At 49.5% G+C, this 57671-nt stretch carries 53 protein-coding genes and 1 pseudogene (1 of these 54 running past the window's edge); 15 read left to right on the plus strand and 39 right to left on the minus strand.

All coding sequences use genetic code 11. The features are described from left to right. Positions 1-202, plus strand: a pseudogene (locus D3D03_RS14295) (copper amine oxidase); the annotation flags it as partial. A gap of 86 nt (positions 203-288) precedes the next feature. After that, a complete protein-coding gene (locus D3D03_RS14300; RefSeq protein WP_119923960.1) occupies positions 289-1221 on the plus strand; it encodes a class F sortase in 933 nt (310 codons plus the stop codon). Between the two features lie 43 nt (positions 1222-1264). On the opposite strand, the gene D3D03_RS14305 is transcribed toward D3D03_RS14300, so the two are convergent. From D3D03_RS14305 to D3D03_RS14335, 7 genes are all read right to left on the minus strand, one after another. Then, positions 1265-1858, minus strand: coding sequence for a hypothetical protein (locus D3D03_RS14305; RefSeq protein WP_026831946.1), 594 nt, complete (start codon positions 1856-1858; stop codon positions 1265-1267). 14 nt (positions 1859-1872) lie between these two features. Continuing rightward, positions 1873-2940, minus strand: coding sequence for a YheC/YheD family protein (locus D3D03_RS14310; protein WP_119923961.1), 1068 nt, complete (start codon positions 2938-2940; stop codon positions 1873-1875). Continuing rightward, positions 2937-3566, minus strand: coding sequence for a class D sortase (locus D3D03_RS14315; protein ID WP_119923962.1), 630 nt, complete (start codon positions 3564-3566; stop codon positions 2937-2939). Before D3D03_RS14315 ends, D3D03_RS14310 begins: the two co-directional genes overlap by 4 nt. Then, entirely contained in the window at positions 3563-5209 is a 1647-nt protein-coding gene (locus D3D03_RS14320; RefSeq protein WP_119923963.1) for a glycoside hydrolase family protein, read from the minus strand. Before D3D03_RS14320 ends, D3D03_RS14315 begins: the two co-directional genes overlap by 4 nt. Positions 5210-5291: 82 nt before the next feature. Beyond that, positions 5292-7961: an adhesive domain-containing protein gene (locus tag D3D03_RS14325; protein ID WP_119923964.1), complete on the minus strand. Its 2670-nt coding sequence runs from the start codon at positions 7959-7961 to the stop codon at positions 5292-5294. Positions 7962-8277: 316 nt separating this feature from the next. Further along, positions 8278-8601 (minus strand): winged helix-turn-helix transcriptional regulator, encoded by a 324-nt coding sequence (locus tag D3D03_RS14330; protein WP_026831942.1) that lies wholly within the window; start codon positions 8599-8601, stop codon positions 8278-8280. Between the two features lie 73 nt (positions 8602-8674). Further along, positions 8675-9832, minus strand: a complete 1158-nt coding sequence (locus D3D03_RS14335) for an AI-2E family transporter (RefSeq protein ID WP_026831941.1) — start codon at positions 9830-9832, stop codon at positions 8675-8677. A gap of 279 nt (positions 9833-10111) precedes the next feature. Between D3D03_RS14335 and D3D03_RS14340 the strand changes: the two genes are divergently transcribed. Together D3D03_RS14340 and D3D03_RS14345 are read left to right on the plus strand one after the other, a co-directional pair. Beyond that, complete coding sequence (locus D3D03_RS14340) at positions 10112-12655, plus strand: HAMP domain-containing sensor histidine kinase (protein ID WP_026831940.1); 2544 nt, start codon at positions 10112-10114, stop codon at positions 12653-12655. A gap of 123 nt (positions 12656-12778) precedes the next feature. Beyond that, complete coding sequence (locus D3D03_RS14345; protein ID WP_119923965.1) at positions 12779-13648, plus strand: NAD(P)-dependent oxidoreductase; 870 nt, start codon at positions 12779-12781, stop codon at positions 13646-13648. 73 nt (positions 13649-13721) lie between these two features. Here D3D03_RS14345 and D3D03_RS14350 read toward each other — a convergent pair whose 3' ends face one another. Further along, the gene (locus tag D3D03_RS14350) at positions 13722-14504 is read right to left on the minus strand and encodes a flagellar hook-basal body protein (protein WP_119923966.1); all 783 of its coding nucleotides are present in this window, start codon (positions 14502-14504) and stop codon (positions 13722-13724) included. 15 nt (positions 14505-14519) lie between these two features. Then, positions 14520-15308, minus strand: coding sequence for a flagellar hook-basal body protein (locus D3D03_RS14355; protein ID WP_119923967.1), 789 nt, complete (start codon positions 15306-15308; stop codon positions 14520-14522). A gap of 231 nt (positions 15309-15539) precedes the next feature. Between D3D03_RS14355 and D3D03_RS16925 the strand changes: the two genes are divergently transcribed. Then, entirely contained in the window at positions 15540-18383 is a 2844-nt protein-coding gene (locus D3D03_RS16925; protein ID WP_233550718.1) for a sensor domain-containing protein, read from the plus strand. Positions 18384-18434: 51 nt separating this feature from the next. On the opposite strand, the gene D3D03_RS14370 is transcribed toward D3D03_RS16925, so the two are convergent. Then, a complete protein-coding gene (locus D3D03_RS14370) occupies positions 18435-19631 on the minus strand; it encodes a multidrug efflux MFS transporter (RefSeq protein ID WP_026831936.1) in 1197 nt (398 codons plus the stop codon). Between the two features lie 181 nt (positions 19632-19812). On the opposite strand from D3D03_RS14370, the gene D3D03_RS14375 reads away from it, so the two are divergent. Next, positions 19813-20682, plus strand: a complete 870-nt coding sequence (locus tag D3D03_RS14375; RefSeq protein ID WP_119923968.1) for a hypothetical protein — start codon at positions 19813-19815, stop codon at positions 20680-20682. Between the two features lie 88 nt (positions 20683-20770). On the opposite strand, the gene mreB is transcribed toward D3D03_RS14375, so the two are convergent. The 13 genes from mreB to D3D03_RS14440 all read right to left on the minus strand — a co-directional run bounded on the left by mreB (position 20771) and on the right by D3D03_RS14440 (position 31187). Next, on the minus strand, positions 20771-21751 hold the full coding sequence (gene mreB, locus D3D03_RS14380; RefSeq protein WP_028105581.1) for a rod shape-determining protein MreB: 981 nt from the start codon (positions 21749-21751) through the stop codon (positions 20771-20773). Positions 21752-21920: 169 nt separating this feature from the next. Beyond that, positions 21921-23225, minus strand: coding sequence for a UDP-N-acetylglucosamine 1-carboxyvinyltransferase (gene murA, locus D3D03_RS14385; RefSeq protein ID WP_119923969.1), 1305 nt, complete (start codon positions 23223-23225; stop codon positions 21921-21923). A gap of 234 nt (positions 23226-23459) precedes the next feature. After that, positions 23460-23693, minus strand: a complete 234-nt coding sequence (locus D3D03_RS14390; RefSeq protein ID WP_026831932.1) for a DUF1146 family protein — start codon at positions 23691-23693, stop codon at positions 23460-23462. 322 nt (positions 23694-24015) lie between these two features. Then, positions 24016-24429, minus strand: a complete 414-nt coding sequence (locus D3D03_RS14395; RefSeq protein WP_026831931.1) for a F0F1 ATP synthase subunit epsilon — start codon at positions 24427-24429, stop codon at positions 24016-24018. A gap of 26 nt (positions 24430-24455) precedes the next feature. Then, positions 24456-25874: a F0F1 ATP synthase subunit beta gene (atpD, locus tag D3D03_RS14400; RefSeq protein ID WP_026831930.1), complete on the minus strand. Its 1419-nt coding sequence runs from the start codon at positions 25872-25874 to the stop codon at positions 24456-24458. Positions 25875-25909: 35 nt separating this feature from the next. Further along, positions 25910-26761, minus strand: a complete 852-nt coding sequence (gene atpG, locus D3D03_RS14405; RefSeq protein ID WP_026831929.1) for an ATP synthase F1 subunit gamma — start codon at positions 26759-26761, stop codon at positions 25910-25912. A gap of 57 nt (positions 26762-26818) precedes the next feature. Continuing rightward, positions 26819-28327 carry a F0F1 ATP synthase subunit alpha gene (atpA, locus tag D3D03_RS14410; protein ID WP_012371542.1) on the minus strand — a complete coding sequence of 503 codons (1509 nt, stop codon included), beginning with the start codon at positions 28325-28327 and terminating at the stop codon, positions 26819-26821. A 19-nt stretch (positions 28328-28346) separates the two neighbouring features. After that, positions 28347-28880 (minus strand): F0F1 ATP synthase subunit delta, encoded by a 534-nt coding sequence (locus tag D3D03_RS14415; protein ID WP_026831928.1) that lies wholly within the window; start codon positions 28878-28880, stop codon positions 28347-28349. Further along, positions 28880-29413, minus strand: coding sequence for a F0F1 ATP synthase subunit B (gene atpF, locus D3D03_RS14420; protein ID WP_026831927.1), 534 nt, complete (start codon positions 29411-29413; stop codon positions 28880-28882). The genes D3D03_RS14415 and atpF overlap by 1 nt, the downstream gene beginning before the upstream one ends. Before the next feature lie 132 nt (positions 29414-29545). Continuing rightward, a complete protein-coding gene (gene atpE, locus D3D03_RS14425) occupies positions 29546-29758 on the minus strand; it encodes a F0F1 ATP synthase subunit C (RefSeq protein ID WP_012371545.1) in 213 nt (70 codons plus the stop codon). A gap of 75 nt (positions 29759-29833) precedes the next feature. Then, positions 29834-30577, minus strand: a complete 744-nt coding sequence (atpB, locus tag D3D03_RS14430) for a F0F1 ATP synthase subunit A (protein WP_028105580.1) — start codon at positions 30575-30577, stop codon at positions 29834-29836. 8 nt (positions 30578-30585) lie between these two features. After that, the gene (locus D3D03_RS14435; RefSeq protein WP_026831925.1) at positions 30586-30972 is read right to left on the minus strand and encodes an ATP synthase subunit I; all 387 of its coding nucleotides are present in this window, start codon (positions 30970-30972) and stop codon (positions 30586-30588) included. Then, complete coding sequence (locus D3D03_RS14440) at positions 30969-31187, minus strand: AtpZ/AtpI family protein (RefSeq protein ID WP_028105579.1); 219 nt, start codon at positions 31185-31187, stop codon at positions 30969-30971. Before D3D03_RS14440 ends, D3D03_RS14435 begins: the two co-directional genes overlap by 4 nt. A gap of 685 nt (positions 31188-31872) precedes the next feature. On the opposite strand from D3D03_RS14440, the gene D3D03_RS14445 reads away from it, so the two are divergent. After that, entirely contained in the window at positions 31873-32661 is a 789-nt protein-coding gene (locus D3D03_RS14445) for a pentapeptide repeat-containing protein (protein WP_119923970.1), read from the plus strand. A 349-nt stretch (positions 32662-33010) separates the two neighbouring features. Here the strand turns inward: D3D03_RS14445 and wecB are convergent, their stop codons facing one another. The 15 genes from wecB to D3D03_RS14520 form a co-directional block, all read right to left on the minus strand. After that, positions 33011-34147 carry a non-hydrolyzing UDP-N-acetylglucosamine 2-epimerase gene (gene wecB / locus D3D03_RS14450; RefSeq protein ID WP_119923971.1) on the minus strand — a complete coding sequence of 379 codons (1137 nt, stop codon included), beginning with the start codon at positions 34145-34147 and terminating at the stop codon, positions 33011-33013. 130 nt (positions 34148-34277) lie between these two features. Continuing rightward, complete coding sequence (gene upp / locus D3D03_RS14455) at positions 34278-34907, minus strand: uracil phosphoribosyltransferase (RefSeq protein ID WP_026831921.1); 630 nt, start codon at positions 34905-34907, stop codon at positions 34278-34280. Between the two features lie 76 nt (positions 34908-34983). After that, positions 34984-35949 carry a hypothetical protein gene (locus D3D03_RS14460; protein WP_119923972.1) on the minus strand — a complete coding sequence of 322 codons (966 nt, stop codon included), beginning with the start codon at positions 35947-35949 and terminating at the stop codon, positions 34984-34986. A gap of 109 nt (positions 35950-36058) precedes the next feature. Then, complete coding sequence (locus D3D03_RS14465) at positions 36059-36703, minus strand: ABC transporter ATP-binding protein (protein ID WP_119923973.1); 645 nt, start codon at positions 36701-36703, stop codon at positions 36059-36061. Continuing rightward, entirely contained in the window at positions 36700-37731 is a 1032-nt protein-coding gene (locus D3D03_RS14470) for an ABC transporter permease (protein WP_119923974.1), read from the minus strand. Before D3D03_RS14470 ends, D3D03_RS14465 begins: the two co-directional genes overlap by 4 nt. A 70-nt stretch (positions 37732-37801) precedes the next feature. Beyond that, on the minus strand, positions 37802-39172 hold the full coding sequence (locus tag D3D03_RS14475) for a sensor histidine kinase (protein ID WP_119923975.1): 1371 nt from the start codon (positions 39170-39172) through the stop codon (positions 37802-37804). Then, on the minus strand, positions 39169-39837 hold the full coding sequence (locus D3D03_RS14480) for a response regulator transcription factor (RefSeq protein ID WP_119923976.1): 669 nt from the start codon (positions 39835-39837) through the stop codon (positions 39169-39171). Before D3D03_RS14480 ends, D3D03_RS14475 begins: the two co-directional genes overlap by 4 nt. 99 nt (positions 39838-39936) lie before the next feature. Further along, positions 39937-41196 (minus strand): serine hydroxymethyltransferase, encoded by a 1260-nt coding sequence (glyA, locus tag D3D03_RS14485; RefSeq protein ID WP_026831915.1) that lies wholly within the window; start codon positions 41194-41196, stop codon positions 39937-39939. A 110-nt stretch (positions 41197-41306) separates the two neighbouring features. After that, positions 41307-41846 carry a TIGR01440 family protein gene (locus D3D03_RS14490; RefSeq protein ID WP_026831914.1) on the minus strand — a complete coding sequence of 180 codons (540 nt, stop codon included), beginning with the start codon at positions 41844-41846 and terminating at the stop codon, positions 41307-41309. Beyond that, the gene (rpiB, locus tag D3D03_RS14495) at positions 41847-42287 is read right to left on the minus strand and encodes a ribose 5-phosphate isomerase B (protein ID WP_119923977.1); all 441 of its coding nucleotides are present in this window, start codon (positions 42285-42287) and stop codon (positions 41847-41849) included. A 5-nt stretch (positions 42288-42292) separates the two neighbouring features. Beyond that, positions 42293-42808 carry a low molecular weight protein arginine phosphatase gene (locus tag D3D03_RS14500; protein WP_012371560.1) on the minus strand — a complete coding sequence of 172 codons (516 nt, stop codon included), beginning with the start codon at positions 42806-42808 and terminating at the stop codon, positions 42293-42295. 17 nt (positions 42809-42825) lie between these two features. Beyond that, on the minus strand, positions 42826-43824 hold the full coding sequence (locus D3D03_RS14505) for an L-threonylcarbamoyladenylate synthase (RefSeq protein WP_119923978.1): 999 nt from the start codon (positions 43822-43824) through the stop codon (positions 42826-42828). After that, entirely contained in the window at positions 43821-44669 is an 849-nt protein-coding gene (gene prmC, locus D3D03_RS14510; protein WP_119923979.1) for a peptide chain release factor N(5)-glutamine methyltransferase, read from the minus strand. Before prmC ends, D3D03_RS14505 begins: the two co-directional genes overlap by 4 nt. Then, positions 44669-45727, minus strand: coding sequence for a peptide chain release factor 1 (gene prfA / locus D3D03_RS14515; protein WP_026831910.1), 1059 nt, complete (start codon positions 45725-45727; stop codon positions 44669-44671). Before prfA ends, prmC begins: the two co-directional genes overlap by 1 nt. Positions 45728-45844: 117 nt before the next feature. Beyond that, positions 45845-46339: a P-loop nucleotide/nucleoside kinase family protein gene (locus D3D03_RS14520; protein WP_119923980.1), complete on the minus strand. Its 495-nt coding sequence runs from the start codon at positions 46337-46339 to the stop codon at positions 45845-45847. Between the two features lie 143 nt (positions 46340-46482). On the opposite strand from D3D03_RS14520, the gene D3D03_RS14525 reads away from it, so the two are divergent. The 7 genes from D3D03_RS14525 (at position 46483) to treC (ending at position 55866) form a co-directional block, all read left to right on the plus strand. After that, on the plus strand, positions 46483-46851 hold the full coding sequence (locus D3D03_RS14525) for a GntR family transcriptional regulator (protein WP_119923981.1): 369 nt from the start codon (positions 46483-46485) through the stop codon (positions 46849-46851). Then, the gene (locus tag D3D03_RS14530) at positions 46845-47711 is read left to right on the plus strand and encodes an ATP-binding cassette domain-containing protein (protein WP_119923982.1); all 867 of its coding nucleotides are present in this window, start codon (positions 46845-46847) and stop codon (positions 47709-47711) included. Before D3D03_RS14525 ends, D3D03_RS14530 begins: the two co-directional genes overlap by 7 nt. After that, positions 47704-48666, plus strand: coding sequence for a hypothetical protein (locus D3D03_RS14535; RefSeq protein WP_119923983.1), 963 nt, complete (start codon positions 47704-47706; stop codon positions 48664-48666). Before D3D03_RS14530 ends, D3D03_RS14535 begins: the two co-directional genes overlap by 8 nt. 46 nt (positions 48667-48712) lie before the next feature. After that, complete coding sequence (gene treR, locus D3D03_RS14540) at positions 48713-49423, plus strand: trehalose operon repressor (protein ID WP_119923984.1); 711 nt, start codon at positions 48713-48715, stop codon at positions 49421-49423. A gap of 136 nt (positions 49424-49559) precedes the next feature. Beyond that, positions 49560-52334, plus strand: coding sequence for an EAL domain-containing protein (locus D3D03_RS14545; RefSeq protein WP_119923985.1), 2775 nt, complete (start codon positions 49560-49562; stop codon positions 52332-52334). A gap of 424 nt (positions 52335-52758) precedes the next feature. Continuing rightward, a complete protein-coding gene (treP, locus tag D3D03_RS14550) occupies positions 52759-54198 on the plus strand; it encodes a PTS system trehalose-specific EIIBC component (RefSeq protein ID WP_012371570.1) in 1440 nt (479 codons plus the stop codon). 24 nt (positions 54199-54222) lie between these two features. Beyond that, positions 54223-55866 (plus strand): alpha,alpha-phosphotrehalase, encoded by a 1644-nt coding sequence (gene treC, locus D3D03_RS14555; RefSeq protein WP_119923986.1) that lies wholly within the window; start codon positions 54223-54225, stop codon positions 55864-55866. 49 nt (positions 55867-55915) lie between these two features. Here treC and D3D03_RS14560 read toward each other — a convergent pair whose 3' ends face one another. After that, complete coding sequence (locus D3D03_RS14560) at positions 55916-57274, minus strand: alanine/glycine:cation symporter family protein (protein ID WP_119923987.1); 1359 nt, start codon at positions 57272-57274, stop codon at positions 55916-55918. Between the two features lie 191 nt (positions 57275-57465). On the opposite strand from D3D03_RS14560, the gene D3D03_RS14565 reads away from it, so the two are divergent. Next, positions 57466-57671, plus strand: the 5' end (the start) of a protein-coding gene (locus D3D03_RS14565) for a methyl-accepting chemotaxis protein (RefSeq protein WP_158583706.1). It continues 1498 nt past the right edge of the window; 206 of the gene's 1704 nt are visible here — the first part of the coding sequence; its start codon is at positions 57466-57468; its stop codon lies off the right edge, out of view.

Raw genomic sequence — 57671 nt, forward strand, 5'->3', positions numbered from 1 at the left:
CGTGGGGGCAAACCTTGGTGAAGCAATCGTCAAACAATCACCAGAGAAGTTCATGGACGGTACACCAGGCTCAATGCCAAACACAGGTAACGGCGGCATGAGCGACAACAACACAGCAGCAACGACTGGTGCAATCGCACTCTTCGGTCTCGCACTTGGTGCAGCCGGAATCGTCCTCGCTCGCAAACGTCAAAACGCATAAGAATTCGGGTATACTAAAAAGGATAGCGCCTCGGCACTATCCTTTTTCTGCGCAAGAGACTTTGTCTCGGAAAGGAGTGACGTGTCTTGAAAAAATGGTTATTGCCGGTCAGCATCCTCTTGATGCTCGTTTCAATCGGTACGTTAATTTTTCTATTAATCGGAAACACGAATGAACCACAATCGAACATCACGCAAGGCGACGCCAAAACTGAGTCTGCGGCATCTTCCGAGGCAAAGGAAGATCCACTCAAACCGTCCGAAATCTTCAAAAAAGAATTTAAGAGTCTTTCGACCAATGAAGTCGAACTTCCAAAGACGTTAGCCATCAATCAGCTTGATGTCAAAACGAACGTCGAGCAGGTCGGTTTGGATAAAGAAGGCGCCATGGCCACTCCGAAAAATGAACAGCAAGTCGGCTGGTATAAGTTTGGTCCCCGTCCGGGTGATGTCGGGAATGCCGTCATCGACGGTCATACCGATACAAAGACCGGTCCCGCCGTCTTTAACCGTCTCGATGAACTGAAAAAAGGTGACACGATCAAAATCAAGGATGAGTCCGGCCGGACACTTGTCTTCCGTGTCAAGAAGCTCGTCGAGTACGGTCACCTCGATGCACCACTCGAAAAAATCTTCGGTGCATCGGATCAACGCAACTTGAACCTGATTACTTGCATCGGTGTCTATGATGAGAACGAAGGCACGTACGATAATCGTCTTGTCGTCTTCACCGAACTGGATGAAAAGGCTTCAGACCCTGTCAAAACGCCTCCAAAACCGGCAACGAATGTCCGCGTTTCCGGCGGTTTCGTGAACTGGTACGCCTCAACAGATGAAGAAGTCGTCCAGTACAACATCTACCAAGAACAAGAAGGAAAACGGAAGAAGTTAGGTTCGACGGAATCCATCGAACGGAAAGCCTTCCCATTACCGAAAGACGCCAGCGGCCGCTTCATCATCACGGCTGTCAATAAAGCCGGTATCGAATCAGAAGAAGCGTTCAGTGCCGTTCAAAAATAAGATACAAAAAAAGATCTTGTGCCCTCACCGGCGCAAGATCTTTTTAGCTTTCTTGATTCAAGGCAATCCGGAGCTGTTTTTCACCGGACATCGTCTGATAAAACACACTTAACCGTCCATCCGTGACCCGAACTTGTGCCGATGGGATGAAGACGATGCCGATCCGTGATTCGCCCGGTTTGTAGGAACCGTTCAACGAGTTGAACTGATCCGCAATCGTGACGATTTTCCCTTTTGTCTCGTATTCCGCAATCTTCGGTAAAATCTGAATCTCGTCTGCGGATTGATTGGTGATTTTGACGGTGATTGCGAGCAGACGGTTCGGTTCCCCCATGATTTGCAACAGCTTTTCTTTTTGGACATTGATGACGAGTAACGGAGTTTGGCGGGTCGTATCGCGGTGCGCGACATCCAGCGTCTTCAACTGGAGCCCCGCCATCTCGTACGTCACCCCGATCCGGTCCTCCCGGTCAAATTGTTTCAACTGCCCTTCGTTCAGCCGAATGGTCGTCCGTGCTTTTTCAGGATTGCCTGACGTCTCTTCCTGCTCCCACCAACCGAGGAGCGGTACCATGAACTTCGCGACGATGACGATGACGAGAAGTGTTGCCATGACATAAAACAAAAATGTCTTCACACTCATCCTCTTTTCTAAGCCTCGATCTGTTCCTTCATCCAGCCTGCCGTCAACCCGTTCACTTCGGGTGACGACTTTTGACGCGCGAGGTGGTCACAGTACTGAATGGCAAGATACTCCGCTTGGAATTCCACGTAACGGGTGCCCGGAAGACTGTTCACTTCGTAAATATAGAGGTTACCATCTGCCCCGATTCCGACGTCGATCCCGAGTGCATCGAGCGGATAGGCATAAAACGACTCGAAATAAGCCGGGAATCGACGGGCAAAGTCGACGATTTTCCGTGTCACCTCATGATGCGTCTCCGGGTAGTTCTGTTGCATGAAAATGTCCATTCGGGTCGTCGAGAACGCGCCATGGCTCAAGTGACTGACCGATTCTTGGTTGTTGTTGCTGACAAAGGGAAAAAACTTCACGAGCTTCCATTTTCCGCCTGCTCCCTTGGCGACATGGATCCGCATGCAGTAGGAATGACCATGTATCGTTTGGGAAGCAATGAATGGTTGCACGATCATCGGATTCCGCTTTGTTTCTTCTTCGATACGGTCAATCAGTTCTCCTTTTGTATAGTTCATATTCTCAAGTAAATGCCGAAAATCAAAGGAATCGTTTCCCTTTTGCTCCATCGTATAAATGCGTTGCCCCTGTTTGCCGTTCGCCGGTTTGAAGATGACGCGTCCGTACCGCTCGAGTAACGGCAGCAAATCGCTCCCTTTTCGAACGCGGTGCATCGGAATCAGATTATCCCGAAACGTCCCGTCTTGCACCAAACGCTTCAGCACGACGTTCTTATTCCCGATCCGGTGCGTCGTAAACGGAATCTCTTGCGCCAGCCGCTTAAAAATCTGTTTCTGTTCTTCCGTCAGCGGCAGATGGTTGTAGATGACATCCGGAAACTCGACAAAACTTGGCTGCCATTCGTCATCTAAAAAATGCTGGGCCTGAATCATCCGACTGTCAAAATCGACATCTTGCGGGCGAAAGAAAAAGGTCTCGAATCCCATCGAGGCCGCGACGACACACGCAATCTTATCGCGGAACTGCGGCTTCTCATTCAAACGTAATATGCCAATCCGTGTCATGGCGCTTCCTCCTCCACTGGCTCCAGATAAATCAAGTACCGTTCTGTACTGTCGGTTACATTGTAAAAAGGATAACAGGTCGAGATGACGAGTGATTCTTTGCCGGTCGACTGCAAGACACGTGTATCGGTATCATCAACGATTTCACTCGAACGCATCACGTACCGGTACGAACCGTCCGCGAGAAACAGTTCGACTTCGTCACCTTCTTGCAACTGGCTGATCTTCGAGAATGTCGTATCGTTGTGACCGGCGATGAATATCCGGTCCTCTTGACCCGGGAAGGCCGTTTCCGGATGATGACCAACGCCTTTTGCGAGTGTCACCTCATCCACACCTTCCAGTAACGGTAGTTCCATATCGAGTGAACGAATCGACAGAAAGCCGAGTGTCTCGCCGTTTGCAAACGTCATGTCTGGTTCCCGGTCATCTTTTCGATCCATCGGTTCTTTTTTGGCCGATTCGTCAGCTGTTTTCGTAGACTGTCCTTCCGCCTGAACGACAACTTCCTTCGCTTTCTCCAGTTCCACGGATAACGTTTGCTGGACGGTCAGCTTTTGATAGCCGACGTATCCAAGCAAAACGAGTCCGATCAGCAGCAAGATCGTCGATCCCTTTCGTATCATCGTAACTCGACCTCCTTCCGGTTGCTCCGTAAGACCTGACAATACCCAGAGAGATTGTGTTCAACATCGTCAATTCGGACCCGGAAGGAATGATGCCGGATATAAAAACTTCCAAGTATCCGCTCCGGTCGTTTCATATACATGGCGACTTCCGGATAAAAAAATCCGTTCAACTGGTAATGCATCCGCCGTTCGATCGTTTGTTCCAACTGTTCCAGCGGGAAGTTTTCGAGCAATACCTGCCGTCCTTGCGTCTGTATCCGAATAATCATGTCCCGTGCCGCGAGCATCAATTCAAGAAACGTCGGGTACGTCGTCTCCCGGTCATGGATGAACGTCAGTTTCGGTGCGACGTTCTGAAGTCCAAACGTGTAATAGCGGTCGTCCGGTCGATGCTTCGTCAGTTCATTGACGCTATAGCTCAACCAGTGATCATGATACTTCCAATACTCATGCTCCAGGAAGTAGTCGAAGGCATCGACGACAGCGGTCAAGTATCGTTCGTCGCGGTCCTGTTCATACAGACGAAGCAGAGCGAACGTTGCCTCCCCTTCGTAATAGACGATCCGAAAGGCTTCTTTTAAGGTCAAGTCCGGATACGCGAGGACATGATGGAAGTTCCCATCTGCTTGTTGCAACTCGAGGATCACTGTCGCGAGTTGGCGGCACACGTCTAAATCATCTGTCACCTGAAACGTCTTCATATACTGGGTCAATGCCAAAATAGCAGCAGCATTCGCGCCAAGCTTCACTTCACCCGGCTCCCAATCAACGACATAGGCGCGGTTCTCTTGTACGACAATCAACTCATCGATCAAATAGGCTTTCGCCCGTTCAATCGCTTGCCGTAACGCGATGTCCGGCATCACCTCATAGGCTTCGATCATCGCGTACAGCGTGCTGGCATGACGTAGGCTGTTGTAATAGGCGATTTTTTTATCAAAACACGGAAAGTAACCATATGTGAATCGACCATTCTGTTGAACTTGCTTGGCTAAATACCGGCCAGCCTGTTGAACAACCGATGTGATTTCAAAAGTAAGGTCATACTGTTGCTGATAATCTCTTATTTTTTCTGCTGTCGTGTTCATCTGTAAGACAACGGAACCGTCTTCTTCGAAGACACTGGTCGTCTCAAAGGTGATACAGCGCGTCTCCGGATGAAATGCCATCCGTGGAACCGATCGTTCTTGCAATTCAACGTAACGCGTCATGTTTTTTAAATTGATGCGTAAATCAGGGTGATCCGGATCTGGTGTCAACATCGCATTTCCGTTCAACTCTTCCTCAAGAAAAGCACATTCCATTCGCGTATCAAAGGCGATGCCGGACCGGAAATAGTTTTTACGTGTCTGTTGCAGACGTACATTTAATTCAGCAAAGGTACAAAATTGAAAGTTTTTCGCGAGATCAATTTTGATCCATTGATAGTTACTTGGTCGTTCGCCTAGGTGGGTCTTGATTTTTTGAAAAATCGTCGATAAACGTTTTCCCCGAAACGTATGCACCTGCGCCCGTCCCGTCGGATTACCGAGTGATACAAAAACCGTTAAGCGTTGGTTCAAGTAATAGATGGCTTGTTCTTGTTCCATCAGTTCAGTCAATCTTTCTTCCAATACTTCGATTCGTATGAATTGGTTCATTCCGTCTCACTCCTATCAAAAAGATGAACTTGTAGCAAGGACACGACGTCCTTGCTACAAGTTAAATCACTTTTTTGTCGACTCAGTCTTGTGGACGGCGTCGGAATAGTTTGGCGAACAATCCGGTCAACGTCGCGAGCATCCCCATCAAGGTGATCAGGAAGAGGTTCTCAGACGTGTTAGGAAGACTTTTCGCCACAGGTTTCGGAAGTGGCTGACTGACCGGTTTTGAATACATTGGTGTGTTTTTAGCAATACCGTTTGTTGCCGGCAACGTCGGTTTTGTGACGACACCAGAATTTGATGGTAACGTCGGTTTCGTTACAGCCCCTCCATTTGTCGGTAAAGTTGGTTTTGTAATGATTGGAATCGGCACGACCACGGCATCATTATCATCTTTCGGATTCATGACCGGATCTGGCTTGTTGTCATCATCACCGTCGTTATCATTGCCATTATCGTTATCGTTATCATTGTCTTTATCGGCGTCGGCATCGGCGTCAGCATCCGCATCGGCGTCAGCGTCAGCATCCGCATCCGCGTCAGCATCGGCATCGGCGTCGGCATCCGCGTCGGCGTCAGCGTCCGCGTCAGCGTCAGCGTCAGCGTCAGCATCAGCATCAGCATCAGCGTCAGCATCGGCGTCAGCATCGGCGTCAGCATCAGCATCGGCATCCGCATCCGCATCGGCATCCGCATCAGCGTCGGCATCCGCATCCGCATCGGCATCCGCGTCAGCATCAGCGTCGGCATCGGCATCCGCATCCGCATCGGCGTCAGCGTCAGCATCGGCATCTGCATCCGCATCGGCGTCGGCGTCGGCATCGGCGTCAGCGTCAGCATCAGCGTCGGCATCTGCATCCGCATCGGCATCGGCATCAGCGTCGGCATCTGCATCCGCATCCGCGTCAGCATCAGCGTCGGCATCTGCATCTGCATCCGCATCGGCGTCGGCATCGGCGTCGGCATCGGCGTCAGCGTCAGCATCAGCGTCGGCATCTGCATCTGCATCCGCATCGGCGTCGGCATCGGCGTCAGCGTCAGCGTCGGCATCTGCATCCGCATCGGCATCTGCATCAGCGTCGGCATCCGCATCGGCATCCGCGTCAGCATCCGCATCCGCATCCGCATCGGCGTCAGCATCCGCATCGGCATCCGCATCGGCATCCGCGTCCGCATCGGCATCCGCATCAGCGTCGGCATCTGCATCGGCGTCAGCGTCGGCATCTGCATCCGCATCAGCATCGGCGTCCGCATCGGCGTCAGCATCCGCATCGGCATCCGCATCAGCGTCGGCATCGGCATCCGCATCAGCGTCAGCGTCGGCATCGGCATCGGCGTCGGCATCAGCGTCCGCATCGGCGTCCGCATCGGCATCCGCATCAGCGTCAGCATCTGCATCCGCATCGGCATCCGCATCGGCATCCGCGTCGGCATCAGCGTCGGCATCCGCATCCGCATCCGCATCGGCGTCAGCATCCGCGTCGGCGTCCGCATCGGCATCAGCGTCGGCATCCGCATCCGCATCAGCGTCAGCATCTGCATCGGCATCCGCGTCAGCATCTGCATCGGCATCCGCGTCAGCGTCAGCATCCGCATCGGCGTCAGCATCTGCATCCGCATCAGCGTCAGCATCGGCATCCGCATCCGCTTCTTCATCAAATACAATCGTCGCTCGTCCATCGAGATCACTCAACAACTCGGCATCGATCACGGTTGTACTGACGGCTGATCCTGTCACGACAACGTCATCTTGCGGCACATCTGCTGGTTTTACGACATCCACATTTAAATTAACGGAGGTCGGTCCGAGGACTTGCACACCTGCTAACTCATTCGAGAGATTCACTGTGTCATTTGTGACCGCAGTCAGCAATGTATTGACACCCGGAAGAAGATCTCTTACTGGTTCCAGGACCGGATCGATTAAATTACCGGCAAGACCTGTCAGTCTTAAGTTCGTAATGGCATCCACTAAATCTTGTAGTGCTTCTTGGACAACTTGTTTCACTGCGGTGTCCAAATGATTGCCTAAACCGTCACTGAAATCGACGACGATTGAACCGTCTGGATTCACTGTGAACGGAATCGAATCTTCATAATCCAATAGATCAGATAAGGCCGTATCCAAATTTTGAAGGTTATCTAGCGCTGTATTTAACTCTGTTAATCCATTTACACGCAACAAGTTACCTACGACTGGTAAACCTTGTAAACGGTCGATTTCAGCTAAGAGGACGGTTACGACATCTGCTACTTCCCCTGTCAGTGGATCTAATTGTCCTTCTAACGTCGGTAAATCCTGTAATGTCACCGGAAGGAGTTCAACACTGACAGCGGCATTGCCGTCAGCCGTCATTTTTCCGGCAAGATCCGGTACATTAAAGACGGCGACGCGTTCCGGATTAAGGACTTGCGCATCCGCGAGACCGACTCCGGTCAGTCCCAGTGCTAAATCATAACGATCCGGCTGTTCTGTCAGAGCAGCGGTCACCTGCACACCGGTCAATAACTGAACATCCGCCAAACTGACCCGATTGGCAGGTGCACCGGACAGCGAATTTTTAATCGAATTCGCAAACTGTTGTTGTTGTGGTTGAAACTTTTTTTCGGAAGCTTCGGTTTTCGTATACGTGAAGGAGATCGGAGAGAGGGCAAGTGAGGACGCTGCCAATAGTTTGACGAGCCGCTTGGTGTGGTTTCTATGGTGTTGGTTCATCTTCTTTCGAAAATCAGGTGTCTTCTTGTTCATTGGAACACTCCTTTTCTTGAGAAAAATTACCTTACACCTCATATTATGCGACTTCCTGACTAAAAAATATACATTTTTTTACAATCACAATGATTATATAGTTATTATTAACCAGTATTTGAGATGCTAAATTACCATTAAAATATATTTAATATCTATTTTAATTTTTAGATTAATAAAATATATTGTAATTTTATTTCATTACTTATTCCGCTAATTACTTCCAAAAGCGTCATTTTTCGCTTTATATCGATATAATGAGCAATCCAACAAAAAAACCTCTTGAGCAGCGCTCAAGAGGTCCTTGTGACATTTGTTAATACGTGATGTGCTGCTTACTCCAGACAATCGATTCCTTGAACTGGCGCACGAGTTCTTCGGCCGGTCCAGTCAATGAATAGGCTAATCCCTGTACTTTTTCGGACATCTGCTGCAAAACAAGCCCGTCTTCGATCAGCTCTTGCAATTGTTCGAGAATCTGACCATGGGATTGATCCAAGCGTTGTTCAATCTCACCGATCGTCAATGCCCCATCCCGCAGGATGTAAATGACACTCGACTTGAGACTGTTTTCAAAATTGTGTTGAAACTTCTGGAGTGCTAATAAATCAGCCTGCTCTTCTACATGACGTTGATCCATCTGACGCATACCCCTTTCGTGACACGATACTCTACTTTCTCAGTATGACCGAAGCAGCGGGAAAATTCAAAACTCAATCTTTTGTCGTCACGATTGTATTAAACGTCTTGTCGTCTTCGGCAATGACCATCTTCTTCTGTGATCGTAAATGATAGAGACGACGGATATTGAGGATGATGACCTTCATGACGGCATAGAACGGCACACCGAGCAAGACACCGAAAAAGCCCGCGATGTTCCCTGCAACGAGCAGGACGATGATGATCGTCAGCGGATGAACGTCAAGCGTCTTCCCTTGGACGAGTGGTGACATGATGTGCGAGTCGATTTGCTGGGCGACCGTCATGACGATGACCGCGTAGACGGCGAGAATCGGATCCTGAATGAAACCGACGATCAGGGCCGGAATCACACCGATGACCGGACCGAGGAACGGAATGATGTTCGTCATCGTCGCAAACAAGGCGAGCAGTAAGGCGTAGTCAATGCCGATGATCAAGTAACCGATATAGGCAATGATCCCGACGCCGATACTGACGATGACTTGTCCACGAATGTAACTCATGATCGTCAAGTGAACGTCACTGAGGATTTTTTTCGTTTCCTTATGGTATTCATACGGCATCATCTTCACGAGATTCCCTTTTAATTTATCTCCATCGAGCAACATGTAGATCAACATGATCGGGATGATGACGATCGTGACGACCGTCGTCGTGATGATGCTGACGAATCCACCGACACCGGTCCCGATATTTTTCAGGAACGTCGATGCATACTCGGAAATGTTACCGGAAAACTTGTTGAACAGATCATCCTGTCCTCCGAGGAAACGGGAGAAGAAGGCACTGTTTTGCAATTGATCCCGCACGTCGACGAGTTGACGTTGGAATTGTGACGCGAGTGTCGGAATCGAATTGACGAATTCCGTGATTTGATCTGACAGCATCGGTCCGAAGATGAATCCAAGCGCTGTCAGGATTCCACCGAGACCAAGCAATACAACAATCACGGCCGGCCGGCGTTTCATCTTTTTCTCGAGCAGCTCAACGATCGGCAACAGGACATAATAAAGAATCCCGGCAATCGCAAGCGGCGGTACGACCATTTGCAGTAAGATCGCAATCGGTCGGAACAAGAACGTCACATGATTCCCGATCCAGACAATGATCAGCAACGTCATGATCCACCAGGCACCGCGGTACCATTTGTTCTCAAACATCTTTTGCATCTTGTCACTTCCTTATGATTAAAATAATGGCATCACTCAGTAGATTCCCTTTATTCCGGCTCTTCTAATCCTTATTTTCAAAAAATAGTTAAGCGACTACGATTTCTTGATGACTTGAAACGGCTCTCATTTAACGTTCATTAGAAGAAACCAGTAAATAAAATATCTTTTTTACATCTTTGCATGTTAAAGTTTGATGAATGCCTATTTGATTAAGTAAGATAAAAATACTGGATTAATTTTTTGAATCGAATAAAACTACACGTGGAGGATAAACAAGTGAAATGGATTAATCAAAAAATTGGTCGTCAATTGATGTTTGCATTTTATATGGTGTTTATCGCCCTCAGTCTGACATCAGCTATTGTCTATACGTATACAGAACGAAAAATTGATCAGACGAATGCGACATTTGATGATTTACGGGAACGCCGAACGAACGCCAATGCGTTAGCCAACGAATGGACACTTGTGCAGAGCAATGTGAAATCGTATGTGCTGTTCGGGACACCGGAAATGCTGGATATGATCAAAGCCGACCAGCGTGAAATCAATCGTTTGACGACCTGGTTCGAGGAGAACGCCATCTACGAACAAGGAAAAGAATATGCCGTCGCCACGCGATCACTTTACGACGATTATTTCGGCACGGCCCTCCCGCTTTTGACGGAATACGTCGATGGAAAGAGACAAGGATCGATTGACGAAACGTTCCTCGATCCGCAGACACTTGCTTCCCTTTCAAACGGTGATGATTTGTTTAATGCCAACGGGACGTTAAGAGGATCAAACAGTCAGTTGACGACAGATACAGATGCTGCCGGGATTGACACGTTGCTTGCGGACTACCTGACGTTGATTCAAAATCTGGAAACAGAAGCGAAAACGAACTTGCTCGGTGAGATGCGGGTCGCCCAGTTCATCTGGTTGTCGAATCTCGTGGTATTGATCATCATCTTATTGTTACTAGTTCGTCCGTTCATCAGCCGGGTGACGAAGCAAGTCAACACGCTGTCACGGGACAGTGCCTTGCTTGCAACCGGTGAAGATATCGCAACGATTCCTTTACCGAAACGTCACGATGAACTCTACACCTTAACCACATCGTTTAATCAGATGGCAACGTCGATTGCCGACAACAAGGTCCACATGCTCGCGAAAAACGAAGAATTACAAGCACAGCAAGAAGAACTCGTCGCCCAGCAGGAAGAGTTGCAGGCGCAACAAGAGGAACTCGAAGAAGCACTCGAAATCACGTTACGCAGCGAACAGCATTTAAAGTACCGGAACGAATTGACGGAGACCCTCGCATCTCGCGAGACGTTGACCGCTTATCCGGAAATCATCGAGAAACTCGTCTCGATCACCCATTCGGAAATCGGTGCTCTGCTGTTCCTCGATCAGCATGACGTCCGGTCGACGATCGAGTACGGGATGACGGAAGAAATGGTCGGTCAACTCGTCAAAGACGACCAGTCGCTGTTCCACCGGGCACGCGTCCTGAAACGACCGGTCCACTCGTCGAAACAAGTCGCACACGACAGCCCGTTACCGTATCCCTACTATATGTATGAAGTTGCTGTACCGATCCTCGACCCGAATGAAGAACAGATCATCGCCTGTATCTATCTCGTCCGTTACCGCGATGCCTTCACACCGGAACAGATGGGCGACATTCTGTCGTTCTCGCACCAGTTGTCTCTCTCACTGATGCGGATGGGGATCTATGAAAAAATGATCCATGAGAAAAACAAGACGGGACAACTCCTGAACTCGATTCGGGAAGCCGTCGTCTATATCGAACATGAATCCGACGAATTGCTCGTCAACGAACCGTTGATGAAGCTGTTCCCGGAAGTCCAGACCGAACACCAAAATGAAAGTAACCTCTCGTCGTTCCGCCAAGCGATGTCGGCCCTGTCGTCGATCATCGATGAGCCGGAACCGTTCGAACAATACATCGAACAGATCGTCGAGCAAAACCTGCCGGAAGACAGCCTTGTCGTCTCGATCCGGTCGCAGAACGCCTACATCCAGATCTATGCCGAAAAAATTCAGATCAATCACGTCTGGGTCGGCACGATGCTCGTCTTGCGTGATGTCACGAAGGAAACGGAGGCAGACCGGATGAAGGAAGAATTCGTCTCGACGGTCTCGCACGAACTGCGGACGCCGCTGTCTTCGATCTACGGCTTCACGGAACTGATGCTGAACCGGGAAATCGATCCGCCGAAACAACGGAAGTATTTAACGACGATCCACTCGGAAACCGGACGCCTGACGACACTCGTCAACGACTTCCTTGATGTACAACGGATGGAGTCGAGTGAGCAACGCTATCAGATGTCGACGTTTGATCTTGTTCAACTTGCGAGTGAACTGATTGACTTCCACGATGCATCGCATACGACGCACCAGTTGATGTTTGAAGCGGAAGGTCCGATCATGATTGATGCCGACACGGAAAAAATCAAGCAGTTGTTAAACAATCTGCTCAGCAATGCGATTAAGTACTCACCGGATGGCGGCGATATCATGATCCAGATTCAGAATCGGGACAATTTCGCCGAAATCACGATTCGCGACCAAGGAATCGGAATTCCGCAAGAATCGATGTCGAAACTCTTTGATAAGTTTTACCGGGTCGACAATTCGGAGACACGGAAAATCGGTGGAACCGGACTCGGTTTATCGATCTGTAAGGAAATCGTCAAACACCATAACGGAACGATTGAAGTCGAGTCGACGGTCGGAACGGGATCAACCTTTACGATCCGCTTTCCGATTGCGGTCATCTCAACAATTCTGACGTATGAAGAATAAGCAAAGCGTGCCTGTTTCAAAGGGCACGCTTTTTTTCATATCTTGTGGTCAGGTTACGGATTTTTACATCACGGGTACTATCAACTGTCAGAAGAAATGAATCAAATGGAAGGAGTCGTTTGAATGTCACTCGGGTGGATTGGATTAGGTCATATGGGGGTGCCGATGGCGTTACGTCTCAGACGTGCCGGGTATTCCATCAACGTCTATAATCGGACAGCAGAAAAAACCGCACCACTGGTCACGGAAGGCGCAGTCAAACTCGCTACGCCCCGCGCGGTCGTCGAACAGTCCGATATCATCTTCATCATGTTGGCAGACGGTCCTGCCGTCACAGCAATTCTTGAGCAGGAGGACGGCTTGCTGTCAGGGACACTGTCGGACAAACTGATCGTCAACTTAAGTACCGTCTCTCCGGAACAATCCCTTGAATACGCTCGACACGTCGAACAGGCGGGTGGGACCTATCTCGAGGCTCCCGTGTCCGGCTCGGTCGGTGTCGCGGAAGCGGGACAACTCGTCTTACTGCTCGGTGGAGACGAGAAGGCGATTGCCGTCTGTCGCCCGTACTTCGAGGTACTTGGGAAAGAAAGTATTCATTTCGGGGCACACGGAAACGGCAGCTCCGCCAAGCTCGCGATCAACCTGTTGCTGGCGCTTGTCGGTGAAGGCGTTGCCGAGACCCTCTTGCTCGGCGAGCAATCCGGGCTCGACAAGGACAAGCTGTTGCAATTGATTGGTGCCTCCGGCATGAACACACCGCTCTTCCAGGGAAAACAAGACATGTACCGTCAGGAAAACTTTCCGACCGCGTTTCCTCTTCGTTTGATGGCAAAGGATCTCGGGCTGATAACGGAAGCCGCAACACGACTGACGCTTGATCTCCCGCTTGCGAAGACCGCGCACACCCACTATCAGCAAGCACTCAAGGATGGTCATGGTGATGCCGATATGGCTGCCATCTACCTTTCGTTAAAAAACATTACACCTTAAACAAACAACGGGCTGCGATCCTCAGATCGCAGCCCGTTGTTTATTGCGTCGTTCGTTTCATTTATTATCTCTTTTACTTAAGTGACGTCACGATTCCCATCATCTGATCCGATGTCGTCAAGGCTTTGGAATTGAACTGGTAGGCCCGCTGAATCTGCGTCAAGTTCGTCATCTCTGTCCCCATGTCAACGTTTGAAGTCTCAAGTGTTCCGACCGTCAACGGATTTCCTGCCGCATTCTCGTATTGTCCCGTCGCCGTGAATAGTCCGGCACCGACATCCGTCAGTTCGCCGTGGTTCGGAATATCGGCGACGCCAATCCGGGCGAGGACCCGTCGTTCCCCGTTTAAGACGCCCGTGATGTTGCCGTCTTTGTTCAGTTCAATCGATGTCGCCGTATCCGGAAACGTAATCGGTTCGTTCGCCTGATTGATGACAGAACGGCCGGCATCATCCGTCAACAGGACTTGTCCGTTCGCTTGCGGTGACAATTCAAAATTGCCGTCCCGCGTAAATTTCGTCACGCCGTCTGCATCAATCACACCAAAGAAATGATGCGGATTACTGAGCGCAGCATCGAGTTTCCGTCCCGTGTTCTGGAACGTCCCTGTCGTAAACCGTGTCGCTTCATTGGCGACATATCCACCAACACCGAGCCGCAGTCCTTCCGGTGTCGTCAACGGTCCGGTCACGAGACCGCCCGGCTGATTGTTGAGATTGCGGACCAACAGTTCATTGAACTGTGAGTCCCGGCGTTTGTAACCGTTCGTATTGGCATTCGCCAGATTATGTCCCGTCGTATCGAGCTGCTTCTGGAGCTGAGCCATCGTGCTGGCTGATGTATAAAGTGATTGCATGAATTTCCTCCTTGATTAACGGACGCGTCCGACTTCCGAGACGGCTCTTTCGGCAGTCCGGTCGTACGCTTGGATGACTTTCTGATTGGCTTCAAACTGGCGGAGACCGGCGTTCATCTGTGTCATCGTCTGTTCGACTTCGACGTTTCCGAGTTCAAGGACACCTTGATCAACTTTGACCGCACCGGCATTCAATGCGTCCGGTGACCGGAACAGACCGTTGCCCGTGCGCTCCAACGTCTCCGGCTGATTCGTCACGACAAGACCAAGATTCCCGATTGCCTGACCATTGCCGTCCGTGACAGCACCATCTGCGCTGACAATGAAATCTTCATTGACGACGTTCAACGGTTGACCGTCTGCATCGAGCACAAGATCGTTTTCCGTCGTCCGCAAGAGACCGTCTTGTCCGACGGCGAACTGACCATTGGTCGTATAAAGGGTTTCTTCTTCACCGGTCGCCGGATCCGTATGCCGGACCGTAAAGAGTGCCGCTCCTTCAAGGGAACTGATTTGGATATCCGTCGCATTTCCCGTCTCCGTAATCGAACCGAGGGCGAAGTTTGGTGTCGCCGCCTGCATGAAGACGCCGGTCGCCAGTGTCCCGACCGTTCCGCGTGACCGGATGCCTGTTCGTTCATTGACGCCCGCCTGCTGGATCATCATCTCCGGGAACGTCCGAAGTGACGCCTGATCGGCTCGGAAACCGGGTGTCCGGGCGTTCGCCAGGTTGTTACTTAACATCTCTTGTTGCCGTTGTAATGACTGCATAGCGTTTGATGCCGTATACATTCCTCGTAACATATCTATTGGCTCCTCATTGACTTATTGTTCAATTCTATTCCTTCTAGTATATCGGTCTATTTTCTAGACATTTGATGTTTTTTCGAAAATAAGGAAATGAGAAAAATAGATGAATCGAAAGACCTACACCTGTTGTTCAAAAACATTTGCTTATTTTTTAAGGGACTTTATATGACTAAATCCCATAAATTGTTATAATTAACCTATGACGACATTAAGCGAGGTGAGATTATGCCCTTCTTCAAAAAGAAGAATACCGAATCCTTCATCAACGGTTCTCTCGATTTCAAACAGCTAATCGATGCGACTCATTTTTTAGAGAATCATCCCGATGCCGTTTATACGCTCAATCTGGACGGACATATCGTCTCCTTTAATCAAAAACTTTCGCTTCTGCTAGGATATGGTGGAAAACAACTTCAGCATCAACATTTCAGTGATTTCATCACACCGACGGAAGCTGCTCGAATTGCCCCCTTCAAACAACGTGCCTTAAACGGAGAGACTGTTCATTTCACAGCAGAAGTGTCCCACCGTGAAGGACATCTCTTGACGATGAACGTTACGAACATTCCGATTTATCAAAACCATGTCATCATTGGCATTTACGGGATTGCACGTGACATCTCGCAACATATTCATCTGCGTCTCCAGCATACACGCTTGACCGTAAAAGAAAAATTGACGGAATCGATTCCGGGGATTGCGTTTCTCGATTATCAGCCGACGACTGACCGGCTGTCTTTTTCGACTTACTTTGCCTCACTGCTCGACCTGTCGCAACACCGCTTAGCCTCAATCGATTACGAAGATTTCTTACTCGAAATCCATCCGGACGATCGCCCTCTCTTTGAAGAACTGTTCACGCGTCTGCGAACAAACGGTGATAACACGGTGTCCTGTCACCTGCGTCTCAATCGAAAACAGCAGTATAGGAAACACATACAGTGCCAGGGTCTTCGCATTCAGGACGAGCATCAGGAACTGTTCACTTTTTTGTTCCAAGAAATGAATCCGCTCTCAAACGAACACGAACAACATTCTGAGCCCACATCCATTCATCACTTCTTCTCCAGTGTCGAAACCGTCATCTACCAAAAAGAATATGCTTCCGGTGCTGTTCACTTCTTCGCGAATGGTTTTTTAGATGCTTACCCTTCCTATTTAGAGCGGTTTGCAAGTCACCCCTCAGCGACACGTGAGTTATTGCACCCGGACGACTTAGGCGAGGTACTGCAAGCCGACGAACGGATTCTGCAAGGCGAAACAGTCCGCCTGACCTATCGCCTAAAACTGGCTAACGAATGGACGTGGTTGGAAGAAATCCGGATTCCGCTCCAAGATGCGATCCAACACATCACGGGGCATCAAGGGATTGTCTCCGACATTACTGTTCTGAAACAGCAACAGGAGGAGATTCGAAAACTCTCAATGTATGATCAATTGACCGGTCTCCCGAACCGGACACTGTTCCTCGAAGAAATGGATCACCTCATACGAAGAAAACATCCGTTTACCGTCCTCTCGATTGACTTTAATCAGTTGAATCACATCAATGAACGGATTGGTTATGATACCGGTGATCAATGGCTCATCAAAACGAGCCAGCTTCTGACTCACTACTTACCGGATGTTTATGCTTCACGCATCGCAGGAGATCATTATGCTGTCTTGTTGACTGAGCCGTTTGATGAAGGACATCTTAAAAAGATTTGCCTCGACCTTCTCGAGCTCAATACGAGACGCCTGCCAATTGACGGCTATGAACTGACCGCAGAACTCGCGATTGGCGTGAGTCATTTTCAGGACGAACAGACGACAGCCACTGAACTGTTACATGCTGCGAACCGGGCACTGACGCGGGCTAAATTGAAAAAGCAATCCGCCTACGAATTTTATACATCCCAGCTCGATCTTGAAATCTATCGCCGGCATCAACTGGAACAAAGTTTACGTGATGCGATTGATCAAGACGAATTGTTTCTCGAGTATCAGCCGAAAGTCGATATTTGGAGTGGACAGATCCTTGCTTTTGAGGCTTTGATTCGTTGGGACCACCCAGAATGGGGACGTATTCCGCCGCAGGACTTCATTCCGTTATCCGAAGAAGGACAGTGTTATCTTCCGATCGGTGAGTGGGTCCTTGAGACTGTCTGCCAGACGCTCCAAACCTTGTTAAAAAAAGCATTACCGGTCGTCCCGATTTCCATCAATCTGTCCTCCAAACAACTGTTACACGGCGATTTTGTCCAGAGTGTCAGAACGTCTCTGCACCGGTATCAGGTTCCGGCCCGGTACTTGCAACTGGAACTTCAAGAAACGGCGTTACTTCATGAAAGTGAGTTCGTCAAAGAAACGTTACAGCAACTGCATCAGCTTGGCATCCATTTGATACTCGACGGATACGGCAGCGGCGTGTCATCCTTGACCAGCCTGTCCACGTATCCCATCAGCATCCTAAAGCTTGATCGTTCCTTCGCGAGCCTTCCGGAAGAAGACAGCCGTACGACCTCGCTGATCAAAAGCATCGTCTATTTTGCAAAAGAGTTTCAGTTAACTGTCGTCGCAGAAGGAGTTGAAACACTCGATCAACTCGATACATTCCGTGAGTTGGAATGTGATGCAGTCCAAGGCTACTTATTCAGCCGTCCTGTTAGTTCTGAGCGATTGGCGGCTCTCTTAACACAATCTGTCCTGCAGCCAATCGAATCGCTGAAACAATCACCAAAAAAACCGTTACCTTCTCTTCATGGACAGATTTCCATCACCCGGCTGAATGGAAAAGAAGTTAATGTCGGAGCGTCACCGATTTTGATCACCCGCAGTACGAATCGTTCCGTTCATTTCTACGCTTCGATCCGTCTGCCCGTCGATCATCAAATCGAACTGTCGCTTCAATTAACGGATGTCATCCATCCGAAAACATTAATTGAACCGCTCGCTTTGACGGAACTGGATAATGGTCTATTCCACTATTCGGCGGATTACAAGGTCCGTGCCCAGTCCGGTCAAATCATGAAAGCCCTCGAGAACTCTCAACAATTGAAACTTGATGAATTCTTCATGTTGTCTTGATGAAATCCAAAAATACTGTGTCGCGAATTAAGCGACACAGCATTTCCTTCCTTATGAATGTTTTTTACTGAGTACCGCTGTTTGTGTCCGCTCCAGCACGGCATTCGTGATGACGATCAAACCGGTGAACAGGAACAACGCTTCAAAACCGAAGTGACCGGCAATTTGACCGCCTGCCAATGGTCCGAGGAAATTCCCCATGAACTGGGCCGATTGGTTATAACCAAAAATCCGGCCCGATGCGTTCGCCGGTGTATGTTTGCGAAGCAGTGTCTGTACCGAAGGCATCAAGGCAGCTGTCGCAAATCCGATTCCCATACGTAAGACGATTAGTTGACTCGTATCGGTCACGAACGCTTGGGGAATCAAGAACGCGGCAAAGATGAGCAGTGCGAAGAATAAGACACGTTCCGCTCCGATCTTATCAGACAACCGCCCGAGTCGTTGCGCGGCGATCAAGGCAGCAATCCCGGGTGCCGAGGCGACGATTCCGGATAACAGTGCCAAGCGTTCCGTTCCGGGACTGAGTTCCCGCACGTAAAGCGACAAAATCGGACTGATTGATTGTGCGGCGAACTGAATCAAAAATGTCGTCAAGAACAGGCTTAAGATCAATTCCGGATGGCGAAGTGACTGGATGACTTCCTTCGCAGAAGCCATTTTTTTGACTTGCAACGGCACGAACTCTTCTTTGACGAAGAAATAGGTGACGAGGAAGGTTAGGAAGAGCGGTATGCTCGTAAAGAGAAAAACGGGTCGAAGCCCAATCATATCGGCAAGGAATCCTCCGATTAGAGGTCCTAATAAGCCACCGGCAATCCCACCGGTCGACAATGTACCGAGCGCCCAGCCACTTTTCTCTTTTGGGGTTTGTGAGGCAATCAAGGTGATCCCGGCGGAAATGAATCCGGAGACGGCACCCATGACAAGACGTAAGAAGACGAGCTGGTAGACGTCTTGGACGAAGCTGATCAAGAACATGACGATCGACATCCCGAGACTGGCTCGAAGCAACATCAATTTCCGACCTTTTTTATCGGCCAATCGGCCCCAAATCGGTGAAACGATGGCTGCGACAAGGAAGGTCGCCCCAAAGGCGATTCCCGACCAGGTCGTGATTTCCTGGCGTCCATCGACACCAAGTTCTTCAATGAATAAGGGCAAAAACGGTAAAACTAAACTGAGTGCGGCAGCGGTCAAAAAACTGCCAATCCAAACGACAACTAAATTCCGTTTCCACAATGGCATTGTGGCATCACTTCCTTTTTAATGGAAAATCCGTTTCAATTCAACAACTTCTAATATACACTTCACAAAGTGAAATGTCTAGGATTTGAACTGATTCTGATGACTCCCGGACTATTGCCTCATATCCAAGTCGTCCCGAACGACCGATAATAAGGTAACGAAATCAGAGGAGTGATTGAGTATGAAACGTTTCATCGTCAGTCTCATCTGCGCCGCCGTGGTCAGTTCGCTTCTGCCTGTTCCAAGTGAAGCAGCGACCACCGTCACTCGTCATACCGTCATCTGGTCGATTCCTGAGGCCAAACAACTTTCAACAAAGATCAATCAGCTGACCACCAGACAGATGAAACGTGTCTATCTGCATGTCGCTGTTGAGGGTGACCGTATCCTCTACCGTTCTTTCGTTGAAAAAGCTCATCTGGCCGGCATCGAAGTCTACTTTTTATTCGGACAACCGCGCTGGATCACGAACGAAGGGACCGCCAACCGTCCGAACGTCGAAGACCCGTTAGCCTGGATCAATGTCTATCTGCAGGAAACGATGGAACGACCGGACGGAATCAGCGTCGATTTGGAACCGTATGCCTTACCGGAGTGGGAAACCGATCAAGCTGCCGTCGTCGCTTCCTATCAACGGATCTTAACCGCTTTTCAAGATGTCAGTGATGCTGCGAGTCTTCCCCTGCAACTGTTTTTACCGTTCTGGTTCCATACCGTTTCCGATGCCTCCGGTCGTCCGCTCAGTGAATGGGCAATGGAGTTAGCCGATGAAGTGACGTTGATGAGTTACCGGACGGTCTACGGCGGCGGGAATGGTCTTGCTGCCATCACGATGACGGATGCCTTGTATGCCGCGAGTCATCAGCACCGCTTGTCGTATGCCATCGAATTTACAGCGCTCCCGGAAACACCGAGCATCACCTTTTACGGAAAAACACGGACCACGCTCAATCAACTTGTCAATCAAACCATGAACAGTTCCTTGCCGCCAAGCGCCATCGTCTATCATGATTTTGACGCCTATCAGGAGTTCATGCGCAGTACGCAGTAATCCGGCACGTTTCAGCAGCATCGGTTCATCTTACGTCTCCATCAAAAAAGGGTCATTCCGCAATTGGAATGACCCTTGTTGGTGTATCTTATTTTCCTAAATTATCGAGCATGATCCCTGTTCCCCGCGCGACACATAACATTGGGTCTTCTGCGATCAAGACCGGCAGTCCAAGTTCTTTTGCGAGCAACTGATCGATGCCGTCAAGCAATGCTCCACCACCCGTCAGGATGATGCCGCGATCGATGATGTCCGCCGCAAGTTCCGGTGGTGTTTTCTCCAACACCCGTTTTGTCGCTTCGACGATTTCCATCGCTGCTTCTGCCAACGCTTCATGCATCTCCTGCGAAGAAATCGTAATGTTGTCTGGCAGACCCGTCACGAGATTCCGACCCCGAATGTCCATCTCTTCTTGACGTCCTTCGTCTGAAACGGTCGCGACCGTCATCTTGACGTTTTGTGCCGTCCGTTCGCCGATGATCAGTTTATGGTTATCCTTGATTGCCCGGATGATGTCGTGATCAAACCGGTCCCCTGCTACTTTAATCGTTTCCCCACAGACGATGTCTCCCATCGAGAGTACGGCGACGTCCGTCGTTCCGCCACCGATATCAATCACCATGTGACCGGCCGGCATCCAAATGTCCATCCCTGCGCCGACTGCTGCGACTTTTGGTTCCACTTCGAGGAACACGGTTTTTGCACCTGATTTTTCGCCTGCTTGACGGATTGCTTTCGCTTCAACCGTCGTGATGCTGGCCGGTGTACAAATCAGCATCCGAACACCGCCGAACATACTCCGGACTTCGATTTTGTCGATGAAATGACGTAACATCGCTTCCGTCATCTCGAAGTCGGCAATGACGCCGTCCCGAAGTGGACGAATCGCTACGATGTTGCCGGGTGTCCGTCCGACCATCTGGTGGGCTTCCGTTCCAACGGCATGAATTTTTCCTGTTGCTTTATCGATGGCGACGACTGATGGCTCGTCGAGCACGATTCCCTTACCTTTTACGTGAATGACGACATTGGCCGTCCCTAGGTCAATTCCGATATCTTTTGAAAACATCTCGCGTGATCTCCTTTATCCACTGGCTATTATTCCAAAATTTAGAACGTCGTTTGGACGTCTAACCCATTTATGTATACATACCTTTCAATTCTAGCACAGCGTAACAAAAAGAGACGACTTTCTTTTTGAGAAAGTCGTCAAGAATAAATAAGAATGATATGAGAGCTTAAAGCTTCGTCGCGGCTGTTTCTTCAATCGCAACCGTTTCTTCTGTAACGCGCTCAACATCTGCACCAAGTGCTTGTAATTTAAGATGGAAATCAACATATCCGCGATCGATATGGTGAAGGGCACCAACACGTGTTTCGCCTTCAGCAATCAATCCTGCTGTGACAAGTGCCGCACCTGAACGGAGATCCGTTGAAAGCACTTCTGCTCCTTGAAGCTGGATACCGCCTGTGATGATCGATGAACGACCTTCGATTTTGATGTCGGCGTTCATACGACGGAATTCTTCGACGTGCATGAAGCGGTTTTCGAAGACCGTTTCCGTGATGACTGATGTGCCTTCTGCTTTTAAGACCAAGGCCATCATTTGTGCTTGGACATCTGTCGGGAAGCCAGGGTGTGGCATCGTCTTGACGTCAATCGCAACCAGTTTCTTCGGTCCGACGACACGAAGACCTTCTTCTGTATCCGAGATTTTGACACCCATCTCTTCCATTTTCGAGATCAATGGACGAAGGTGTTCACGTTCTGCACCGATGACTTCGACATCACCTTCTGTGATCGCTGCTGCGATCATGAACGTACCCGCTTCAATCCGGTCTGGAATCACGTAGTGGTTGCCGCCGTGGAGTTTTTCAACACCTTCGACGCGGATTGTTTCTGTTCCGGCACCGCGGACTTTTGCACCCATAGCGTTGAGGAAGTTCGCGAGATCGACGATTTCAGGCTCTTTTGCAACGTTCTCGATGACAGTCGTCCCTTCAGCAAGTGTTGCTGCCATCATGATGTTTTCAGTTGCACCGACAGATGGGAAATCGAGGTAGATTTTTGCCCCTTGTAAGCGACCGTCGACTTGTGCTTCGACAAAGCCGTTACCGATGATAGTTTTTGCGCCCATTGCCTCGAACCCTTTTAAATGGAGATCGATTGGACGGGAGCCGATTGCACAGCCGCCCGGCATCGCAACGCGTGCGCGTCCAAGACGAGCGAGGAGTGGTCCCATGACAAGAATTGACGCACGCATCTTCCGAACGTATTCAAGTGGTGCTTCATCTTTTAGTTGTGCTTCTGCATTAACCGTCACCGTGTTTGCTTCTGCATCGAATGTGACTTCTGCATTTAAGTTCCGTAAGACGTTATTAATCGTATAGACGTCTGCAAGACGCGGGACATTTTGAAGGACTGATGTGCCTTCTGAAGCAAGCAACGTTGCGACCAATGTTTTTAAGACTGCGTTTTTTGCACCTTCTACTTTTACCGTTCCAGCTAATTTACGTCCGCCACGGACAACAATTTTTTCCATTACTCATGCTCCTCTGCTTTCGTTTCTATTCTATTCGTTCAATTCGCGATTGGTGTAGATCATAGTTGTAGACCAACGCATGATAGAAGAGAAACACCCTGTAGTTTATCTCTCATTCCAAATCCAACACGACTTTTCATCTCGACAATGGTTGTGTTACTTCATTATAAGAATACTATCCTGTTCCATACTAAAACATATTGCCAATTCAAGGTTTACAATGAAGTTACAAGTTCATCCGACTAAAAATTGGAGACGCTGCGCGAATCCTGAATAATCAAGTAAAAATCCGGCGACAAGTGAACCGAGCGCAATGGCAAGCAACACTCGTAAGGCGACAGCCTGCGGACCTTTAGGATGTTGGAGGAACTTCTCCCATTTGACAGGAAGGAGTGCCCACCAGGCAAGCATGATGGCTGTTAAATAAACGAGCATACTGACTAGCGCACTTAAACCGATTGACGTCACTGTTCCTGCACCTCTTCTTGTTTTGTTTTTCCCAACCTTACCATGATTTCATACAATGAATGATTGCGCAAACAAAAAAGCACAAGATAATTTATTTTAGCGTATAAAATATATTATGAAAAGATGAATCTGGAAAAAACAACATAATAAGATTGAGAAATGTGTGAAGAGGACACATATAATGTACTTTTACTTTTTTGACCGTTGTTAAACCTGAATCCCTTAATCCCATGCGAAAACGGTTGTCCTAAACCGAATCATTGACCGTTCATGAAAAAAGACCCGGTTTCCATGATGGAAACCGGGTCTTTTTTTACTTGGATCAATCGCGACCGTACTCTTTTAGGTTGAGACGGTTGATTGCGCGTTTCAATGAAAGCTCAGCGCGTTTGAACTCAAGATCTGATAATTTCGTGTCCTGGAGACGACGTTCTGCCCGGACTTTCGCAGCAGAGGCACGGTCGTAATCGACCTTCTCCGCAGCTTCAGCCGTTTCAGCAAGAATCGTTACTGTATCCTGGCGCACTTCCATAAAGCCACCGCTGATAGCGATCAACGTGCGTCCGCCATCTTCGTGGCGCAACTTCAAGATGCTGATGTCGAGTGGTGTCACGAGCGGTACGTGGTGCGGGAGAACCCCGATTTCACCAGATATCGTTTTCGCGACGACCATACGAACATTCCCATCATACACTTCGCCATCCGGGGTGACGATATTGACATGAAGTGTGTTCATCTCAAGTCCCCCTTATGCTTTGTCACTTAGACAAGCGTCTTCGCTTTTTCAATCGCATCTTCGATCGGACCGACAAGACGGAATGCTTCTTCCGTCAAATCATCGTGTTTCCCACCGAGGATTTCTTTGAAGCCGCGGATCGTGTCCTTAACCGGGACGTACGATCCTTTTTGTCCTGTGAACTGCTCAGCTACGTGGAAGTTCTGCGACAAGAAGAACTGGATACGACGCGCACGGTGTACAGTCAATTTGTCTTCTTCAGACAACTCGTCCATACCGAGGATCGCGATGATATCTTGAAGTTCTTTGTAACGCTGAAGTGTTTCCTGAACTTGACGAGCTACACTGTAATGCTCTTCGCCGACGATTTCCGGTGAAAGGGCACGTGAAGTCGAAGCAAGTGGATCCACGGCAGGATAAATACCCATCTCAGAGAGACGGCGCTCAAGGTTCGTCGTTGCATCCAAGTGGGCAAACGTCGTTGCAGGAGCCGGGTCAGTATAGTCATCAGCTGGTACATAAACCGCTTGGATCGATGTAACCGAACCTTTGTTTGTTGACGTGATACGCTCTTGAAGCATACCCATCTCTGTAGCAAGTGTCGGCTGGTAACCAACGGCAGATGGCATACGACCGAGAAGGGCCGATACCTCTGAACCTGCTTGTGTATAACGGAAGATGTTATCGACGAAGAGAAGAACGTCTTGTCCTTGCTCATCACGGAAGTATTCCGCCATTGTCAAACCAGTCAAGGCAACACGAAGACGTGCGCCCGGCGGCTCGTTCATCTGACCGAAGACCATCGCCGTTTGTTTGATAACGCCTGAATCCGTCATCTCATGGTACAAGTCATTACCTTCACGCGTCCGCTCACCAACACCTGCGAATACCGAGATACCGCTGTGCTCTTGGGCGATGTTGTTGATCAATTCCTGGATGAGGACGGTCTTACCTACACCGGCACCACCGAAGAGACCGATCTTACCACCCTTGATGTAAGGAGCGAGTAAGTCAACGACTTTAATTCCTGTTTCGAGGATTTCAACTTTTGTTGAAAGGTTATCAAACGTCGGTGCTTTTTTGTGGATCGGAAGACGTTCCACTGTTGCATCGAGTTCTTTTTCATCAATTGGGTTACCGAGTACGTTGAAGACGCGACCAAGCGTTGCTTCTCCGACAGGTACCGAGATTGGAGCACCAGTGTCCAGTACTTCCACTCCGCGGCGTACACCATCCGTAGAATCCATCGCAATGGTACGGACGACGTCGTCACCAAGATGCAAGGCGACCTCAAGCGTTAAATCGATGGCTACTTCTTCTACTGTTTGCGGCGTATATTGAATACGAAGCGCGTTGTAGATGTTCGGCAAGTGTCCGTCGAACTTAACGTCGATGACAGGTCCCATGACCGCGACGACGCGGCCTTTTAAACCGAGTTCGTTCATCGTGTTTCCTCCTAGCTATCATTACGCCGAGTGGTTTACTGCTGAGCAGCGGCTCCACTGACGATCTCTGTGATTTCTTGCGTGATTGCAGCTTGTCGAGCCCGGTTGTAGACGAGAGTCAATCGACCGATCAAGTCATCTGCGTTATCTGTCGCACTTTGCATTGCTGTCATACGTGACGCATGTTCTGCTACTTTCGCGTCAAGAAGCGCACCGAAAATCAAGCTCTCCGCATAACGCGGAAGGAGTTCAGAAAGGATTTGTTCCTCACTTGGCTCGTACTCATAAGTCGTCGAAGACGAAGCTTCGATTTCTCCGAGCGGGAGAAGGGTTTCGACTTTCACTTCCTGGCTGATGACAGACAAGAAATGGTTGTAGCACAGCTTGAGTTCGTCGATTTCGCCGAGCGTGAACGCACTCACTGTACGCTTCACGATTTCTGCGACATCGACATACGAAGGAGAATCGTTTAGTCCTGTGATCGCGTCCGTGACCGTAATTCCGCGTGAACGGAAGAACTGGACACCGACTTTACCGACCACGAACAAGACGTAACTGTCCGTAGTATGCTTTTCATTGATTTCCCGGTAGACTTCACGCAGCACGTTGGCGTTATATGCACCAGCTAAGCCGCGATCCGATGTGATGACGATATAGCCTGTCTTTTTGACAGGACGTTTTTCGAGCATCGGATGGCTAGCACCTGTCGTGCCATTCGCAATGGTTCCGAGCACTTCCTGCATTTTCAGCATGTAAGGCTGGAACTTCGCGCTATGTGCTTGAGCGCGGTTCAGTTTCGACGCCGAAACCATGTTCATCGCTTTCGTGATCTGTTTCGTACTTTTCGTCGAGTTGATCCGCATTTGTATCTCGCGCAACGATGCCATTTCGATTCACCACCTTGTTAGTATCAAGAGCGTCCAGTCGAGTCTAAGAGAAATCTCTTAGACAGTCGGTTGGAACGTTTTCTTAAATTCTGAGATTGCAGTAACGATTTCTTCGTCAGCTGGAAGGTTACCTGTTTTACGGATCTCATCGCAAAGTTGTTTGCGGTTTTGATCGAGCCAAAGGTTGAGTTCCTTTTCAAAACGACGAATATCTGAAACGGCAACATCATCAAGGTGACCACGAGTCAAGGCATAGATGATGATGACTTGCTTATCGACAGTCAACGGTTGGTTGAGATCCTGTTTCAGAACCTCTACTGTCCGCTCACCACGGTTAAGCTTCGATTGTGTCGCTTTATCAAGGTCAGATCCGAACTGTGAAAAGGCTTCTAACTCACGGTAAGAAGCGAGGTCAAGACGGAGCGTACCCGCTACCTTCTTCATCGCTTTTACTTGAGCCGAACCACCTACACGCGATACCGAGAGACCCGGGTTGATCGCTGGACGGACACCTGAGAAGAAGAGATCCGATTGAAGGAAGATTTGACCATCCGTGATCGAGATAACGTTTGTCGGGATGTAAGCCGAGATATCCGACGCTTGTGTCTCGATGAACGGAAGTGCTGTTAAGCTACCTGCGCCAAGTCCGTCGTTCAATTTCGCCGCACGCTCAAGGAGACGTGAGTGAAGGTAGAAGACATCACCCGGGTAGGCTTCGCGGCCTGGTGGACGCTTCAGAAGAAGCGAAAGCTCACGGTATGCCGCTGCTTGTTTCGAAAGATCATCATAGATGACAAGAACGTGCTTGCCGAGATCCATGAAGTGTTCACCCATCGCTACACCAGCGAATGGTGCGAGGTAAAGAAGTGGCGCCGGCTGTGAAGCTGCTGCCGAAACGACGATCGTGTAATCAAGTGCACCGTTTTTACGGAGTGTCTCAACAACACCACGGACTGTTGATTCTTTTTGTCCGATTGCGACGTAGATACAGATCATGTTTTCTTCTTTTTGGTTGATGATCGTATCGATGGCGATCGACGTCTTACCCGTCTGACGGTCACCGATGATCAACTCACGTTGTCCACGACCGATTGGAACGAGGGCATCGATTGCCTTGATTCCCGTCTGAAGTGGTTCGTGAACCGATTTACGTGCCATAACACCAGAAGCTTTACGCTCGATTGGGTTATAGTGTTCTGTTTCGATTGGACCAAGACCATCGATTGGCATACCGAGTGGGTTGACGACACGTCCGAGGAGCGCGTCTCCTGTTGGTACTTCCATGATGCGGCCCGTACGGCGAACAGAGTCGCCTTCTTTGATTTCAAGGTAGTCACCAAGAATGATGATACCGACGTTGCCTTCTTCTAAGTTTTGCGCCAAGCCCATTGTGCCGTTAGCGAATTCTACGAGCTCTCCCGACATGACGTTGTCGAGTCCGTGTGCACGAGCGATACCATCACCGATTTGGATGACTGTACCTGTCTCGTTCACTTCCATCGTAGAACCGTACTGCGCGATACGCGCTTTAAGCAGGGCGCTGATTTCTTCAGCTCTAATGCTCATGCGTTTCACCCCTATTTTCTTACGCTTTTAACAGCTCACGCTCAAGTCGCGTTAGTTTCGTTTCGATCGTGCCATCATATGTCGTGTAACCGATCTGAACACGAAGTCCACCGATTACATTCGTATCAACAACATTTTCTACTTCAAGCGTTTTACCTGATTTTTGGCCAAACGTTTCTTTCACGTTCGTGATTTCTTCGTCTGACAGTTTGTATGCACTTGTCACGATTGCTGTCGCAACGTTACGGTGCTCGTTCAACAACGCGATGAAATGCTCCGGCAATGATAATACTTCCGCCGCACGGTCGTTTTCGACCATGACGAGGATGGTATTCAAGACAATGGTATTGAAGCCTGTGAAGCTCGTATGAAGTACTTGCTTCAGCTCTTCTGCAGAAATCGATGGGTTGTCTAACACCGATGCGAGCTCTGGTGTTGCGTGGAGCACTTCGCCGAGCGTTCGCACATCAGCTTCTGCTTGTTCGAGCACATGGTGCTCAAGTGCAAGATCGAAGAGCGCTTTTGCGTAGCGTCCCGCTACGTGGTCACGCATTAGTTCGTGCCCTTAGTGTCAGCAAGGAATTGATCGACGAGTGCTTTTTGAGCCGCTTCGTCTGTCGCAAGCTGTGTTTTCATGACGTGGCGTGCTGCAGCGATTGCTTGAAGAGCAACATCGTTCTTCAAAGCAGCTTGTGCTTCAGCGCGTTCACGTTCGATTGCACGGCGAGCTTCTTCCTTGCTCATTTCTGTTTCAAGACGTGCCTGCTCCATCGCACGTGCTTGTTCTGCCTCAGCTTGACGGCGTGATGCTTCTAACAGGTCACGTGCTTCCGTACGTGCCTTGTTGAGTTCTGCTTGTTGTTGTTCTACGTAGACTTCAGCGTCTTTCCGGCTTTTCTCAGCCGAATTGATCTCGCTCGCCACATGCTCTTCACGCGCTTTCATCATGTTGATGAGCGGGCCCCATGCGAATTTCTTCAAGAGGATGAGGAGCAAGAGGAAAACGACGATCGTGACGATCATATTGGCAAGTAAGAGTTGGTTGCCTTCGCCGCCCGCCTCTGCCGCAAGATACGTGAGATTCATTCGATTACACTCCCCTCGTGGTTGGTCCTACTTCTAATATCTACATAAGGGAGCCGTGGCCCCCATGACGGTTCACTCTAGTGGAACGAATAACGCCCTATGTAGCTCAGTTCTTGATGCGTAAAATACGGATTAAGAGTTGAGGAGAAGGAAACCGACCGCTACACCGATGATTGGAAGTGCCTCAACGAGACCGATACCGATGAACATTGTTTGACGAAGTTCGTTTTTGAGTTCTGGCTGACGTGCTTGTCCTAATACTGTACCGTTTACGATAAGACCGTTACCGATACCTGCGCCGAGTGCGCCGAGTCCGATGATGATCGCTGTTGCAATAAGTTCCATTATGAATTGCCTCCCTAGATTGTGTTCGAAATTTGGTCGTGCGGTTATCGGAAAAGCAGATGCTTTACCTTCGAATTAATGGTCGTGCGCTGCCTTATGTCCGATGTAAACCATCGTTAAGATAAGGAAGATATACGCTTGGATTGCCCCGATGAAGAGAGAGAATCCTTGCCAGATCAACATTGGAATCGCTGACAGGATGACACCAACTGGTCCGAGGAATTGGAAATCGTTCGTTCCAGAGATGATACCGATCGAGAGAATGATACCAATCATGATCTCACCCGCGAAGATGTTACCGTAAAGACGAAGACCGAGCGTCAACGTGTTTGCGAACTCCTCGATGATGGTAATAATAAACATCGGCGTCATAAACGTTTTTGCATAAGCGCCGAAGCCGCGCATTTTCACACCATAATAATGGCTCATGACCACTACCATAGATGAAAGTGCAAGTGTCACGTACGGATCCGCAGTTGGTGAGTTGAACCAAATGTAGTGACCCGTCACAACGTTAAAGGGAAGACCCATTAAGTTGGACACGATGATGAATAGGAACAGTGTCATTCCGAAAGTTAGGAAGCGACCCCCTGTTTTCCAGTCCATCGTACTGCTGATGATTCCGCGAACGAATTCGAGGAATAACTCCAGCGTGTTTTGAAAACCGGTTGGCTTCATCGCTAGACGTCGCGTACCGGCCACGGCAATCAGGAAAACGAGAGCAGCTGCAATCAGCACTGTGATCAAGTTTGTCCAGCTACCGTACAGAACGAAGTCGCCCCAGAGTGGGATTTCGTAAAGTGGCATTTCGTGGTTCATTTGACTATTCACCTCTTTTCCCGCTTAAGTTCGTGAGTCAAAAACTCACAAAATTGTATGACGTGGCCGGCGAGAAGGCCTATTACCACCGCAGTTAATGACAATTCGGTTTCGTACTTCAAACCGATCATCACACAAAGTACCGCGACCGCCATGCGTGATACGGTCCCTCGAGACATCGGCTTACGCCCACGCTCGATTACACGATACATTCGATCGACGCTGAGTCGTTGCAGCGTCAGAATCATGAAGCTACCTGCCCCACCTAATGCCAGCCCATAAATCACTGGATCACTCGGATAACCGACAAGTAACAGGACGGCAAGGATTCCATAATAGAGTCCGAACCATCTTAAGTACGCACGATACAACGCATCTTGAAGGATTATGTTCATGTCTTGTCTCCTAACAAGTGCCTGATCATTGCGATCATGCAGAGAATGCCGATGAAAATCCCGATGAACACTGAAAACGTCGCCCCCATATTTTGCCACCAGTTCTGCTGTTCCCCATAGTTCCCAACAAGAAAGCCGATGACGATCGGTGCGGCAAGTGCCGTCGAAATTTGCGAGGCCATGACCATACTCGTTGCGAGCCCGTTTTGGCGCACTAGAGACGACCCCCTTTTCCCAGTTGTGGGCTCTTTTTCTTTCCCACAATTTGCGGATTTTCATACTAGTCAAGAATACAATGAGAACCATTTCATAGTCAAATGAATTCACAATTAAAATGGACCGTCTAAACCATTGTATATCAACAATTGATAAGGTTTTCACAGAGGTATCCCGTGCCACGCTTTTCACGAAGATGTGAAGAAAATATGTAGTACTATCAACGTTTAGCGAGATGGTTCACTAGGTGAACAAAACCATTGAACAGTAACGTTATATCGTGTTCCGGAATGAGAAACAAGTCGTCTAAATTTGATTTGTGTCGATTTTGTGAAAAAACAATTTTTATTCACAATTGTAAACGCTTCCGTTTCGGGACAGAAAAACGCCTCTGACATCTGTTTGTAACAAAGGCGGCAGATGATTTCCAATTCGTCTCGTGTGTCCCTTGTCACAGCTCAAAATGTCAGATCTGATTTCGTCGTTTCAAGGTCATCCGGCAGTTGATTTTTTAACAAAAACCATACATTTCACACGGATGTTTTGATTCTCACGCTTTTTTTCAGGTGATTCGCCACATCGGTCTTCCGCTTAATCCGTTCCGACAATAACGTTTTCGGACGATTGTCGACAGACGGACCGTTATGGTAAAAAGAAGACAGAACATCAAAAGGAAGTGAAAAAATGGAAACAGAACGTTTTCGTGTCCGGTGCACGGACTGTTTTGGCTTATGTTGCACAGCGCTCGCCTTTTCCGCTTCGAGCGACTTCGGACACGATAAGCCGGAAGCAACCCCGTGCCGGAACCTCGATGCCGATTACCGGTGTCAGATTCATGACCGACTGCGTCCGAGCGGCTATAAAGGGTGCACCGTCTATGATTGTTTCGGAGCCGGTCAACAAATCTCGCAAGTGACGTTCTCCGGCATCTATGACGATTCGACGAAACCGCTCATGTACACCCTCTATCCGAAGATGGTCCACCTTCAGGAAATGATGTGGTATCTCACCGACGGCATCCGACCGGAAACCCGTTCCATCCATGGTGCTTTGAAAACAAAACTTCAAGAACTCGATGCGAAGACCGGGTTACCTCCGGCTGAACTCGCCGCACTCGACGTCGACCAGCTCCGCGCGACGATTCTGCCGCTCCTTGCGCAAATCGAAACACTTGTCCAAGCACCATATCAGAAAAAACTACCGACACTCCCGAACGACTGGATCGGCAAAAACCTTTCCCGACAGAATTTATCCGGTTGCAGCCTTCGCGGACGGTTTTTACTGGCAACGAATCTGTCGCACTGTCAGTTACGCGGCGTCAATTTCCTCGGCGCCGATCTGCGTGATTGTAATCTGCGAGGCGCCGACCTGACGGATGCCCTGTTTTTAACACAGGCCCAAATCAATGCCGCTCAAGGAGACGCCGGAACACGGCTTCCGGAACGATTGCTTCGACCGTCGCACTGGGCGTAAAGGAATGATGTGGTATTAGTTATTGTCTAATAAAAGTGCCGACCCGTTCCCAAGTATAACGCGTCATGCTATCGTGACAGGTGTTCCGCCCTCTTCCTCATGCGCTTTCCGCAGGCGAGACACAAGCCAGCTTTCCTGCCCTTGTGGTCAGGAAACCGGGTCTCGTTTGTCTCTGACAGCGCAAAAACGCGCTTTTCCCTCCAGGAGTCGCATGAAACGAGGACGGTCACGATGTTTGGTCCGATGCTTTCGTTTCATCTGTTGTGTTTCATAAAAGGACCGATGCCTCCGTTTTTGACGGTAGCACCGGTTCTTTTTGTCGGTTATTCAATTTTGTCATGATGGTCAGTCAGTTTTTAACATGAAACGGCTCAAACGTCGCTTTCTGATTAAAATGTTCTAAAATCGCCGCCGCAATCCGTTCTGAGGCGTGACCGTCGCCGTATGGATTTGAGGCGTGCGCCATCTCCGCATAGGCGACTTTATCGTCCAGCAACTCGCTGGCAAGACGGTAAATCGTGTCTTCATCCGTTCCGGCAAGCTTCAGCGTTCCAGCCTTCACCCCTTCCGGACGTTCTGTCGTATCGCGTAAGACGAGGACCGGAACACCAAGCGACGGTGCTTCTTCCTGGACGCCGCCGGAATCAGTCAGAATCAGATGCGCCCGACTAGCGAAGTTGTGGAAGGCGAAGACATCAAGCGGTGGAATCAAGGTAATCCGGTCGTGCCCTTTAAACACATCTTTGGCTGCTTCTTGGACAACCGGATTTAAATGGACGGGATAGACGATATGGATATCCGGGTAATCATCTGCCAGACGACGGATCGCGCGGAACATCTGATGCATCTTCGCGCCTTGATTTTCCCGGCGGTGGGCTGTCATCAAGACAAGTTTCCGTTCACCGACTGTTTCCAGCACAGGATGGACGTAATCGGGTTGGACCGTCGTCTGTAAGGCATCAATCGCCGTATTGCCCGTCACGTAGACACCTGTCAGGCGATTTTCTGACGCGAGGTTCGTTGCCGCCTGATCGGTCGGTGCGAAATGCAGGTCAGCCAAGGTCGACGTCAACTGCCGGTTCACTTCTTCCGGGAACGGTGAATATTTATCGTATGTACGGAGTCCGGCTTCTACATGACCGACGGCGATTTGGTTGTAGTAAGCCGCAAGACTTCCGACGAACGTCGTCGTCGTGTCGCCGTGGACCAACACAAGATCGGGCTGGACTTCTTTCATGACGGCATCCAGTCCTTCCAGACCGCGCGTCGTGATATCGACTAACGTTTGGCGGGGCTTCATGATATTCAAATCGTGATCGGGTGTAATCTTAAACAGCTCTAGTACTTGATCGAGCATTTCCCGGTGTTGTGCCGTGATCGTGACATGAACATCGAACGCAGGATTTTGTTTTAAGACGTTGACGAGTGGTGCCATCTTGATCGCTTCCGGTCGTGTGCCGAAAATCGGCATGACTTTGATTGGCATACAAACTTCCTCCTTTTTACTTCTTTTCTTATTAAAACATATTCCCCATCAGACGCGCAGTTCCCGCCCGTCTTCACTGAAAATGAAAAAAAGACGCTCCCTTCGCAGGAAGCGTCTCACATTCTGTCCGTTACTTCGTACCAAACAGACGGTCACCCGCATCCCCGAGTCCAGGGACGATGTAACCATGGTCATTTAATTTCTCATCGAGTGCCGCAAGATAAATATCGACATCCGGATGTTCTTCCTGAACACGTTTGACGCCTTCAGGTGCTGCACAGAGACACGCCAGCTTAATGCTTTGTGCGCCTTGTTTCTTTAAAGAGGAGATTGCGTCAGAGGCAGAACCGCCTGTCGCAAGCATCGGATCAACGACGACGAAGTCACGTTCCGCAACGTCTGTCGGTAATTTGAGATAGTATTCTGTCGGCTCAAGTGTCTCCGGATCACGGTAAAGACCGATGTGACCCACTTTGACGTTCGGCATCATGCGAAGCATGCCGTCGACCATTCCAAGACCGGCACGAAGAATCGGAACGATTCCCAGTTTCTTGCCTTCAATCATCTTCTGCGTCGTTTTCGTGACCGGTGTCTCGATTTCAACGTCTGTGAGTGGAAGGTCACGCGTGAGTTCATATGCCATCAATGAAGCCACTTCGTCGACAAGCTCCCGGAATTGTTTCGTTCCTGTTTCGACTTTACGCATGATCGTCATCTTGTGCTGAATCAATGGGTGATCAAATACATGTACTTTACTCATTGTTTTGCATCTCCTCTCCATTCTCTTTTCGCATTGTACTCTAAAAAGTGACTGCTTGGGAACTGTTTTCTTTTAATCAGTCCCCAAGTGTACTTTTCCCTTCCAAAATCGCCTTCGCCGCATACGACCATTCGTTATCCGGTTGTTTAGCCAGTTCCTGCAAGGTCATTTTATAGTTGCCGACTTTATTTTTCTGTTCATAAACGGCCTGCATCCACAACACATCACTCATGTAACCCGACTCCGGAAAGTCCTTTCGATAAGCGAGATAATCTTCTTGTTTCGTCTCTTTCAACTTTCCTGCTGCAATCAGCTTGTAGAAACGTGCCATACCGGCTGTCTCCTTATTGGTTAACACGTTGCCCGTCAATAATTGGTTCGCTGTCTTATAGTTTTTCGATTGAACGGAAGAAACCGCCTCTTCAAGCGCTTGCTTTGGATTTTTCGTCGTAGCCTGAGGCTCAACTTTTTTTGCATCTTCTTTTGGTTTATTCGATTCGTCTTTTTTTTCTTCGGAAACTGTCAACTTGTCATTTTTTTCTTTTAATTGTTCAACTTCTTTTTCTAAAGCTGCCAGTTTTTGTTCCACGTTCACCTGTTCAGAAGGTTTTTCAGGCGCAGCTTCTTCAGGAAATTCAAGTTGTGTAACTCCGACCAACAATAGACCTGCCAGCATCAGACCGCCCAACCAGACCGGATTCAACTGTACAATTTTTTTCCATGCTTTTAATTGAGTATGGTTTTGTACAGCCGGTGGAAACGTTGAAAATCGTTTCCGAATCAACCGTTTACCTCCCGCTTTTCCGGCAATTGCCAAACGGTAGCGGTAGATTTCCGCCGGCAACGGAAGGTTTTTCCATTGCATGAAGCGTACATCCGCTTGTTCATAAAAACCAGCTTGTTCCATGATGATGATTGCCTTAAAATCTTCAATCAGGCGCTTATACTCACGCTTCGATAAACTTTTATCTTCTAACCACTTCGTGATTTGTGCAGTATTGACCGCTTCTAATTCAGATTGGATAAATTTAGATAAATTCATGATTCAGATGCCACCCTTAAATTATTCGTATACTGACCAGTATAACAAAAAAAGTGCCCGGTCCTTGATTGTTTATGAATCAAAACAACCGCAGGCCGAGCATCAGATCTTAATCTAATTCCTGAACGTATCCGTCTTCCATCCGCAAGACACGGTCACAGTACGACAGCATCCGGTCATCATGCGTGATGACGATGACGGTCTTCCCGTACACATGCGCCTGCTTCCGCAACAATTCCATCACCTGTTGCGCGTTCGAATAATCGAGGCTCGCCGTCGGTTCATCCGCCAAGACGAGACGCGGGTCATTGACGAGCGCCCGGGCGATCGCGACCCGTTGCCGTTCCCCGCCGGATAAGGCGTGCGGCAAATGCTCACATCGGTCACCTAACCCGAACACTTCGAGCTGAGCCGCCGCATCGATCGTGCGTCCGGCTTCTTCTGCGACGAGCTCCAGTTGTTCCGCTGCCGTCAGAAACGGAACAAGGTGCGACTCCTGAAAGATGAAGCCGATTTCCTCGAGCCGCATCTGCCGCCGTCCTTCGTCCGACGTATTACCGAGCGGACTGCCGTCAAATTGAATCATGCCGGATGAAGGTGTCTGCAACAGACCAAGCAATTGTAATAACGTACTTTTCCCGCTGCCGCTCGGTCCGACGAGGGCAATCAGTTCGCCTGTCCCGGCTTCGAATGAAACGTCGTGCAGGACTTTCATCTCTCCATACGTTTGTTCAACCTGTGTCATCTTGATCATCCGGTCATTCCTCCCATCGCATCCGCCGGCTCCAGTTTTTTCAAGGCACGTAACGGTATCAGACCACCAAGCATCGCTGTCAGCACAATTAATCCGCCGTAGCCGAAACTTGTTGTCCATTCAAACCGGAACGGCAGGTCACCCGGTAAGAGCTGACCGATTGTCCAAGTCAGCAGCAGGCTGATCGCAAACGAAACGGTCGTCAACAGAAAGACCTGTAAGACCAATCCTTGACCAATCGTTCGTGTCCGGATCCCGATGGCTTTTAAGATACCGAGTTGCTTCATCTTCTGCATCGTCAAGATGTAGAAAAAGGCGGTCAAAATCAAGGAACCGATCAAGACGAGGGCAATCCGCATCATTTGGAAGGAATTTTGTTCCGCCGCATAACCCGGTACTTGTTCGACAATCTGTTGTTGGGTATAGGTCGCAAGATCCGTCTTGATCGGCTCCTGACTGATGAAGGCCGACACATAATTCGTCTTCATCTTATCTTGCCATGCCTTCCACGTCTCGAGTGTCGTCCAGAGCACCGGTGCATGGCTGTACCGTCCATCGCTGACCGTCCCGACGATTTCAAACGTCGTCTTCGTCCGGAAATCCGTGATCGTATCCCCGACGGCTGTCCCGCTTTGCTTGGCATACTGCGTATCAACCAGGACTTGTCCCGGCTGCAATGTCGCCAGTTCCTTCGGTCCATAAACCGTATCCGCCGGAGACGCAAACACTGTCACATCATCTTTTGTCCCATTCTGTTTCTCAAGGACCATACTTTGGACACCCAACGCTTCCGTTCCAGCCGGCTGGTCCGTTTGTTCCAAAAACGACCGTGTCAGTTGTCCTTCCGCATCTTGGCTCAGCGCCACGTGCTCAACCGGTAAGTTCCGAACGACGGCTCCGTTATCATAGGCCAGTCCGTCCGCGAGCCCGGAAATCATTAAAATCAATAAGACGATCAAGGTTGTCACGACCGCCATCAAGGTGAATCGTTGCTTCATCCGAATTAATTCACGCCACCCCATCTTCATGCTCTATCCCTCCTGCTTCTTTCGTTACAGGTTTATCTTAAAGTCTGAAGATGAACGGAACATGAACAAGTTAATCGGCTTGTGGAAAAGTCAAAACAAACGTCGTGCCCACGCCGAGTCGTGACTCGATCCGAACCGTTCCACCGAGTTGATGGATCGTCTCCTGAACGATTGCGAGACCGAGCCCCGTCCCGGTTGCACCACGCGAGGCATCGCCTTGATAAAACCGTTCAAAGGCATGTTCGATCATGTCCGGCGTCATGCCCGGTCCTTCATCACTGATCCGGACCGTCACCGTACTTCCTGCGGTCTCGGCTTGAATCGAAATCAGTTGTCCGTCGGTCGAGACATGCAGTGCATTGCGGATGATGTTATGGAAAATCTGCTCGAGCGCCATCTCGTTTGCGAGAATGACCGTGTCGTCCGGTACGGTCAGAGCGACCGCGATGCCTTGCTCATCCAGTTGATAGCTGAGTGTCTGTAACGTCGCCTGAATCGCTTGCCCCAGCAACACCGGATGCCGCGCCAATTGCCGTCCTTCGTCCAGTCGGGCGAGTACAAGCAGTTGCCGTGTCAATTCCGCCATCCGCGCCGCCTCTTGTCCAATCGTCACCAGTTTCGCCCGGTCGTCCGGTCCGGCTGTCTGTTCAAGCTGTCCGGCATACCCTTTGATCGTCGTTAAGGGCGATTGGAATTCATGGGAGACGTTCGCGACAAACGTTTTCCGTTCGGCGTCTGATTTTGCGACAGCTTGCGCCATCTCGTCAAACCGGCGCGACAGTTCCCCGATTTCATCCTGACCGGTCGTCGCGACCGTGACGGAATAATCTCCAGCTGTCATCTGTTCTGTCGCTGTCGTCAATCGTTTGATCGGCCGGACGAGGTAACGGATCGAAAAGACAAGCAGCAGGAAGCTGATCAAGACGAGCAGTGCCAAGAAGGCACCCACGAATAGGTGCAGTTCGCGAATCTGCCGGCTTAGATCAGGGCGGATGAAAACAGCGTCTGTGCCCGTCTCCGTCTTCAAGGACGCACCATACGTATTGATGACTTCATTATCAAACAGTCCGAGTAAAAACAGATGGAACGGATACTCCCGCATCCCCTGATAGACCTGCCCGTCCTGCACCGATTGAATGACGTCGGGTGCCAATGTTTCGTCACGGAACGGATTGCCGTACCGTTTCACCTGACCCGATTCCGAGACGACGTACAATTGAAAACCGGTCGCACTGAGCATTTCGTAGAAGGAATCGACCTGCTGGTCCCCGTGCTGTTCGTAATAGGCAAACGACGTCTGAACCGCCTCTTCAACCTTTTGACTGTAAGACGCTTGTAAGACGGTGTAGTACAACACGTTACTGATCAATAAGGCGATCAAGGCCGAACCGAGCAACACGAGGCAGACGAGACCCACAATCTTCGTATATAACGATTTCATGAGCGGACCTCCAATCGATAGCCGAGTCCTCGGACGGTCTGGATCTCGATCGCGTCCGTCTCCTGCAGACGGTTGCGGAGTCGCTTGATATGGACGTCGATCGTCCGGTCGTCCCCCATGAAGTCGAGTCCCCAGACGTGTTCGATTAATTCCTCGCGACTGAAGACCCGTCCCGGGAAACTGACCAGCTGGTGCAACAGTTCAAACTCACGTCTTGGAATCGTCAAGCGGGTCGTCCCGATCATCAGCTGTTGGCTCCGTTTATCGATCGTGACGTCCCCGAACCGCATGACCGGGATGGCGGCTTTTTGATAACGCCGCGCGACGGCATGCAGACGAAACAGCAATTCCTCCGGATCAAACGGTTTTGTGATGTAGTCGTCCGCTCCGGCTGTAAAGCCCTCGCGTTTATCCGTCAGCTCGCCGAGTGCCGTCAGCATCAAAATCGGAATTTCCTGACTTGCCCGTAACCGAGCGCATAATTCAAAGCCGCTTCGTCCCGGGATCATCACATCGAGCACCGCGGCTTCAAATACCTGCCCGTCGATCCAGTGCGCCGCTTCGTTCCCGTCTGCAGTCGCCCGGACCCGGTGTCCGTCTGCTTCCAACGTCTCGCGGACAAGCCGCTGGATGTTCAAGTCGTCCTCTACCACTAAAATTTCCACTGTCGTCACTCCTTTCCAATCTGGTTCATGCCATCAGAAAAACCACCCCGCACTTCTCATCGTTCGAAAAGGTCGAGGTGGTCTTGATGCTTCCGAAACTTAACCGCGTTCCGGGTAAAGCGGGAAACGACCTGTCAAAGCCAAGACTTGCTGGTGGGCACTTGTCAGTGTTTCGTTGTCTTCTGGATTTTTCAGAACAAGCTCGATCAGTTCTGCGATTTGTTTCATCTCGGCTTCTTTGAAACCGCGTGATGTCATCGCCGCCGTTCCAATCCGGATTCCGCTTGTGACGAACGGGCTTGCCGGGTCAAACGGAATCGTATTTTTATTGACCGTGATGCCGGCTTCGTCCAGCGCATGCTCCGCCAGCTTCCCTGTGATACCGAGCGGTTGCAGGTCAACAAGCAGCAAGTGATTGTCCGTACCGCCGGAGACGATCCGCAGACCACGTGCCGTCAACTCTTCGCCGAGCACTTTTGCGTTCGCGACGACTTGATTGATGTAGTCCTTGAAGTCCGGTGCCAAGGCTTCTGCAAAGGCAACGGCTTTTGCTGCGATGACGTGCATGAGCGGACCACCCTGGATGCCAGGGAAAATCGCTTTATCGATCGCTTTTGCGTGTTCTTCCTTACACAAGATCATTCCGCCGCGTGGACCACGCAATGTCTTATGCGTCGTCGTCGTGACGAAGTGGGCGTGTTCGACCGGGTTCGGGTGAACGCCTGCTGCGACGAGTCCTGCGATGTGGGCCATGTCGACCATCAGGTAGGCACCGACACTGTCCGCGATTTCACGGAATCGTTTGAAGTCGATGACGCGCGGATAAGCCGATGCTCCCGCAACGATCAATTTTGGTTTGTGTTCTTCTGCCAGCTTCGCGACGACATCGTAATCGATCATCTCTGTTTGTGGATCGACACCATATTCGACGAAGTTGTATTGAACACCGGAGAAATTCACAGGACTGCCGTGCGTCAAGTGACCACCATGCGAAAGATTCATCCCGAGGACTGTGTCGCCCTGATCGAGAATCGTGAAGTAAACCGCCATGTTGGCTTGCGCCCCAGAGTGCGGTTGCACGTTGGCATGCTCAGCACCAAAGATGGCTTTCGCCCGATCACGCGCCAAGTTCTCCGCTAAATCAACGAACTCACAACCTCCGTAATAACGACGTCCCGGGTAACCTTCTGCGTATTTGTTCGTCAGCACGCTGCCTTGAGCTTCCATGACAGCTTGTGAGACAAAGTTTTCTGAAGCGATCAATTCGATATTATCGCGTTGACGTCCCAGTTCCTTGCGCATGGCCGAAAAGAGTTCCTCGTCTTGCTGTTTCAGATACGTAAGCGGTGTTTGTTCCATCTGAATTCCCCCATTCATTTCGATAGCACTATCTTAACACGAATAATCGATAACGGGCACCCTCTAAAAACACATTAAAAAAGCAAGGGGAATGCAACCCCTTGCACAAATCATTCGTATTTAGCGCGAGCGCCGCCAATCAATTTTGGTCGTGTGACGGCAGCCGTCACGTGCGCTTCTCCGATTTCCTTGTGCGGCAGGCGCACAGGAATCGCCACTTGTTTTAAATGCATCCCGATGAACGTATCGCCGATATCGATCCCGGCATCCGCCTGAATCGCTTCGACGACGACCGGTGCTGAGAAACGTTGATAAGCGACGCTTGCCATCGAACCACCCGCTTCCGGAACCGGAACGACCGTGACGGCTTCAAGACCAAGGCGTTCGACGATTTGCCGCTCGAGCGTCAAGGCACGGTTGATGTGCTCACAACCTTGAAACGCAAGATCGACCTGATGCGAACGACGGAATGCGTCGAAGACGTCAAACAACGCTTCCGCGACTTCCGGTGAACCGGCTTTGCCGATTTGTTTCCCGATGACTTCGCTCGTCGAACAACCGATGACGAGCAACTTCCCTTTTAACGGGAAGCGCTCATTCAATTCGGTCAGTGACGCTTCGAGATCCTGTTTAATTTGTTCCAAATCCATTTACTTCACCTCATAATCTGAGATTTTGCAGACACGGTTTTCGTGACGTCCGCCTTCGAACTCGGTCTCAAGCCAGATCTGAGCGATATCGCGGGCAAGACCCGGTCCGATGACACGTTCTCCCATCGTCAAGATATTCGAGTTATTGTGCTGACGTGTCGCTTTCGCGCTGAACGTATCATGCACAAGTGCCGCCCGAATCCCTTTGACTTTATTCGCAGCGATGCCGATTCCGATTCCAGTACCGCAAATCAGAATACCGCGGTCAAACTCACCGTTTGCGACAGCTTCCGCGACAGGAATCGCGACGTCCGGATAATCAATCGAATCGGATGAATAGGTGCCGAAGTCCGTATAATCAATCCCAAGCTCCTGTAAAAGTTCAGTCAGTTCTGCTTTCAGCTTAAAACCACCGTGATCTGCTCCAATTGCTACTTTCATCGTTACTATTCCCCCGTTTGTTTAGGTTGTTTTTTCGGAAGTTTCCGGTTGTCCGGTGCTTTTCTTCCGTTTCCGTTCTGCGTCAATTTTAACACAAGACGGTTGACGAGGGGTTCGAGTTCATTTCGGACCTGCCGGTAAACGTTCATCGATCCACCATACGGATCGTTGATGTCCCGTTCAAGACCCGTCACGTACTCATACAGCGTGAATGTCCGGTCTTTGAGTTCCGGGTACCGTTCGCCGACTTCTTGTTTGTGACTCCGGGTCATCGTCAAGATGATATCCGACCAACGCCCGAGGACGTCGTCGAAGACTTGCGTATAATGTTCAAGCTCGATTCCACGTTCACGTAAGACTTGCAACGCATTTTCAGAAGCATCAAAGCCTTGCATCGAACGCAGACCGGCTGAACGGACATCGAATTCTTGATCCGCTACTTTTGAGCGCAATAATGCCATCGCCATCGGGCTTCGGCATGTGTTTCCTGTACAGATAAACAATACACGACGTGTGCTCATCTCAGTATCCTCCTTCTTTACGGGCGAATGATCCGACCACCTGCTGCCTTGTGGAGCCGATTCCGGACTGCTAGCCCAACCCCTTCTTCTGATAGGTCCCGTACAAAAATCTGATCCACCGTCGTCTGATCAAATCGCCGTAAACAATCGTAAAGACGTTGCGCTGCCGTTTCCATCGTCGTTCCGAGGAAACAGCGGACATCAGCTTCGATGTCCTCTCCGTCAAAGAGAATGACGCCTGTCTTTTGTCCGGTTTGGCGTGCTTCATCGATGAGTTGTTGTAAAAATGAGAGGTCGCCCGCCACAACGGATAGTGTCGCTTCCGGTGCGTAGTGCGTGTACTTCATTCCTGGTGCCTTCGGTGTCTGATCCTTCATCGATAAGGCAGGATCGAGTGCCACCGTGCCGATCACCGATTCGATCTGTTCCCGCGTCACGCCACCCGGTCGTAAAATCACCGGTGGGTTTGAGGTACAGTCGATGACCGTCGATTCTACACCAATTCCGGTTTCCCCGCCGTCGACGATTGCGGCGATGCGGCCCGAGAGGTCATGTGCGACGTGCGCAGATGACGTCGGTGAAGGTTTTCCGGATCGGTTGGCACTCGGTGCGGCAAGACCCAGCCCGGTCGCTTCAATCAATTGAAGCGCGAGCGGATGGTCCGGCATCCGTAATCCAATCGTAACAAGTCCTGCGGTGACGAGTGAGGATGCACTTCCGTTTGACTCGAGAATGATCGTCAAGGCACCCGGCCAAAACGTATCCATCAAGCGGGTCGCGACATCCGGAATATGAGTGACGAACTGCTTTGCCTGTTCGACGGACGCGACATGGACAATCAATGGATTGTCGGAAGGTCGGCCCTTCGCGGCGAAAATTCGCCGAACGGCCGCTTCATTCGTGGCATCTCCCGCAAGACCATATACGGTCTCCGTCGGAATCGCGACGACTTCCCCTTCTATTAACAGTCGTACCGCTTCGTTTAATGTCTGATGTTGAATCATTTCCGTCTTCACTCCGTACAATCCTTTCGTTCCGCATACACGATACGGTCTTTACCGTTTATATCTTTTAAAATACCCGTTTCTACAGTTGGATAACGTTTTTTTAACATCATTTGCACTTCTTGTCCTTGATTGTGTCCAATCTCAAACGCAATCAAACGGAAATCATCCCGTAAGACACGTATGCTGTCTTCAATCAGCCGCCGATAAAACACGAGTCCGTCTTTCCCGCCAAACAAGGCGAGATGGGGTTCATGATCAAACACGACATCGCTGAGCAATTCATCTTCTTCAATATAAGGAGGATTTGAGACGAGGACGCGGACCGACTGATCGGCGAGCGGCGCGAGCAGATCACCTTCTAAAAATGTGACATCGCCGCCAAGCGTCTGCTGATTTTCTTTCGCGACCACAATGGCATCCGCCGAAATATCGACCGTCGTGACCGGCTGACCAAGCTCCAGGGCAAGCGTCAGACAGATCGCCCCGCTGCCCGTCCCGATATCCACGATTTCGCCGGGTTGGAACGATTCTCCCTGCAGGCGTCCCGTCACGAATTCAATCAACTCTTCCGTCTCCGGCCGCGGAATCAAGACCGCGGGCGAGACACGGAAGTCACGTCCGTAAAAAGGCTGGTAGCCGATCAAATGTTGGACCGGGACACCATTTAAATGCGCCAATAAATATTCACTGAACAACAGGTCCTGTTCCGGTTCGAGTTCGTCCGATAAGCGGACCAACAGCCCTGTCCGGTCGACCTGCAACACGTGCATAAGTAACCATTCGGCACTAGAGGCCTCACGACCTGCCGTCACAAGCATCGTTTGTGCCTGATTCAGGCGTTTTGCAATCCGCATCAGTTTGCCGCCTCCGATGCACGGGCCTGGTACTCCATGACGAGTGTATCGATGACTTCATCCATCTCCCCTTGGAGAATCCGATCGAGCTTTTGGATCGTCAAACCGATCCGGTGATCCGTCACACGGTTCTGCGCAAAATTATACGTCCGGATCCGCTCGGAACGGTCGCCCGTCCCAACCGCTGATTTTCGTTTTTCATCGTATTCGGCCTGTTGCTCGCGCTGAATCTTATCGTAGACACGGGCCCGTAAGACCTTCATCGCTTTTTCTTTGTTTTTGATTTGCGACTTCTCATCTTGACAACTCGCGACGATTCCCGTCGGCACGTGCGTCACGCGGACAGCTGACTGGGTCGTATTGACCGACTGGCCGCCCGGTCCGCTTGAGGTGAACGTATCGACCCGGACGTCCTTGTCGTGAATCTCGACTTCGACATCTTCTGCTTCCGGTAGGACGGCAACGGTCGCCGTCGAGGTGTGGATCCGTCCGCCGGATTCCGTCGACGGTACCCGTTGGACACGGTGGGCGCCATTTTCATATTTCAGTTTCGAATAGGCACCGCTTCCTTTGACGATGAAGATAATTTCTTTATAGCCGCCGAGTTCTGTATAACTGGCATCGATGATCTCAATCTTCCAGTTTTGTTTTTCCGCGAATTTCGAATACATCTTGAACAAGTCGCCGGCAAACAACGCCGCTTCGTCGCCGCCTGCTGCGCCACGGATTTCGACGATGACGTTTTTATCATCGTTCGGATCTTTTGGTAAGAGCAGTGCTTTCAGCTTCGTTTCGAGTTCCTTGATTTCCGGCTCGAGGACAGCAACCTCTTCTTTCGCCAGATCGCGCATCTCGGGGTCTGTCAACATGTGACGCGCCTCTTGGTATGCCTCCATCTTGTCACGGTAGACACGGTAGACTTCAACCGTCGGTGCGAGTTGTGACTGCTCCTTCGACACCTCACGCAATTGATTTGTATCTTTAATGATGGCTGGGTCTGCCAACAGGTCGTTCAACTTTTCATATCGGTCCTCTAACGCACTCAATCGATCTAACATTCTCGGTCATCCTTCCTGATGATTCTTCTGTCGTCAGTATAGCAAATATTCCAGACTTTACGAAACGACCGGTGATGTGTAGCAGAAGCAGAGAATACTTCAAATTTCGAGAAAAGGTCACATGCCTTTCCATTCGACGATCCTGATGCCTTCAGAAACAACCGGGACTTCAAAGTAATCTGTGACTTGAAGAAATATCGCTTCCGTATCAAAAGCGGCTCGTTCCGGTTGTTCCTGACGCCGCTGAGCAATTTGACGCAAACACTGCTCATTCGTCCGATTCAAGAATATCAATTGATGGTGGGCATCGATTTCTGATACCAGGTCCAAAAACCATTTCCGCTGTTTTTTCGTATTCGCTGGAAAATCCATCACGACATCAACGCCAACAGCTAGAAGATGTTGAACATGTTGTTTCACAAGTGGTCTCATCTGCTTTGCATATTCGAGATAGTCGTCAAACGTTTTAATTTGATTCGGATACAGTGCGTTCAGCCATTCATCTTCTGATAGAAGAACGGCCCGTTGTTCTTCGACAATCCGTTTAGCGGCAGTCGATTTTCCTGCCCCCATTTTTCCGCAGAAAAAATAAAGTGTCCCCGTTGATCTCATCTTTTTCCCTCCGATCGCGTTTCTTTCATTTTACTGGAATGAAGGGAGAACCTATTAATGAATATACCCTGAATTGACTTTTTTACAGGTTCTTCCTATAATTAGTGTACTAATTGAATTAATACACTTAGGGAGGTAAGGGAATGTTTACGGTCGATCCAAAAAGTTCATTGCCGATTTATGAGCAGCTGGTCGCCCAAATCATCCGTGCGATTGCCCGTGGTTTGCTCCGGTCCGGCGAACAGATGCCGTCCGTCCGGGAGCTGGCGAGCAACCTGCTCGTTAATCCGAATACGGTCTCACGCGCCTATCAGGAGCTCGAAAGCCGTGATTTCATCGTCACGATGCGCGGGAAGGGTTCGTTCATTTCTGATTTACCGCTGGAACAGGTCAAACAGGCCGCAATCCAGAATCATATTCAGACACTTTGCATCATTGCCGATGAATTATCGATATCCAACGAAGATCTTTACAGACTACTTATCCAAACAAGGGAGGATTCATCATGTTGACCGTGTCTCACCTGACCAAACAGATTGATTCCAAGATGATTTATGAAAATGCCTCATTCACATTACCCGCCGGGACGATTACGGCGTTGATCGGACGCAATGGTGCCGGGAAGACGACCTTACTGAAAACATTGGTCGGAGCGCTCGAGCCGTCACGCGGAAAAGTCGAGTGGAACCAATCGTCGATTCATCATGTTCCAAGCGCCCGGCAACACCTGTTTTTAGTGCCGGATTCGATTGGTGTCTACCGGCAGATGACACTCGGTGAATTGATGGAGTTTTACCAAGCCTTTTATCCGAATTTCGAGCGGACATATATTGAAAACTATTGCCGGTCATCGAACCTCGACCGTGGACGTCGCGTGACATCACTCTCAAAAGGACAGGCCCAACTGTTTTTACTTCAGCTCGCCTTCGCAACGAACGCACCCGTCTTGTTGCTGGACGAACCGACGGACGGGCTCGATCGGATCAACAAACGGGACTATTTGAAACAACTGGTCACGTTGCTCGCGGAACGCCAAACAGCCGTCTTGATCGCCTCGCATCAACTCGAGGAACTGGATTCACTGGCTGACCGGGTGATGACAATCGAGCAACACCTCGTCAAAGAACCGAAAACACTTGAAGATGCGAAATCGAGTATGCAAAAATGGCAGCTGGCCTACGAAGCGGTCCCGGATTTCCAACATCATGATGTCCATGTCTTATCACAGACGGGTCGGGTCGTGACGCTGATCGTCCGGTCGGAAGCCGGAGCTATGTATGTCGATCAGACGAATCCATTACTGAAAGATGCATTACCGGTTCAACTCGAAGATTACTTTTTAGGAACGTTTGGAGGCGATCATCATGTATAAACAACTGATTCGGTATCATATCAAACAAGGCATCTGGCCACTCGCCTCGTTTTTCCTGCTTGCGGTCTTCAGTTACGCATTCGGCAGTTATACGGTCATCGATAACTTCGATACATATGATGGTGCAGAGGCAGACATCATTCAATCCGTCCTCGTCAGTCCGAGTTTTGCCGGATTCGGCGCGATCTTGATTGCCGTCTTCGCGATTTTAATGCTCGGAAAAGAACGCGGAAGCGGTCGGAGCTTGATGCTCCATGCCTTGCCTGTTAAGAAAAAAACACTTTACTGGATCAAATGGGGCATCGGTGTCGCTGTCCTGCTGATTTTGCCAATCATCGGTTTCTTCGTCAGTTGGCTTCTCTTACAAGTACTTGGCGGCATCAATCCGTTTGACTACGTGTCGCCCTCTGATTTGGCGCTCGACTTCGTATACTACTTCTTGTTCGATGCCGTCATCTTCAGCATCTTTTTGCTGGCGGGAACGATTGCCGGCGATGTCATCGGACAATTGTTGCTCGGGCTGTTCCTGCTGTTTCTGAACTATCTGACCTTCTTTGCGATCATCGCCATCACGACGCTGGGGCTCGGTCTGACGGATGAGGATGGGACGGTCTTCGAATTCTTGATGACGACCGCTTCCCCGTTCACCTTATTGTTCCAGGGCGAAAATCTGACGAGTGCTCTCTTGTACAATCTGGTGTTGCTTGTGATTTTAGTCAGTGCCGGCAGTCTGCTTTACGTCAAAAGCGAAAACGAACGGCTCGGCCGTTTTACGGTTTTTCCAAAGATCCATCCGTTTTTGATCATCGTCTTCTCTGTCTATACGACGATTTTACTTGCTGCCATCATCGGTATCATCTCATCTGAAAATCAATTTTTATACTGGCTTGCCGTCGCGATTCTCGCTTTTCCGGCATTCAGTTCCTACCGGCGGATGATTGGGTGGAAGCGTTGATTCCGTGCTACACTAGTCGCAAACCTTGGAACAAAGGACGGAATGCATGATGCCAAAATATCTTCAGATTTATCAACAATTGGTCGATCGGATTCAGGACGGGACGTTGCCGGCAGAAACGAAACTCCCTTCTGAGACCGAGTTGATGCACGAATTCGACGCGAGTCGCGGAACAGTCCGTAAAGCGATCGATGCCTTGCAGGACAAAGGATTTGTCCGCAAGCACCAGGGCAAAGGAGTGTTTGTTCTCAGTCAAGACGCGATTGCCTTTCAGTTCAACGGCATCGTCAGTTTTTCCGAAGCCCACCGTCAGATGGGACAGCATGACGTGACGACAGATGTCCTTTCCTGTGAAGTCATCGAGGCGACGACTGAACTGGCGCACTTGTTTCATGTCACGCCCGGGACCCCGATTACACAGGTCAAACGGGTCCGGACGATTGACGGGGAACGGGTCATCTTCGACATCAACCTGTTCGTAAGTGCACTCGTCCCCGGTCTGACAAAAGAGATTGCTACGGAATCGATTTATCAATACATCGAACAGACGCTTGGCCGACAGATCAGTTACGCCAAACGAAAAATCGAAGCGCAACCAGCGACCGAAGAAGACCGGAAATACCTCGATTTAGAGGGCACGTCACACGTCATCGTCATCACGAACGATACGTATTACTACGAAGGACAACATTTTGAACGGACCGAGTCCCGTCATCGACTCGATAAGTTTCAATTCACGGATATTGCCCGGCGTTAAGGATTCTATCATTTGATAGAGTCCTTTTTTTGTTTTTTCTCCAGAAACGTTCATTCTTCCATTTGAATGTTATATTATAAAAATATGAACCAAATTTTAGGTTGTCTTTCATATTTTTTTACTGGAGGTTTTGCCGTTGCCATTGAAGAGAGGACTACAGGCATTGCTTAATCGTGGTCAGGATGTCTCCGTCATTGACGAGCATTTCATGGAAAATCATCCGGATGCGATTTTTACACTCGACTTATTAGGACGTGTCACACGTCTGAACGATAAAACGTCCCGCTTGCTCGGGTATACGAGACACGATTTAATGAACCACTTCAAACACTTTGTACATCCGGACGATCAAGACCAGGCGCTGTTTCATTTCCAACAGGTCATGCAAGGAAACAGTGAAACGTATGCAGTGCGTGTTCGGCATTCGAAGGGGCATTATCTCGAGATGAAGATTGTCAATATCCCGATTTTTAAGCAGGAACGTATTGTTGGTGCCTATGGTATTGTCCGCGATTTGACGACGATCCAGTTGATGAAACAACAGATGGACTCGATTCAATTTGACCATCAGTTAGTAGAAACACTGCCCGGAATCTCGCTCGCCGCCTTTAATGAGCATGGTTATTTGTTACGTTCATCACCATCATTTTCTGAATTGCTCGGTCTCAGTCCCGTTAATACACGCACTCTGTCCAAGCAGGATATTTTTGAACGTATTCATCCCGCTGATCAACATGAATTTCAAGAGTACATCGATCTGTTGAAAACCAATCGTCTTTTGTCTTCACTCGATATTAAAATCCGTGTTCTTCATCCACAAAATGGTTATCAAGATGTGTTTTGCCGGTGTGCCTTCCGTCAGAGCGAACAACACGTGATGGAACTGACGTGTGCGCTCTATAACTTATCTGAATACAAAGGACCGGTCTCTGCTGAAGAATCACCTTTTCTGTCGTTCCAACACGTATCGAAAAGTGCAATTTACCGTTACGATATCCAACAGGAAAAAATTGATTTTCATACGCGTGGATTCGAAACGGTATTTGACGGATTGTTACATCGTTATAAAGAGATTCAAGGCGGATGGATCGAACATCTGATTCTTGCGGAAGATCATCATAAAGTAGAGTCGAGTTACCAACGTGTCCTTGCCCATCACGAAACCGAAGTTTCTTACCGGATCCGTCATCAAGATACCGTACACTGGGTCCTTGAAAACCGAACTCCCATCACGGGACCGGGTGGTGACGTGTTGTTTTATCAAAGCGTCATTCAAGACATCACGCAGTTGAAACAACAGGAAGAAAAAATTTTTCAGCTTGCGATGCACGATCGAGTCACCGGATTACCGAACCGGACTCTTGTTCTTGAAAAAATCGGGCAATGGATTGCGACATATCCGACTTTCAGTATCTTGACCATCAGCTACAATACACTTCAAAACATCAATCATGATTTTGGCTATTCAATCGGAGATAAGTGGTTGTCGAAAACAGCGACTCAGCTTTTACATCATCTGCCACCCGCCTCCTACTTCGGTCATCTTTATGGAGATGAATACATCGTCTTGTTTCCAAACGTTGTTGAAGAATATTCAATCAACAAAATCTGTGAACAACTGCTTGAGGTATCCAAACAAAAAATTGTCGTCGATTCCTATGAATGGTATCCATCCATCGGTATCGGAGTCAGTCGTTTTCCAGAGGATGCAGATTCGCCGGAAGAGCTCGTCAAAGCTTCCAGTATCGCACTGGGACGTGCCCGCGCGAACGACTACAGCGTCTACTCGTCGACTTTTAATGTCGAGACTTACCGACGCCATCAGCTTCAGAAAAGTATTCGAACGGCGATTCGACGAAATGAGTTATTCCTTGAGTATCAACCAAAGGTCAACGCCTGGTCGGGAACGATGGTCGGAGCGGAAGCGTTAATCCGTTGGCAGCATCCGGATTGGGGGCGGATTCCCCCCAACGACTTCATCCCGCTATCAGAAGAAAGTGATATGCATATCTTGATTGCCGACTGGGTGCTCGAAGAGACGTGTCGGAACATCAACCAATGGACTTTAGCCGAACTGCCGATTGTTCCGATCTCCATCAACGTATCACCAAAACGATTGATCCACGGGAACTTTGCAGAGACGTGCCGGGAGACGCTCAACCGATTCGGTGTTTCTCCGAGCATGCTTGAAATCGAGATTCTCGAGACGGATGTTCTGTTTGATAACAGTAAGATTCAACAATCGCTTCAGACATTGAGCCAGATGGGCATTAAAATCGCTTTAGATGATTTCGGAAAAGGCTACTCATCGATTTCTTATTTACAACAGTATCCGATCGATACCATTAAAATTGATCGTCAGTTCGCAACGACGCTCGTCCAGGATAAGAAAACCCAGTCCGTCGTCCGCAGTGTCTTGTTCATGGCCAATGAATTTGGCATGGATGTCGTCGCGGAAGGCGTCGAGACGATGGAACAACTCCACTTCCTGCGACAACTACAATGTCCGACGATTCAAGGTTATCTGTTTAGTAAACCGTTACCAAAAGCACAGTTTGAACGAACGATGCAGGAACGACAAGTTCGGGCACTGGAAGCAATGACGACGGTCACAAATCATCGGACCGTTGCTGCGACTATCACAATTCACCGTTTAAACAGTCAGGAACTTAAAGTCGGTCAAACGGAGATTCTTGTTTCGAAAGGCACGATGGAAAGTGTCTCCTTTTACTCGACGTTACACCTTCCCGTTCATGAGGGAATTGAGCTTTTACTTGTCCTCGATCAACAATCCATCGCGATTCGACCGATTCAAACGGTTGAACTCGATAACGGATGGATGGAGTATGAGTGCCGGTATCTGGATTTGAAGCAGTCACACTTTGTTTTTCAGGCGTTACAATCTTCGTAAGCGTTCAAGCATGTAATCGATCCAAAAAACGGAGCTGACTCAAGAGTCAATTTCTACAGAGATGAGGGTGGCAGAATGATAATCTGCCACCCTCATCTCGTAAAAAAAGAATTACTCGTTACACGCAACTCCTACAGGAAGCGTATTTTTGCGCTGTCAGAGACAAACAAGACCCGCTTTCCTGCCTGAATGAGGCAGGAAAGCGGGCTTGTGTCTCGCCTGAGGAAAGGACGTGAAAAGACGAGTGATTCTTTTTTGAGTCAGCTCCATCTCTTTTTGAGTCAGCCCCTTTTTTTATAATTCAACTTATATAGATAAGTTGTTGACTTAACTTATATAGATAAGTTAAGATGAGTGTGCGCAGATAAGAAAACGTTTTCATTTCAATTGATGTCTTCAGTTCAATCCAAAAGGAGAATGTGAGATGAAACCCAACTACCGGCAAATTGCAGAACAAATCATCGAACGCATCGGCGGTAAAGACAATGTCGAGCAGGCCGCTCATTGTGTCACCCGCCTTCGTTTAACACTGAAAGATCAAAGCCTCGTCGAGCAAGAAGCTTTACTCGAAGTGCCACTCGTCAAAGGAGCCTTCTTGAATGCCGGCGTTTATCAAATCGTCATCGGAGCCGGGGACGTCGACCGGGTTTATGCCGAGTTCATCCAATTGACCGGCTTGCAGGCGACGACAATCGCCGACGTCAAATCGTCCGGTGCATCCAAAATGAATCCGTTCCAAAAACTGATTAAAGTCTTTTCCGATGTTTTCATGCCCATCATCCCGGCCATCATCGTTGCCGGACTCTTAATGGGGATCAACAATTTGTTCGGCATCGAGTTCGGCGGCAAGACGATGATCGAACGGTATCCGAATTTGCAAGGTCTCTGGGATTTAATCAACATGATGGCGAATACCGCCTTCGTCTTCCTCCCGGCACTCGTCGGCTGGTCGGCCACGAAGCGGTTTGGCGGCAGTGAAATCTTAGGGATTGTCATGGGACTGATGCTCGTCCATCCGGATCTTCTCAATGCTTGGAATTATGGACAAAGTGCCCTCAAAGGCGACATTCCGACATTTAACATCCTCGGCTTATTCGAAATCGAAAAAGTCGGCTATCAAGGACAGATTTTACCCGTCCTCGCAGCCGCTTACGTCTTGAGTACGATTGAACGCTGGTTGAAAAACCGGGTTCCAAATGCGATTCAACTCCTTGTCGTTCCGATTACGACGATTACGTTAACAGGGTTTCTTGCCCTTGCCGTCATCGGTCCTGTCACGCGCCAAATCGGGGACTGGATTACGATCGGCGTCGTTAATACATTTGAAGCTGTTCCATTGCTTGGGGCTCTCTTGTTTGGTGCCTTGTATGCCCCACTCGTCATCACCGGTATGCATCATATGTTCATCGCCGTCGATTTGCAGCTGATTGGTCAAAGCGGGACGACGTTCATCTGGCCGATGATTGCCATCTCGAATATCGCTCAAGGTTCGGCGACGCTTGCGATGCTGTTCCTTGCGAAAAACGTCAACGATAAAAATATGGCATCGACTTCTGCCATCTCGGCTTACTTCGGGATTACGGAACCGGCCATGTTCGGGGTCAATCTCCGGTTCAAGTATCCGTTTTATGCGGCACTTGTCGGATCCGCGATTGCTTCCTCGTTCATCGCGGTCAGTGGTGTCTTAGCACCGGCGATCGGTGTCGGTGGTTTGCCGGCCTTCATCTCGATCGTGCCGGGATCCATTCTTTCCTTCATCATCGGTATGGTGATTGCCATCATCGTTCCAATCGTCTGTACGTTCCTGTTCCATTACGTCTCGACGAAACGTGCACGAAAAGCAGCACTTAAAGAAGCTGCGTAACTGTTTAGAAAGGTGTGACCTGACATGACTCTTACGACAACCGACTGGCGAAAATCCGCCGTCTATCAGATTTATCCGAAAAGCTTTTACAGCCCGGAAGGCACGGCGACAGGTACGCTCCGCGGTGTGACGGCGAAACTGGATTACTTGGCGAAACTTGGCGTCGACTATCTTTGGCTGACACCGGTCTATGCATCCCCGCAACGCGACAACGGCTATGACGTCAGCGACTACTATGCGATTGATCCGTCTTACGGGACGATGGCTGATTTCGAGGAGTTACTTGCCGAAGCCGACAAACGCCAACTCTCCGTCATGATGGATATCGTCGTTAACCATTGTTCGACCGACCATGACTGGTTTAAGCAGGGCCGGCATCCGGAAAGTCCGTATCACGACTATTTCATCTGGCGGGATGAACCGACGGATTGGGTATCGAAATTCGGAGGCTCCGCCTGGTCATTTGACGAGGTGGCCGGAAAGTACTATCTGCATTTGTTCGATGAGACGCAAGCCGACCTCAACTGGGAAAACCCGGCGCTCCGGGAAGCGGTCTATCAAATGATGGGCTTCTGGCGCGATAAAGGAGTTCGCGGCTTCCGTCTCGACGTCATCAATTTGATTTCCAAGGATCGGTCTTTCCCAAATGATCCGACGGGAGACGGGCGCATCTTTTATACGGACGGACCGCGTGTCCATGATTACCTTCAGGAAATGAATCAACGTGTGTTTGACGGTCATGATTTGATGACGGTCGGCGAAATGTCGTCGACGACACTCGATCATTGCCTGCGTTACTCGAACACGAACGAACAGGAACTTAAGATGACGTTTAATTTCCATCATCTGAAAGTCGATTATCCGGACGGAAAAAAATGGACGGCTGCTCCGTTCGACTTCCTGGAGCTGAAACGAATTCTGTCGGACTGGCAGGTTGGGATGCAGGGCAATGCCTGGAACGCCATCTTCTGGTGCAACCACGACCAACCCCGTGTCGTCAGCCGGTTCGGAGACGATACGGTCTATCGGGTCGAAAGTGCCAAAATGCTTGCGACGACGTTACACGGTCTTCAAGGCACGCCGTACATTTATCAAGGTGAAGAAATCGGGACACCGAATCCCGACTTCACCAACATGACCGATTACCGGGATGTCGAGACTCTGAACGTCTATGAAGAAAAGAAGATGCAAGGTGCCGACGACGAACAGATTCTTGCTGCAATCCGGCAAAAGTCACGCGATAATGCGCGGACACCGATGCAATGGGATGCTTCGATGCATGGCGGTTTTTCAACGGAAACTCCTTGGATTCCGGTCGCTTCAAACCATACGACGATCAATGTCGAAGCGGCACTCGCTGATTCCGATTCCGTGTTTTATCATTATCAGAAATTGATTCAGTTGCGGAAACAGTATGATGTTTTGACGAACGGCCGGTATCGTCTCCTGACACCGGACGATCCATCGCTTTGGGCGTACGAACGAACAACGGACGACGAACAGTTACTTGTCTTGTCGAATTTTTACGGAACAACGTGTTCGTTCACGTTACCAAACGAGTGGTTCGAACATGAGGTCTTGCTTCAAAATTATCCGGAGTTGCAGATAAAAGACGGTCTCGTGACACTCCGTCCCTATGAATCCGTCATGTTATACCAATCGATTTAACACAAACAACCCCCGCGTTCTCAAACGAGAGTGCGGGGGTTGTATCCCTCTATGAAATTTTTCGATTCGCTTCCTCCCGTTTCAGCTGTTCCCGGAACAGCCGGGTTTCAGCAATGACGACACCGGACAATCCAATCAATCCGATCAGGTTCGGGATGGCCATCAGTCCGTTGAAGACATCCGAGATTGCCCAGACCATGTTCAAGTTCGTCGTCATCGCCCCGAGACCGGCGACAAGGACAAACAGAATCCGGTACGGCAGGATTGATTTTTGACCAAACAGATAATAGATCGATTTTTCTCCGTAATACGACCAACCGAGGACCGTCGAGAAGGCAAACATGACGAGACCAATCGTCACGATGTATTTTCCGGCCGGTCCAAGAAAGACTTCAAAACTTGCCGTCGTCAATTCGACACCTTCTAATTTCGTATCCAGTTGACCTCCCATGACGAGTGTCAATCCGGTGATCGAACAGACGACGAGTGTATCGAGAAAGACTTGGGTCATCGAGACGAGAGCCTGCCGACCTGGGAAATCCGTTTTCGCCGCAGCAGCAGCAATCGGTGCTGACCCCAGTCCTGCTTCATTTGAAAAGACCCCACGCGCGACACCATAACGGATCGCTGCCCCAATCGCACCACCTGTGATGGCTTCATTCGAGAACGTACTGCTGAAGATTGTTGCGATTGCACCCGGAATCAAGTCATAGTTCATGACGAGAATCACGAGACCGCTGCCGACATAAAAGAAAATCATGAACGGAACGAAGTAGCTGACGACTTTCCCGATGGATTTGACCCCACCGATGATAACGATTCCGGTCGCGACCATCAAGACGATACCTGTTACGTACAGCGGAACGTCAAAAGTCGACTTCATCGCAAGGGCAACCGAGTTCGTTTGAACACCGTTTCCGATCCCAAAGGCAGCGAGTGACGCAAATGCCGCAAACAACACTCCTAACCATTTTTGTTTTAATCCCCGTTCGAGATAGTACATCGGCCCCCCGGCCATCTGCCCCTTCTCATCAACGACCCGGTACTTGACGGCAAGAATCGCCTCGGCATACTTCGTCGCCATTCCGAATAATCCGGACAACCACATCCAGACGATTGCTCCCGGTCCCCCGAGCACGACTGCCGTCGCCACCCCGACGATATTCCCCGTACCGACCGTTGCGGCGAGCGCTGTCATCAACGCTTGAAAGTGACTGATGTCCCCTTCGGATGTATCATCCTGATGTTTCGTAAACGCGAGTTTTAACGCATATGGAAGCTTGGTAATCTGAATGAATCCCAATCGTATCGTCAAGTAAATCCCCGTACCGACCAAAAAGACAAGCAACGGTGGTCCCCAAACGAAGTCTGACACCGTGCTGATCCAATCACTAAACGATGTTCCCATTCTATTCCCCTCCTCCAATTCGGTATGTACTTTTCTATTTTTTCAGAATTTACAGATTATTGTCAACACTTAATTTCACGTGCAGATAATTACCTAACTTATAATTTTCAAATATAAGTGAATTTTTGAGTCCGCTTGTTATATTACAGGTAGTTGGATTGTTGTTCATTTCGCAAAAAGGAGCGTGCATGATGAAGATTAAAACGAAGTTAGTCTTATTGTCCTCCATTCTTTTGCTCAGCCTGATCGCGGTCGGTTTATTTGGGGCACTTGCACTCAACGATGCCGATCAAAAAAGTCAGGAAATCACCACGTCTTGGATTCCCGGGCTAAACTTGTCACACGAGACGAATACGGCATTATCCGATTTACGGCGTGTCGAACTGTTACACATCCA

The organism is Exiguobacterium sp. RIT452, from assembly GCF_003598705.1.
GTDB lineage: Bacteria > Bacillota > Bacilli > Exiguobacteriales > Exiguobacteriaceae > Exiguobacterium_A > Exiguobacterium_A undae.

Bases quoted from the DNA above. Each gene is read 5' to 3' on its own strand.
- atpD (WP_026831930.1), bottom strand. From the start codon at position 25,874: ATGAACGAACTCGGTTTAAAAGGCCGCGTCGTCGCGGTCATGGGACCT.
- D3D03_RS14530 (WP_119923982.1), top strand. From the start codon at position 46,845: ATGTTGACCGTGTCTCACCTGACCAAACAGATTGATTCCAAGATGATT.
- prmC (WP_119923979.1), bottom strand. From the start codon at position 44,669: ATGCGGATTGCAAAACGCCTGAATCAGGCACAAACGATGCTTGTGACG.
- atpA (WP_012371542.1), bottom strand. From the start codon at position 28,327: ATGAGCATTAGAGCTGAAGAAATCAGCGCCCTGCTTAAAGCGCGTATC.
- D3D03_RS14460 (WP_119923972.1), bottom strand. From the start codon at position 35,949: ATGAATTTATCTAAATTTATCCAATCTGAATTAGAAGCGGTCAATACT.
- treC (WP_119923986.1), top strand. From the start codon at position 54,223: ATGACTCTTACGACAACCGACTGGCGAAAATCCGCCGTCTATCAGATT.
- D3D03_RS14535 (WP_119923983.1), top strand. From the start codon at position 47,704: ATGTATAAACAACTGATTCGGTATCATATCAAACAAGGCATCTGGCCA.
- D3D03_RS14490 (WP_026831914.1), bottom strand. From the start codon at position 41,846: ATGGATTTGGAACAAATTAAACAGGATCTCGAAGCGTCACTGACCGAA.
- D3D03_RS14395 (WP_026831931.1), bottom strand. From the start codon at position 24,429: ATGAACACACTTCATGTCAATATCGTCACCCCGGATGGCGAAGTGTAT.
- D3D03_RS14345 (WP_119923965.1), top strand. From the start codon at position 12,779: ATGTCACTCGGGTGGATTGGATTAGGTCATATGGGGGTGCCGATGGCG.
- D3D03_RS14500 (WP_012371560.1), bottom strand. From the start codon at position 42,808: ATGAGCACACGTCGTGTATTGTTTATCTGTACAGGAAACACATGCCGA.
- D3D03_RS14415 (WP_026831928.1), bottom strand. From the start codon at position 28,880: ATGCGTGACCACGTAGCGGGACGCTACGCAAAAGCGCTCTTCGATCTT.
- D3D03_RS14370 (WP_026831936.1), bottom strand. From the start codon at position 19,631: ATGCCATTGTGGAAACGGAATTTAGTTGTCGTTTGGATTGGCAGTTTT.
- upp (WP_026831921.1), bottom strand. From the start codon at position 34,907: ATGAGTAAAGTACATGTATTTGATCACCCATTGATTCAGCACAAGATG.
- murA (WP_119923969.1), bottom strand. From the start codon at position 23,225: ATGGAAAAAATTGTTGTCCGTGGCGGACGTAAATTAGCTGGAACGGTA.
- prfA (WP_026831910.1), bottom strand. From the start codon at position 45,727: ATGTTAGATCGATTGAGTGCGTTAGAGGACCGATATGAAAAGTTGAAC.
- D3D03_RS14465 (WP_119923973.1), bottom strand. From the start codon at position 36,703: ATGATCAAGATGACACAGGTTGAACAAACGTATGGAGAGATGAAAGTC.
- D3D03_RS14470 (WP_119923974.1), bottom strand. From the start codon at position 37,731: ATGAAGATGGGGTGGCGTGAATTAATTCGGATGAAGCAACGATTCACC.
- D3D03_RS14325 (WP_119923964.1), bottom strand. From the start codon at position 7,961: ATGAACAAGAAGACACCTGATTTTCGAAAGAAGATGAACCAACACCAT.
- D3D03_RS14315 (WP_119923962.1), bottom strand. From the start codon at position 3,566: ATGATACGAAAGGGATCGACGATCTTGCTGCTGATCGGACTCGTTTTG.
- atpB (WP_028105580.1), bottom strand. From the start codon at position 30,577: ATGAACCACGAAATGCCACTTTACGAAATCCCACTCTGGGGCGACTTC.
- D3D03_RS14330 (WP_026831942.1), bottom strand. From the start codon at position 8,601: ATGGATCAACGTCATGTAGAAGAGCAGGCTGATTTATTAGCACTCCAG.
- treP (WP_012371570.1), top strand. From the start codon at position 52,759: ATGAAACCCAACTACCGGCAAATTGCAGAACAAATCATCGAACGCATC.
- D3D03_RS14560 (WP_119923987.1), bottom strand. From the start codon at position 57,274: ATGGGAACATCGTTTAGTGATTGGATCAGCACGGTGTCAGACTTCGTT.
- D3D03_RS14335 (WP_026831941.1), bottom strand. From the start codon at position 9,832: ATGCAAAAGATGTTTGAGAACAAATGGTACCGCGGTGCCTGGTGGATC.
- D3D03_RS14445 (WP_119923970.1), top strand. From the start codon at position 31,873: ATGGAAACAGAACGTTTTCGTGTCCGGTGCACGGACTGTTTTGGCTTA.
- D3D03_RS14350 (WP_119923966.1), bottom strand. From the start codon at position 14,504: ATGCAATCACTTTATACATCAGCCAGCACGATGGCTCAGCTCCAGAAG.
- treR (WP_119923984.1), top strand. From the start codon at position 48,713: ATGATGCCAAAATATCTTCAGATTTATCAACAATTGGTCGATCGGATT.
- atpE (WP_012371545.1), bottom strand. From the start codon at position 29,758: ATGGAACTTATTGCAACAGCGATCATCATCGGACTCGGCGCACTCGGC.
- D3D03_RS14520 (WP_119923980.1), bottom strand. From the start codon at position 46,339: ATGAGATCAACGGGGACACTTTATTTTTTCTGCGGAAAAATGGGGGCA.
- rpiB (WP_119923977.1), bottom strand. From the start codon at position 42,287: ATGAAAGTAGCAATTGGAGCAGATCACGGTGGTTTTAAGCTGAAAGCA.
- D3D03_RS14525 (WP_119923981.1), top strand. From the start codon at position 46,483: ATGTTTACGGTCGATCCAAAAAGTTCATTGCCGATTTATGAGCAGCTG.
- D3D03_RS14355 (WP_119923967.1), bottom strand. From the start codon at position 15,308: ATGTTACGAGGAATGTATACGGCATCAAACGCTATGCAGTCATTACAA.
- atpF (WP_026831927.1), bottom strand. From the start codon at position 29,413: ATGAATCTCACGTATCTTGCGGCAGAGGCGGGCGGCGAAGGCAACCAA.
- D3D03_RS14320 (WP_119923963.1), bottom strand. From the start codon at position 5,209: ATGAACCAATTCATACGAATCGAAGTATTGGAAGAAAGATTGACTGAA.
- atpG (WP_026831929.1), bottom strand. From the start codon at position 26,761: ATGGCATCGTTGCGCGAGATACAAATGCGGATCAACTCGACGAAAAGT.
- D3D03_RS14435 (WP_026831925.1), bottom strand. From the start codon at position 30,972: ATGAACATAATCCTTCAAGATGCGTTGTATCGTGCGTACTTAAGATGG.
- D3D03_RS14475 (WP_119923975.1), bottom strand. From the start codon at position 39,172: ATGAAATCGTTATATACGAAGATTGTGGGTCTCGTCTGCCTCGTGTTG.
- D3D03_RS14375 (WP_119923968.1), top strand. From the start codon at position 19,813: ATGAAACGTTTCATCGTCAGTCTCATCTGCGCCGCCGTGGTCAGTTCG.
- wecB (WP_119923971.1), bottom strand. From the start codon at position 34,147: ATGCCAATCAAAGTCATGCCGATTTTCGGCACACGACCGGAAGCGATC.
- mreB (WP_028105581.1), bottom strand. From the start codon at position 21,751: ATGTTTTCAAAAGATATCGGAATTGACCTAGGGACGGCCAATGTCGTC.
- glyA (WP_026831915.1), bottom strand. From the start codon at position 41,196: ATGGAACAAACACCGCTTACGTATCTGAAACAGCAAGACGAGGAACTC.
- D3D03_RS16925 (WP_233550718.1), top strand. From the start codon at position 15,540: ATGCCCTTCTTCAAAAAGAAGAATACCGAATCCTTCATCAACGGTTCT.
- D3D03_RS14310 (WP_119923961.1), bottom strand. From the start codon at position 2,940: ATGACACGGATTGGCATATTACGTTTGAATGAGAAGCCGCAGTTCCGC.